This window comes from Planomicrobium sp. YIM 101495 (genome assembly GCF_009707665.1).
In the GTDB taxonomy this organism is placed as follows: Bacteria; Bacillota; Bacilli; order Bacillales_A; family Planococcaceae; genus Planococcus.
In genome coordinates, this window is the sequence record NZ_WLZW01000001.1 from 575,530 (window position 1) to 633,200 (window position 57,671).

At 49.4% G+C, this 57,671-nt stretch carries 53 protein-coding genes and 1 other RNA gene (2 of these 54 only partly in view); 9 read left to right on the forward strand and 45 right to left on the reverse strand.

Annotated features, from left to right (window positions below; all coding sequences use genetic code 11):
* The 15 genes from GIW82_RS02935 to lepA form a co-directional block, all read right to left on the reverse strand.
* Positions 1-393, reverse strand: partial view of an HD family phosphohydrolase gene (locus GIW82_RS02935; protein WP_154748416.1) — the 5' end (the start) only. 1,746 nt of this gene lie to the left of the window's left edge; 393 of the gene's 2,139 nt are visible here — the first part of the coding sequence; its start codon is at positions 391-393; its stop codon lies off the left edge, out of view.
* A gap of 107 nt (positions 394-500) precedes the next feature.
* Positions 501-1,457, reverse strand: coding sequence for a PhoH family protein (locus tag GIW82_RS02940; protein WP_154748417.1), 957 nt, complete (start codon positions 1,455-1,457; stop codon positions 501-503).
* 357 nt (positions 1,458-1,814) lie between these two features.
* Entirely contained in the window at positions 1,815-2,369 is a 555-nt protein-coding gene (locus GIW82_RS02945) for a hypothetical protein (RefSeq protein WP_154748418.1), read from the reverse strand.
* Positions 2,370-2,399: 30 nt separating this feature from the next.
* Positions 2,400-3,386: a flotillin-like protein FloA gene (gene floA / locus GIW82_RS02950; protein WP_154748419.1), complete on the reverse strand. Its 987-nt coding sequence runs from the start codon at positions 3,384-3,386 to the stop codon at positions 2,400-2,402.
* Entirely contained in the window at positions 3,387-4,196 is an 810-nt protein-coding gene (locus GIW82_RS02955) for an NfeD family protein (protein ID WP_154749570.1), read from the reverse strand.
* 219 nt (positions 4,197-4,415) lie between these two features.
* On the reverse strand, positions 4,416-4,589 hold the full coding sequence (gene rpsU, locus GIW82_RS02960; protein ID WP_008431605.1) for a 30S ribosomal protein S21: 174 nt from the start codon (positions 4,587-4,589) through the stop codon (positions 4,416-4,418).
* Positions 4,590-4,683: 94 nt separating this feature from the next.
* A complete protein-coding gene (deoC, locus tag GIW82_RS02965) occupies positions 4,684-5,352 on the reverse strand; it encodes a deoxyribose-phosphate aldolase (RefSeq protein ID WP_154748420.1) in 669 nt (222 codons plus the stop codon).
* Between the two features lie 179 nt (positions 5,353-5,531).
* Positions 5,532-6,269: a 16S rRNA (uracil(1498)-N(3))-methyltransferase gene (locus tag GIW82_RS02970; RefSeq protein ID WP_154748421.1), complete on the reverse strand. Its 738-nt coding sequence runs from the start codon at positions 6,267-6,269 to the stop codon at positions 5,532-5,534.
* Positions 6,270-6,283: 14 nt separating this feature from the next.
* Positions 6,284-7,225, reverse strand: a complete 942-nt coding sequence (gene prmA / locus GIW82_RS02975) for a 50S ribosomal protein L11 methyltransferase (protein WP_370455976.1) — start codon at positions 7,223-7,225, stop codon at positions 6,284-6,286.
* A gap of 85 nt (positions 7,226-7,310) precedes the next feature.
* Positions 7,311-8,432 carry a molecular chaperone DnaJ gene (dnaJ, locus tag GIW82_RS02980; RefSeq protein WP_154748422.1) on the reverse strand — a complete coding sequence of 374 codons (1,122 nt, stop codon included), beginning with the start codon at positions 8,430-8,432 and terminating at the stop codon, positions 7,311-7,313.
* Between the two features lie 161 nt (positions 8,433-8,593).
* Positions 8,594-10,426, reverse strand: coding sequence for a molecular chaperone DnaK (gene dnaK, locus GIW82_RS02985; protein ID WP_154748423.1), 1,833 nt, complete (start codon positions 10,424-10,426; stop codon positions 8,594-8,596).
* 30 nt (positions 10,427-10,456) lie between these two features.
* Complete coding sequence (grpE, locus tag GIW82_RS02990) at positions 10,457-11,035, reverse strand: nucleotide exchange factor GrpE (RefSeq protein WP_255475123.1); 579 nt, start codon at positions 11,033-11,035, stop codon at positions 10,457-10,459.
* A 19-nt stretch (positions 11,036-11,054) separates the two neighbouring features.
* Positions 11,055-12,086, reverse strand: a complete 1,032-nt coding sequence (gene hrcA, locus GIW82_RS02995) for a heat-inducible transcriptional repressor HrcA (RefSeq protein ID WP_154748424.1) — start codon at positions 12,084-12,086, stop codon at positions 11,055-11,057.
* A gap of 105 nt (positions 12,087-12,191) precedes the next feature.
* Complete coding sequence (hemW, locus tag GIW82_RS03000) at positions 12,192-13,334, reverse strand: radical SAM family heme chaperone HemW (RefSeq protein ID WP_154748425.1); 1,143 nt, start codon at positions 13,332-13,334, stop codon at positions 12,192-12,194.
* A 61-nt stretch (positions 13,335-13,395) separates the two neighbouring features.
* Positions 13,396-15,225: a translation elongation factor 4 gene (gene lepA / locus GIW82_RS03005; protein WP_154748426.1), complete on the reverse strand. Its 1,830-nt coding sequence runs from the start codon at positions 15,223-15,225 to the stop codon at positions 13,396-13,398.
* A gap of 219 nt (positions 15,226-15,444) precedes the next feature.
* On the opposite strand from lepA, the gene rpsT reads away from it, so the two are divergent.
* Positions 15,445-15,696 carry a 30S ribosomal protein S20 gene (rpsT, locus tag GIW82_RS03010; protein ID WP_154748427.1) on the forward strand — a complete coding sequence of 84 codons (252 nt, stop codon included), beginning with the start codon at positions 15,445-15,447 and terminating at the stop codon, positions 15,694-15,696.
* Positions 15,697-15,754: 58 nt separating this feature from the next.
* Here rpsT and holA read toward each other — a convergent pair whose 3' ends face one another.
* A complete protein-coding gene (gene holA / locus GIW82_RS03015) occupies positions 15,755-16,780 on the reverse strand; it encodes a DNA polymerase III subunit delta (protein ID WP_154748428.1) in 1,026 nt (341 codons plus the stop codon).
* A 158-nt stretch (positions 16,781-16,938) separates the two neighbouring features.
* Between holA and GIW82_RS03020 the strand changes: the two genes are divergently transcribed.
* Positions 16,939-17,070, forward strand: a complete 132-nt coding sequence (locus GIW82_RS03020; protein ID WP_154748429.1) for a YqzM family protein — start codon at positions 16,939-16,941, stop codon at positions 17,068-17,070.
* Positions 17,071-17,401: 331 nt separating this feature from the next.
* Positions 17,402-18,718 carry a hemolysin family protein gene (locus GIW82_RS03025; RefSeq protein WP_154748430.1) on the forward strand — a complete coding sequence of 439 codons (1,317 nt, stop codon included), beginning with the start codon at positions 17,402-17,404 and terminating at the stop codon, positions 18,716-18,718.
* 69 nt (positions 18,719-18,787) lie between these two features.
* Here GIW82_RS03025 and GIW82_RS03030 read toward each other — a convergent pair whose 3' ends face one another.
* From GIW82_RS03030 to GIW82_RS03040, 3 genes are all read right to left on the reverse strand, one after another.
* Positions 18,788-19,717 (reverse strand): sulfurtransferase, encoded by a 930-nt coding sequence (locus GIW82_RS03030; RefSeq protein ID WP_154748431.1) that lies wholly within the window; start codon positions 19,715-19,717, stop codon positions 18,788-18,790.
* Positions 19,718-19,720: 3 nt separating this feature from the next.
* Complete coding sequence (locus tag GIW82_RS03035; protein WP_154749572.1) at positions 19,721-23,299, reverse strand: dynamin family protein; 3,579 nt, start codon at positions 23,297-23,299, stop codon at positions 19,721-19,723.
* Positions 23,300-23,371: 72 nt separating this feature from the next.
* Positions 23,372-24,130 (reverse strand): SDR family NAD(P)-dependent oxidoreductase, encoded by a 759-nt coding sequence (locus GIW82_RS03040; RefSeq protein ID WP_154748432.1) that lies wholly within the window; start codon positions 24,128-24,130, stop codon positions 23,372-23,374.
* Positions 24,131-24,276: 146 nt separating this feature from the next.
* Between GIW82_RS03040 and GIW82_RS14665 the strand changes: the two genes are divergently transcribed.
* From GIW82_RS14665 to GIW82_RS03050, 3 genes are read left to right on the forward strand one after another with little or no spacing between them, the layout of a single operon-like run.
* Positions 24,277-24,423: a hypothetical protein gene (locus GIW82_RS14665; RefSeq protein WP_195913928.1), complete on the forward strand. Its 147-nt coding sequence runs from the start codon at positions 24,277-24,279 to the stop codon at positions 24,421-24,423.
* A 15-nt stretch (positions 24,424-24,438) separates the two neighbouring features.
* The gene (locus GIW82_RS03045; protein WP_154748433.1) at positions 24,439-24,915 is read left to right on the forward strand and encodes a cytochrome c oxidase subunit II; all 477 of its coding nucleotides are present in this window, start codon (positions 24,439-24,441) and stop codon (positions 24,913-24,915) included.
* A 1-nt stretch (position 24,916) separates the two neighbouring features.
* Positions 24,917-26,572, forward strand: coding sequence for a b(o/a)3-type cytochrome-c oxidase subunit 1 (locus GIW82_RS03050; protein WP_154748434.1), 1,656 nt, complete (start codon positions 24,917-24,919; stop codon positions 26,570-26,572).
* Positions 26,573-26,867: 295 nt separating this feature from the next.
* Here the strand turns inward: GIW82_RS03050 and GIW82_RS03055 are convergent, their stop codons facing one another.
* The 8 genes from GIW82_RS03055 to GIW82_RS03090 form a co-directional block, all read right to left on the reverse strand.
* Positions 26,868-28,361, reverse strand: a complete 1,494-nt coding sequence (locus GIW82_RS03055; protein ID WP_154748435.1) for a carboxypeptidase M32 — start codon at positions 28,359-28,361, stop codon at positions 26,868-26,870.
* Between the two features lie 278 nt (positions 28,362-28,639).
* A complete protein-coding gene (locus GIW82_RS03060) occupies positions 28,640-30,562 on the reverse strand; it encodes an ATP-dependent DNA helicase (RefSeq protein ID WP_154748436.1) in 1,923 nt (640 codons plus the stop codon).
* Positions 30,563-30,613: 51 nt separating this feature from the next.
* Complete coding sequence (locus GIW82_RS03065) at positions 30,614-31,747, reverse strand: THUMP domain-containing class I SAM-dependent RNA methyltransferase (RefSeq protein WP_370456165.1); 1,134 nt, start codon at positions 31,745-31,747, stop codon at positions 30,614-30,616.
* 135 nt (positions 31,748-31,882) lie between these two features.
* Positions 31,883-32,263, reverse strand: an RNA gene (rnpB, locus tag GIW82_RS03070) — RNase P RNA component class B.
* 47 nt (positions 32,264-32,310) lie between these two features.
* Positions 32,311-32,604, reverse strand: a complete 294-nt coding sequence (gpsB, locus tag GIW82_RS03075) for a cell division regulator GpsB (protein WP_154748437.1) — start codon at positions 32,602-32,604, stop codon at positions 32,311-32,313.
* A gap of 63 nt (positions 32,605-32,667) precedes the next feature.
* Positions 32,668-33,915 (reverse strand): ribonuclease H-like domain-containing protein, encoded by a 1,248-nt coding sequence (locus tag GIW82_RS03080; RefSeq protein ID WP_154748438.1) that lies wholly within the window; start codon positions 33,913-33,915, stop codon positions 32,668-32,670.
* Complete coding sequence (locus tag GIW82_RS03085) at positions 33,905-36,136, reverse strand: DEAD/DEAH box helicase (protein ID WP_154749574.1); 2,232 nt, start codon at positions 36,134-36,136, stop codon at positions 33,905-33,907. The genes GIW82_RS03080 and GIW82_RS03085 overlap by 11 nt, the downstream gene beginning before the upstream one ends.
* Before the next feature lie 53 nt (positions 36,137-36,189).
* Positions 36,190-36,564 carry a YppE family protein gene (locus GIW82_RS03090; protein ID WP_230309155.1) on the reverse strand — a complete coding sequence of 125 codons (375 nt, stop codon included), beginning with the start codon at positions 36,562-36,564 and terminating at the stop codon, positions 36,190-36,192.
* Positions 36,565-36,743: 179 nt separating this feature from the next.
* On the opposite strand from GIW82_RS03090, the gene recU reads away from it, so the two are divergent.
* A complete protein-coding gene (gene recU, locus GIW82_RS03095; protein WP_154748439.1) occupies positions 36,744-37,394 on the forward strand; it encodes a Holliday junction resolvase RecU in 651 nt (216 codons plus the stop codon).
* The gene (locus GIW82_RS03100; RefSeq protein ID WP_370455977.1) at positions 37,395-40,112 is read left to right on the forward strand and encodes a transglycosylase domain-containing protein; all 2,718 of its coding nucleotides are present in this window, start codon (positions 37,395-37,397) and stop codon (positions 40,110-40,112) included.
* Between the two features lie 126 nt (positions 40,113-40,238).
* Here GIW82_RS03100 and GIW82_RS03105 read toward each other — a convergent pair whose 3' ends face one another.
* From GIW82_RS03105 to GIW82_RS03180, 16 genes are all read right to left on the reverse strand, one after another.
* The gene (locus tag GIW82_RS03105) at positions 40,239-40,598 is read right to left on the reverse strand and encodes a YpoC family protein (RefSeq protein ID WP_154748440.1); all 360 of its coding nucleotides are present in this window, start codon (positions 40,596-40,598) and stop codon (positions 40,239-40,241) included.
* Positions 40,573-41,253 carry an endonuclease III gene (gene nth / locus GIW82_RS03110; protein ID WP_154748441.1) on the reverse strand — a complete coding sequence of 227 codons (681 nt, stop codon included), beginning with the start codon at positions 41,251-41,253 and terminating at the stop codon, positions 40,573-40,575. The genes GIW82_RS03105 and nth overlap by 26 nt, the downstream gene beginning before the upstream one ends.
* Before the next feature lie 13 nt (positions 41,254-41,266).
* Positions 41,267-41,968 carry a DnaD domain-containing protein gene (locus GIW82_RS03115; protein WP_154748442.1) on the reverse strand — a complete coding sequence of 234 codons (702 nt, stop codon included), beginning with the start codon at positions 41,966-41,968 and terminating at the stop codon, positions 41,267-41,269.
* 76 nt (positions 41,969-42,044) lie between these two features.
* Positions 42,045-43,340 carry an asparagine--tRNA ligase gene (asnS, locus tag GIW82_RS03120; protein WP_154748443.1) on the reverse strand — a complete coding sequence of 432 codons (1,296 nt, stop codon included), beginning with the start codon at positions 43,338-43,340 and terminating at the stop codon, positions 42,045-42,047.
* A gap of 66 nt (positions 43,341-43,406) precedes the next feature.
* The gene (locus GIW82_RS03125) at positions 43,407-44,594 is read right to left on the reverse strand and encodes a pyridoxal phosphate-dependent aminotransferase (RefSeq protein ID WP_154748444.1); all 1,188 of its coding nucleotides are present in this window, start codon (positions 44,592-44,594) and stop codon (positions 43,407-43,409) included.
* A 13-nt stretch (positions 44,595-44,607) separates the two neighbouring features.
* Positions 44,608-45,084: a cell wall elongation regulator TseB-like domain-containing protein gene (locus GIW82_RS03130; RefSeq protein ID WP_370455978.1), complete on the reverse strand. Its 477-nt coding sequence runs from the start codon at positions 45,082-45,084 to the stop codon at positions 44,608-44,610.
* 14 nt (positions 45,085-45,098) lie between these two features.
* Positions 45,099-45,269 (reverse strand): YpmA family protein, encoded by a 171-nt coding sequence (locus GIW82_RS03135; protein WP_154748446.1) that lies wholly within the window; start codon positions 45,267-45,269, stop codon positions 45,099-45,101.
* A gap of 67 nt (positions 45,270-45,336) precedes the next feature.
* Positions 45,337-48,099 (reverse strand): ATP-dependent DNA helicase DinG, encoded by a 2,763-nt coding sequence (dinG, locus tag GIW82_RS03140; protein WP_154748447.1) that lies wholly within the window; start codon positions 48,097-48,099, stop codon positions 45,337-45,339.
* Between the two features lie 861 nt (positions 48,100-48,960).
* The gene (gene panD, locus GIW82_RS03145; protein ID WP_154748448.1) at positions 48,961-49,344 is read right to left on the reverse strand and encodes an aspartate 1-decarboxylase; all 384 of its coding nucleotides are present in this window, start codon (positions 49,342-49,344) and stop codon (positions 48,961-48,963) included.
* A 1-nt stretch (position 49,345) separates the two neighbouring features.
* The gene (panC, locus tag GIW82_RS03150) at positions 49,346-50,185 is read right to left on the reverse strand and encodes a pantoate--beta-alanine ligase (protein ID WP_154748449.1); all 840 of its coding nucleotides are present in this window, start codon (positions 50,183-50,185) and stop codon (positions 49,346-49,348) included.
* Positions 50,186-50,534: 349 nt separating this feature from the next.
* Positions 50,535-51,515, reverse strand: a complete 981-nt coding sequence (locus tag GIW82_RS03155) for a biotin--[acetyl-CoA-carboxylase] ligase (protein WP_154748450.1) — start codon at positions 51,513-51,515, stop codon at positions 50,535-50,537.
* 57 nt (positions 51,516-51,572) lie between these two features.
* Entirely contained in the window at positions 51,573-52,712 is a 1,140-nt protein-coding gene (locus GIW82_RS03160; RefSeq protein WP_230309156.1) for a CCA tRNA nucleotidyltransferase, read from the reverse strand.
* Entirely contained in the window at positions 52,709-53,845 is a 1,137-nt protein-coding gene (bshA, locus tag GIW82_RS03165) for an N-acetyl-alpha-D-glucosaminyl L-malate synthase BshA (protein ID WP_154748451.1), read from the reverse strand. Before bshA ends, GIW82_RS03160 begins: the two co-directional genes overlap by 4 nt.
* Positions 53,846-53,855: 10 nt before the next feature.
* On the reverse strand, positions 53,856-54,260 hold the full coding sequence (locus tag GIW82_RS03170) for a methylglyoxal synthase (RefSeq protein WP_154748452.1): 405 nt from the start codon (positions 54,258-54,260) through the stop codon (positions 53,856-53,858).
* A 15-nt stretch (positions 54,261-54,275) separates the two neighbouring features.
* Positions 54,276-55,076 (reverse strand): 4-hydroxy-tetrahydrodipicolinate reductase, encoded by an 801-nt coding sequence (gene dapB / locus GIW82_RS03175; RefSeq protein WP_154748453.1) that lies wholly within the window; start codon positions 55,074-55,076, stop codon positions 54,276-54,278.
* On the reverse strand, positions 55,073-55,411 hold the full coding sequence (locus GIW82_RS03180) for a nucleotide pyrophosphohydrolase (RefSeq protein ID WP_154748454.1): 339 nt from the start codon (positions 55,409-55,411) through the stop codon (positions 55,073-55,075). Before GIW82_RS03180 ends, dapB begins: the two co-directional genes overlap by 4 nt.
* 119 nt (positions 55,412-55,530) lie before the next feature.
* Here GIW82_RS03180 and GIW82_RS03185 point away from each other — a divergent pair, with 119 nt between their 5' ends.
* A complete protein-coding gene (locus GIW82_RS03185; RefSeq protein ID WP_154748455.1) occupies positions 55,531-56,400 on the forward strand; it encodes a YitT family protein in 870 nt (289 codons plus the stop codon).
* A gap of 56 nt (positions 56,401-56,456) precedes the next feature.
* On the opposite strand, the gene GIW82_RS03190 is transcribed toward GIW82_RS03185, so the two are convergent.
* Together GIW82_RS03190 and lhaT are read right to left on the reverse strand one after the other, a co-directional pair.
* Positions 56,457-57,140 (reverse strand): zinc metallopeptidase, encoded by a 684-nt coding sequence (locus GIW82_RS03190; RefSeq protein ID WP_154748456.1) that lies wholly within the window; start codon positions 57,138-57,140, stop codon positions 56,457-56,459.
* Between the two features lie 50 nt (positions 57,141-57,190).
* Positions 57,191-57,671: the 3' portion of a lipoprotein heptaprenylglyceryl N-acetyltransferase LhaT gene (lhaT, locus tag GIW82_RS03195; RefSeq protein WP_154748457.1), read on the reverse strand. Its footprint extends 131 nt past the window's final position; only the last 481 of its 612 coding nucleotides appear in the window; its start codon lies off the right edge, out of view — the gene reads right to left on this strand; the stop codon is at positions 57,191-57,193.

Below are 57,671 nucleotides of genomic sequence, written 5' to 3' on the forward strand. Positions count from 1 at the left end.
CAGCCTGAGGTTCTCTCCGAGTTCAGCGACCATCGCTTCAATATCGGCAGGCTTCTTTTCGTCGTCGACCGATTCTTTGGCATCCAGAATATAACCGAACAACGACTCGATCACTGCCGACTGGTTCGCAGCCTGCTCGTCGATGAATTGATAGCTCGGCGCAATTTCATTTTCTGCACGGACCCGCTCCTGTTCGGTCTTCACTGGATCTTCCACTGTTTTATTCGAACGTATGGTCTCTTCAGATAACTTGAACAATTCTACCTGATACGTATCTTCTGTTACGGATTGAACTAAAAACGCATAGATGGTAACGCCAATCAGCAGTGTTAGCACTGCAATCACCGCTTTATAGCCTGCCTTGTCATAAAGCCTTCTCGCCTTGTCGAGCATCCAACCACCTCACTATAGTAGTTCTATCATATCAAGAGCTGCCTTTTTTTTCAGTATTATTCGTCACGTTCAGTCAGGATTTTCTTCTATAAAAAAACCAGCCCTCATCAGAGCTGGTTTTCGTATGCATCGATGATTTTCGCGACGAGCGGGTGACGGACGACATCGCCTTTTTCCAAATACTCAAACGCAAGTCCCCGTACTTCTTTCAGAACGTTCTCGGTCGCCACAAGACCTGATTCCGCTCCACGCGGCAAATCGATCTGTGTCTTATCTCCCGTAATGATCATTTTTGATCCAAAACCGAGACGAGTCAAAAACATTTTCATCTGTGCTTTTGTCGTATTTTGAGCTTCATCCAAAATGACGAATGCATGGTCGAGCGTACGGCCACGCATGTAGGCCAGTGGCGCGATTTCAATCGTTCCCCGCTCGATCATCCGGTTCGTCTGTTCAAGGCCGAGAACATCGTGCAACGCGTCATACAACGGACGCAAATACGGATCGACCTTTTCTTTCAAGTCCCCTGGCAAGAAGCCTAGGCTTTCTCCTGCTTCAACGGCAGGACGTGTCAGGATGATCCGCTTCACATCGCCGTTCTTGAATGCCTGAACGGCCATGACGACTGCCAAGTACGTCTTACCGGTTCCGGCCGGTCCGATGCCGAAGACAAGATCATTCTGGCGGATAGCACGGATATAGCGACGCTGTCCGATGGTCTTGGCACGGATGATCTTGCCATTCGCATTGCGTGCTACTTCTTCATCGTAAAGTTCAGCAAAGTATTCGATTGTTCCGCTTTTCGCCATCTCGATTGCGGAGACGATGTCGCGCTGATCGATATTGATGCCCTTGCGGATGACTTTCAATAATTGTTCAATGAGGGCTTTTCCGACTTCCCGTCCTTCTTCCGGACCGGATAAGCGGATGACTTCCCCTCTTGTAATGATCTGGATATTGAAGGTTTCTTCGATTAATGTCATGTGAGAGTCCGAAATGCCAAGCAGCAGCACCGCTTCATTCGGGTCTTTCACATGAAGTTCGAGTAATTGGTTATCTGTCATGCAGTCTCTCCTTGGTACAGAATAGTCAACGTATTCACTTTATCATTAAATGGAACAGGCTGTAAATGGATATCCATTTTGGGTTGACCATAACTGAGCTGGTGGTTCTTGTGCGGAGAATAAGAGATCGGGTCAGCTCGTTCGAAAACGGGTGTTGAATAGAATGCGGGAGTTTTGGATGATTCTAACGTAGCAGCCATCGGCGCGTGCGATCAGAAGGCGTCGCATATTAGCGGATGAAATCATTTTTCATGCTCTTGCTGTATTCAGTCGCGACTCGGTTAACATAATATTTATATCAATATCGATTACAATTAGAAAAAAAACCAGCCACAATTGGAGTGGCTGGCTGGTGGATCATTTCTTCCTTGCTTTCGGCTGCCCGAGAATTTCGGCCATGATAACACCGCGTTGGACATCATTCGCATTGAGCGGGAGCAGATCATTTTGTGAGTTGATCATGTCGCGCACTTCCCCACGTTTAATGTTGTTTGCATAGATCGTACTGTTTTGTTCGATCCGTCCCGCAGCATCCTTGGCCTTTCTCGTAACTTCCCGCGATGGTCTTGGCGTCTTCTCTGCTACTTGTTTCACCGTTTCAATCGCTTCTTCTTGCGATTGAGGAATTTTTTGCTGCATCTCCGCCTGAAGATCTTTGTAAAGATCCTTCGCATAGTCTTCTATGCGTTTTCTCGCACTTTCGCGCTTGGCAGGATCACGGGCATTCCGGACTGTCTGAGCAGCCTGCTGCGACCTCGAGCGCTGCTGTTGCTGTGCTCGCTGTTGCGTCACTGGCTGCTGTTCCGTCTGAGGTGCAACCGGACCGGTTCCCTTGTCCGACTTTTGTTTATCCTTATTATTGAATAAAGCAGTCACAGCCATGATGATCAATCCGATGATTAACGGTTCCAAGTGAATTCCCTCCCTTGGCGATCACTGGAATTATTCGTTTTCCGCTTTTTCTTTTCCAGTTCTCGCAATCGAATCACGCATGCCTGTATCAGCTTGCACATTCTGGTAGTTGACGTAATCCATGACACCGATATTGCCTGAACGAAGCGCTTCCGACATCGCCATCGGGACTTCCGCTTCCGCTTCGACAACCTTCGAGCGCATCTCGACAACTTTCGCTTTCATTTCCTGCTCGCTTGCTACAGCCATGGCACGGCGTTCTTCCGCTTTTGCCTGTGCGATTTTCTTATCAGCTTCCGCTTGTTCCGTCTGAAGCTCTGCACCGATGTTTTTGCCGATATCCACATCCGCGATATCGATTGAGAGAATTTCGAATGCTGTACCGGAATCAAGCCCCTTGGACAATACTGTTTGAGAAATCAGATCCGGATTTTCAAGAACTTTCTTATGACTTGTGCTTGAACCAAGAGTAGAGACAATCCCTTCACCCACACGGGCGACGATTGTTTCTTCACCTGCACCACCGACCAGGCGGTCAATATTTGCGCGCACGGTGATTCTTGCTTTCGCTTTTACTTCGATTCCGTCCATTGCAACACCAGCGATGAATGGCGTTTCAATGACTTTCGGGTTAACCGACATCTGAACCGCTTCAAGTACGTCACGTCCTGCCAAGTCGATTGCCGCTGCACGTTCGAACGGCAGATCGATGTTTGCACGGTGAGCTGCAATCAGCGCATTGACGACACGATCTACGTTCCCTCCGGCAAGATAATGACTTTCCAGTTGATTGATCTGCACAGTTAGTCCCGCCTTTGAAGCTTTGATCAGCGGGTTGACGACGCGTGATGGAATAACGCGACGCAAGCGCATTCCGATCAGTGTGAAGATGCTTACTTTAACGCCTGCTGCTACTGCAGAGATCCACAGTGTCACTGGTACGAAGGTGAAGAAAATCGCCAATAAGATAATGACGACGATTATACCACCGGCGATTCCAATTGTTTCAAGACCCATTTAAATTTCCTCCTCTTTTGATTCCAGTTCCCGCACAACAATCCGGGAACCTTCCACCTTGATAATCTTAACATTCTTACCGGCATCAATAAAGCGGCCTTCCGATACAACATCGATCCGTTCGTCACCCAGCTCGATCGTTCCCGATGGACGTAGAGCGGTAAGTGAAAAAGCTGTCTTGCCGACAAGCTCCGGCCGATTGACGGTCGAAACATAGCCGCTTTCCGTACTTGTCGAATCGTTCAAGATGATTCGCTTGAAGAGATGAAGCCGTTTGCCAAAGATTTTCACAACAATCACCATCCCTACTGAAGCAATAATAAGTGCGAATAATACAGCGATGGCAGTAGTTTTGACGTCTTGTCCTGCCAAGAAGATACTGCCGAATATGGCTGCCAGCCCGAAAAATCCGATGATGCCTCCAGGAAGCACCACTTCCACCATTACGAGCAGAAGGCCGAATACAAGTAGAGCGATGGTACCGAAACCAGCATGACCAGCGACCGTATGCGCATAAAAATAAAGGATTAGAGCGAAGAGGCCGATGCCACCAGGAAAACCGATTCCCGGTGTGAACAATTCAAGCAAAAGGCCTAATCCGGCGATCGACAATAAAATCGGCACGACGTACGGATTGGTGAGAAAATTCACGAGCGATTCGAAAAAGCTTGGTTCGGTCGTGACGTCGGATGCTGCCGCAACCCCTTTTTCGAACGAACTGCCACCTGCTGCTAGCTGGCCAGCTTGGAACACAGACATCATCAACAGTAAAGCCGATAATAACAGTGTAAAACCTGAGACCATTCTCATCGCGCGCAATGTAATCGCTCCTCTCCTCGTGCTGATAACTATTATACGGATGACTGGGGAAACGGTTTCATTTTTCTCTCATTTCTATTATAGATTGTTTTCTCCATAATATGAAAGCGACTGCTCTCCGAAGTGGAAAAAACCGCCCGCATATCGTATGCGGACGGTTTAGCAGTCAATCGTATAGGAATATCAATTCTTTTAAGGTAAATGTCAGGATCAGAATTTGCGTTTACGCGCAGCTTCAGATTTCAATTTACGTTTTACGCTTGGCTTATCGTAGTACTCACGCTTTCTTACCTCTTGCATTGTCCCTGATTTTGAAACAGTGCGTTTGAAGCGGCGAAGAGCATCTTCAATTGATTCGTTTTTACGAACTGTTGTTTTTGTCATCTCTTTTTCCCCTCCCTCCGAACACACAGTGAAACATATAACACCACATGTCATATAGCAAAATTATAGCGCATCACGCGTTCAAGGTCAACAATTAATAATCAGAATCAGCAGATAATCCTTGCATGATTTTTACGCCCGATGATGCGCCGATTCTCGTCGCGCCAGCTTCTGCCATTGCGTTCAAGTCTTCGAGACTTCTTACGCCACCGGAAGCTTTCACGCCCATATCCGGTCCGACTGTCTCACGCATCAACTTCACGTCAGCGACCGTTGCGCCTCCTGTGGAGAAGCCTGTCGACGTCTTGACGAAATCCGCACCCGCTTCTTTCGAAAGTTTGCTTGCTGTCACTTTCTCTTCATCCGTCAACAAGCTTGTTTCGATGATGACTTTGACGATCGCTTTACCTTTTGCAGCTTCAACGACTTTCGCGATGTCCGATTTGACAAGGTCCGTGTCGCCGCTTTTCAGCGCACCGATGTTGATGACCATATCGATTTCGCCAGCACCTTTCGCGATTGCATCGGTTGTTTCGAATGCTTTCGTTTCAGAAGTGCTTGCTCCTAGCGGGAAGCCGATTACTGTACAAACTTTCACATCACTACCTGCCAATTGCTCAGCAGCTACTGCGACCCATGCAGGGTTGACGCAGACAGATGCGAAACTATGCTCTTTCGCTTCCGCGCATAGTCCGATGATTTCTTGTTTTTCAGTTTCAGCCTTCAATAATGTGTGGTCGATCATTGCAGCGATTTTTTTCATGATTATTTCTCCATTCTGATTGAAATTAGCATACGGATTGTCTTTGCTTTTTCCATGGTGCTCAAAGTCCGTACACCGCTCTACCGCTTGACTAACTGCCAAGTAGCCCTGTTACATGATGATTCACTTTGCAGCACAAGCGCATGTCTTGCAACTGGCGTTGCAAACCGCTTGCTCTTTCATTCAAATTCGTAGGATATAGCTGCCAAGGCATAGAGTGGCGCTGTTTCCGTACGCAAAATCCGAGGTCCGAGCGATGTAAACAACGCTCCAGCCGCGCTCAAAGCCGTAGCCTCCTGTTCGGAGAGCCCACCTTCTGGTCCAAACACAAGTAGAATCGAACCTTTATTATACAAAGATTTTACAGTTTCAGCAAATCGCATTCTTCGTTCTGAGCGGGCTTCTTCCTCATATGCGATGACAACCGCATCATAATCAGCCATTTCAGCAAGCAAACCTTTGAAGGACACTGCATTATGTATGACCGGAACTTGCGTCCGGTGCGCTTGTTCTGCAGCTTCTTTCGCGATTTTTTGCAGACGCTCCACTTTTTTTGTACTCTTCTTGTCATCCCAGCGGACAATCGAGCGTTCCGCTGCGAATGGGATAAGTCCATACATGCCGAGTTCCGTCGCTTTTTGGGAGATCAACTCGAGTTTATCGCCTTTCGGCAAGCCACAGGCGATCGTTACGTCAACGGGCAGTTCCACCGTTCCTTCGAGACGGTCGCCAAGACGGATGGACACGTCCATCTCCGCCTCCACGATTTCTGAACGAAAAGCGGTTCCTTGTACGACAACCACCAGCTCTTCCCCGGCTTTTTGCCGCATCACTTTCAAGATGTGATGCGCATCGTCACCAGTTATTGTGGCAATGCCATCTTCCGGGATGTCCCCGCCGATAAAATATCGTTGCATGTGTGCACCCCCCGTCATTCCGGTTTTTTCGAAATGATCGTCACCCAGTCTTCCATCATCAGGACATCTTCAACGATGAAGCCCGAACCTTCGAGGGACTGTTTGACGTCATTCTTATATGCGCCGATGATACCAGACGTGATGTAGATTCCACCAGGCTTAACGATCTTAAACGCATCATCCGTGAAGGACATGATGATTTCTGCCAAGATGTTCGCCACCACGACATCTCCCGGTACATCGACTGTATCCAGCAAGTTCCCTTGCACTACTTCGACACGGTCCTGGACGTTGTTCAGCTCGACGTTGCTCTGCGCAGAACGCACGGCGACTTCATCCAGGTCGAGCGCATGGACTTCTTTTGCATCAAGCAACGCAGCACCGATCGAGAGGATGCCAGAGCCGGTGCCGACGTCGATGACACGGTCACCTGGCTTGACGTAGCTCTCAAGCGCCTGGAGACTCATGACCGTCGTTGGGTGCGTGCCTGTTCCGAATGCCATCCCCGGATCCAATTCGATGATCAGCTCATCACTGGAAACCGGGCGATATTCTTCCCAAGTCGGGACAATCGTGAAACGCTGGGAAATCTTTACCGGGTGGTAATATTTCTTCCACGCCGTCGCCCAATCTTCTTCGTTCACTTCGCTGACAGTGACGGCATTTGCCCCGATGTCGATATTGAATGTCCGGAGCGTTTCAATCGACTGTTTGACCGCTTCGACCGTTTCACCAAGAAAGCTGTTCACCGGCAAATATGCTTTGACGATGACGCCATCTTTCGGGAAATCTTCCGGATCCAGCGAATAGATCTCGCCGAATAGATCTTCGCGCACTTTGCCGAAATCTTCGGAATCCTCGATGACGACTCCACTTGCCCCTGCTTCATGCAAGATGTTCGACACTGCTTCAATTGCTTCGTTTGTCGTATGGACGGATAGCTCTGACCATTTCACGTTTGACCAGCTCCTTTTTCACTTTGACAGACAGCGAGGTTTCTTCGCGCTTGTGAAGAAACCTCTGCTGTTTTCAGTATTCGGTTCATTCACCTTTGATGGTACGTTTGATCTTCTCGAACATCGAGCTTCCTTGCTCATCCGGAATGTCCCCGGAAACCTCTGCGAATTCACGCAGCAATTGCTTCTGTTTTTCGTTCAGCTTCGATGGTGTGTTCACCTGGACGGTGATGTGCTGATCACCCGTTCCGTAGCCGTGCACGTTCTTGACCCCTTTGCCACGTAGACGGAATTTCGCTCCGCTCTGTGTGCCTGCTGGTATCTTCAGCTTCACTTTCCCTGAAACGGTCGGCACTTCCACTTCATCGCCGAGAGCAGCTTGCGGGAATGTGATCGTCAATGTCAGGTAGATATCGTCGCCATCACGCTGGAATTGCTTGTGCGGTCTGACGCGGAAGACGACGTAAAGGTCCCCTGGAGGTCCTCCGTTGACGCCTGGTCCACCTTGGCCGGTCACGCGCAATTGCTGGCCGTCATCGACACCTGCTGGAATCGTGACTTTGATCTTCTTATTCTTGACAACTTTTCCGCGGCCGCTACATGTCGTACATTTCTCTTCGATGATTTGTCCGGACCCTGAACAATGCGGACAAGCACGACGGTTGACCATGCGGCCGAAAGGCGTGTCCTGTGCAACGTTCTGTTCGCCGGAACCTTGACAGTGCGGACATGTTTTCGTTTTCGTGCCAGGTTTTGCACCCGAGCCGTCACATGTGCCACATTCCTCTTCTTTTTGAAGGGAAATCTCTTCTTCTTTTCCGAATACTGCATCCATGAAATCGATCGGCATGCTGTACTGCAGATCGTCCCCTTTGCGCGGTGCATTCGGGTCGCGGCGGCGTCCGCCGCCTCCAAAGAAGGAGCTGAAAATATCATCGAAACCGAAGCCATCTGCTCCCCCGCCGCCGAAACCGCCAAAGCCTTGGTTCGGGTCTTGGTGACCGAATTGGTCATACTGCTCGCGCTTCTGCTCATCGCTCAATACTTCATAAGCTTCTGTCACTTCCTGGAACTTGTCGGAAGCGTCCGCTTCTTTGTTTAGATCCGGGTGATACATCTTTGATAATTTACGGTAGGCTTTCTTGATTTCTTCTTTAGAGGCAGTCTTGGAAACACCAAGCACCTCGTAGTAATCTCTTTTATTCATATGTCACTCTCCTAATACAATCACCTGTTATTGTACACGCTTTGAATTGCACAGTCTAGGCGAAGAGCTGAGCGCCGTAGTATGGATGACGAGCATCACCGCCTAGGTCTGGGCAAAGAAAAAGTCAAAGCAGATTGCGTTGCTTTGACTTTTCCCGGGTCTTACTTATCTTTATCGTCGTTCACTTCTTCGAATTCTGCATCCATGACGCCATCGTCGCCTTGAGCTGCTCCTTCTCCACCTTCCGCTGCTTGTTGAGCCGCTGCTGCTTGCTCGTAAGCTTTCATTGCAAGGCCTTGTAGAAGTTCATTCAATTTGTCCTTCTTCTCACGGATGTTGTCGAAGTCATCAGATTCGAGTGCTTCTTTCAACTCATCTCGAGCTGCTTCCGCTTGTTTCTTCTCTTCGTCTGTTACAACTTCTCCAAGGTCTTCGATTGTTTTATCGACTTGGAAGACCATTTGGTCCGCTTCGTTGCGTAGCTCAACTTCTTCTTTACGTTTCGCATCCGCTTCAGCGTTCTCTTCCGCTTCTTTCACCATGCGGTCGATTTCCTCATCCGTCAATGAAGTGTTCGACTGGATCGTGATCGTCTGCTCTTTTTGTGTGCCAAGATCTTTCGCCTTAACACTAACAATACCGTTCTTATCGATGTCGAATGTCACTTCGATTTGTGGAACGCCGCGTGGTGCTGGTGGAATATCCGCCAATTGGAAGCGACCAAGCGTTTTGTTGTGTGCTGACATCGGGCGTTCCCCTTGAAGAACGTGGATGTCCACTGCTGGTTGGTTGTCAGCTGCTGTAGAGAATGTTTGTGATTTCGATGTCGGGATCGTCGTGTTGCGCTCGATCAATTTTGTGAACACGCCGCCCATCGTTTCGATTCCAAGTGATAGTGGCGTTACGTCTAGAAGAACAACGTCTTTCACGTCACCAGTCAGGACGCCACCTTGTACAGCTGCACCCATCGCTACTACTTCATCCGGGTTCACACCGCGGTGTGGGTCTTTGCCAGTTTCTTTACGCACTGCTTCTTGGACAGCAGGGATGCGCGTTGAACCACCGACAAGAATGACGCGATCCAGTTCAGATGGTGCAATGCCAGCATCTTTCAATGCCTGGCGAGTCGGTCCCATTGTGCGCTCGACGAGTGACGAAGTCAAGTCGTCGAATTTCGCGCGCGTCAATGTCAATTCCAAGTGCAATGGCCCAGCTTCTCCAGCTGTGATGAACGGAAGCGAGATTTGCGTCGATGTCACGCCGGACAAATCTTTCTTCGCTTTTTCAGCTGCATCTTTCAAGCGTTGTGTCGCCATTTTGTCTTTTGACAAGTCGATGCCGTTCTCTTTTTTGAATTCCTGTACAAGGTGGTCGATGATGACATCATCAAAGTCGTCTCCGCCCAGACGGTTGTCGCCAGCAGTCGATTTCACTTCGAAGACGCCGTCGCCAAGCTCAAGGATCGACACGTCGAACGTACCGCCTCCAAGGTCATATACAAGGATTGTTTCATCCGTTTCCGTTTTGTCGAGACCGTAAGCAAGAGCTGCTGCAGTCGGCTCGTTGATGATGCGTTCAACTTCAAGACCTGCGATGCGGCCAGCGTCTTTCGTTGCTTGGCGCTCTGCATCGTTGAAGTATGCTGGAACTGTGATGACCGCTTTCGTCACTTTTTCGCCAAGGTAGTCTTCAGCGAAGCCTTTCAGATACTGAAGGATCATTGCCGAAACTTCCTGTGGTGTATAGTCTTTGCCTTCAGCGCTCACAGTTTCCTGTGTACCCATGATACGTTTGACCGATTGGATCGTGTTCGGGTTTGTGATCGATTGACGCTTCGCGACTTCCCCGACTTGGCGTTCGCCGTTCTTGAATGCAACGACTGAAGGTGTCGTACGGTTTCCTTCCGGGTTTGGAATGATCTTCGGCTCTCCGCCTTCAAGTACTGCTACTGCTGAGTTCGTTGTTCCTAAGTCAATACCGATAATTTTGCTCATGTTCAATTCCTCCAATGTCTTCTTTTCAGATTATTCGTTTACACTAACCATGGATGGTCTCAAAACTCTGCCTTTTAAGGTATACCCTTTTTGCAATTCCTTTAACACGACGCCGGAATCTTTGCCTTCTTCCTGCTCCTGCATGACGGCTTGGTGGAAGTTCGGGTCGAACGGCTCGCCGACTGCCTTTACTTCTTCCAATCCTTCACGCTGCACAGCATCCACTAAGGAATTCCGGACCATTTCAAGGCCCTTCAGGAGAGACGCGGATTCTTCACTTGTCGTCTCGACAGCAAGTGCACGGTCGAAGTTATCCAATACCGGCAGCAAGTCCGTCAACAAAGATTGTGCACGGAACTTCTCCGCATCCTGCCGATCTTTCACTGCACGGCGCTTGTAGTTATCGAAGTCCGCCATAAGGCGCAAGTATTTGTTCTGCTCCGCCTCAAGCTGTTCGCGAAGTTCTTCGGTTTCATCGGCTTCTGCTGCTTCGACAGGGACTTCTTCCGTCTCCACATCTGCAGTTTCCGGTTGTTCCACTTCCGCTTGTTCTGCAGCTTCAGGTGTTTCCATCTCTTCTGTCGGCTGCTCTTCTTTTTCATTGAACAAATCAAGTTCCTCCTTTAGTTCACTTCCCGTGGATCATGCGCGTCAATTGTTTCGATAAATCGCCGCTCAATGTATCCAAAATGGTGACGATTCGCTTGTAATCCATCCGTTTCGGTCCGACGATCGCGATAGAACCGCTTTGTTCGTTCCCGACGTCGTAGGAAACCGTTACAATCGAACAGTCTTCCATTGCCGCTAGGCTGTTCTCCGACCCGATACGGATCTGGATTCCCGGCCCGCCTGCCGAAAGGATCGCTGGCAATAATTTAGATCCTTCAAATACTCCCATCAAATCCCGGATTTTATGCAGATCGTGAAAATCCGGCTGATTCAGGATGTTCAGTTTACCGCCGTAGAAGACATTATTGTCATTCGACACGACGACCGCCTTCTGCAAGGAAGCGAAGAGTTCCGTGTACCGGTCTATATGCTGCCGGAACACGGCCAACACTTCCTCTTCCAGCCGGAACTGCAGGTCGCTGAGTGCGACCCCAGAAAGCCTGTCGTTCAAAATGTTGATCATTCGCTCGATATTGGACGGATCGAGGCCTTGCGGGATATCGAAAATGCGCTTCTCGACATGTCCCGTTTCAGTCACGATCAATGCCAATGCCGAGTCCGCAGTGAGTGGAACGATCGACAGACGCCGGATGGTATGTTTCCCGATATCCGGCCCAAGCAGGACTGCTGTGTAATTTGTCAATTCCGACAAGATCATTGCCGAACGCCGGATTACTTCTTCCGTCTCCGACAGCCGTGTATCGAAAATCGATCGCAGCTGTTCGATGTCTTCAAGAGGAAGCGCTCGCGGCGTCAGCATGTTGTCCACATAGAAACGATAGCCTTTTTCAGATGGCACCCGGCCAGACGACGTATGCGTCTTCTCGAGAAAGCCCATCCCTTCCAGCTCGGCCATTTCGTTGCGGATCGTGGCTGAACTATATGGGAGCTCGGATTTTTTAGAAAGTTGGCTTGATCCGACCGGCTGCGCTGACTGAATAAAATCATCCACCGTTACACTCAAAATGAGCAATTGCCGTTCTGTTAACATGATCATCACCTCTTTTAGCACTCCTATAGGTTGAGTGCTAAAACTATATTTCTAAATTAACAAATTCACTTTCGGTTGTCAACGGATGTCCCTCGATCTAGTTAATTAAGATCCAAGGAGGAACTTCTCGAACACTTCGTTGCCGACAAAACGTCCTTGTCTCGTCAGTTTCGCGTGATCCGCTTCAATGACCAAGTTACCTTTCGCCTGCTCTTCTGCAAGGATCGTTCCATATACTTCTTCGATGTTACGTTCGAACTTCTCGGTGAAGTGGCTCAGTGAAACTCCAGCCGTCTTACGGAGTCCGAGGAACATCTCCTCTTCCATCTGTTCGGAAAGTGGTACGCGATGTTCGTTCAAAACCGGACGCACATGCGCATCAAGTGGTTCCATGTACTTCTTCAATGGGCCCGCGTTCGAATAACGGATGCCGTCCACATAGCCATGGGCTCCTGCTCCCACGCCGATATACGATTCGTTATCCCAGTAGATCAAGTTATGGCGCGACTCATAGCCAGGAAGCGCGAAGTTGGAAATCTCATACTGCTTGCGCCCGCGCTTGTTCATCTCTTCCATCAAGACGTTGTACATGTCCGCTTCCAGTTCTTCCGTCACGGTCTGTAGCTTCCCTTTGGACATCAAGTTGTAGAACACGGTTTTCGGCTCGATGATCAGCGAATAAGCCGAAAAGTGCGGCAAATCGAATGCGTATGCCTTCCCGAGCGTGTCTGTCCATTGTTCCATCGTCTGGCCAGGGAGTCCGTACATCAAGTCAAAGCTGATATTGTCAAATCCGATGGCACGTGCATCGTTGACAGCGCGTGCGATGTCTTCAGGCGCATGCGTCCGCCCGATTCGTTTCAATAGCTCCGCATCGAACGTCTGAACGCCCATGCTGAGACGGTTGACACCAGCGTCGAACAACACTTGCATCTTCTCTTTCGTCAATTCATCCGGATTCGCTTCCGAAGACCATTCGACACCTTCCGCCATCGGTACATATTGATGGATCAATGACGTCAGCCGCACCAGCTGTTTAGGCTCCAAGGAAGTCGGCGTCCCTCCACCAAGGAAAATCGTCTTGACCGGCTCATCGAGTGCTCCGTTCCTTTTCCAAAGTGCCAACTCCTTGCCGAGCGATTCGATGTACGCATCGACAGGCTGGTCTTTGAAGAAGAATTTATTGAAATCACAGTAATTACAGATCTGGTGGCAGAATGGGATATGAATATACAATCCTTTAACCATGTTATTCCTTCTTTCTAAAAAGAAAAGGAGGCTCAGTTGCTGGCCTCCTTTTTTTGATTACTTATTTATTATCTTCATCCATTTTCAGTACAGCCATAAACGCTTCTTGCGGGACTTCGACGGATCCGACTTGCTTCATCCGCTTCTTCCCTTCCTTTTGCTTGTCCAATAGTTTCCGTTTACGGGAAATGTCCCCGCCGTAACACTTGGACAGGACGTTCTTACGGATTGCGGAAATGGTCTGACGCGCAACGATTTTCTGTCCGATTGCGGCCTGGATCGGTACTTCGAATTGCTGACGCGGAATAAGCGTCTTCAATTTGTCGACGATCGCTTTGCCGCGTTCGTATGAGAAATCACGGTGGACGATAAAGCTCAAGGCATCCACTTTTTCTGCATTCAGCAAGATGTCCATCTTCACAAGTTTGGACTCCTTATAGCCGATCAGTTCGTAATCAAACGAAGCATAGCCTTTCGTACCTGATTTCAGCTGATCGAAGAAATCATAGACGATCTCAGCAAGCGGCAATTCATAAATGATCGACACACGCGTTGAATCGATGTAATCCATCGTCATGAAGTTCCCGCGTTTGCGCTGGCAGATTTCCATGACCGCGCCGACATAATCGTTCGGGACCATGATCGTCGCCTTGACGTAAGGCTCTTCGACACGATCGATTTTCTGCGGATCTGGCATCATTGCCGGATTGTCGACCTTAAGCAGCTCACCGTCCGTCATATGGACATCATAGATAACGCTCGGTGCTGTCGTGATCAAGTCGATGTTGAATTCACGCTCGATGCGCTCCTGGATGATTTCCATGTGAAGCAGTCCAAGGAATCCGCAACGGTAACCGAAGCCGAGCGCTTGTGAAGATTCCGGCTCGAATTGAAGCGCGGCATCGTTCAGCTCAAGCTTCTCCAGTGCGTCACGAAGGTCGTTATATTTCGAGGTGTCGATTGGATATAGTCCGCAATACACCATCGGGTTCAATCTCCGGTAACCTGGCAGCGCTTCAGCAGCCGGGTTATTCGCTAGTGTGATCGTGTCACCGACCGTCGAATCACCGACGTCTTTCATCGATGCGGTGATGAAGCCTACATCGCCGACTGTCAATTCTTCACGCTTCACGGATTGCGGCATGAACACGCCTGCCTCCAGCACATCGAATTCCTTGCCATTCGCCATCATGCGGATGCGGTCTCCAGGACGCACGGTTCCTTCAATAATCCGCACATACGCGATAACACCGCGGTACGGATCGTAAAGCGAATCGAAAATCAACGCTTTGAGTGGTGCTTCCGGATCTCCTGTCGGTGCCGGTACTTTCTCGACGATCTGCTCGAGGATCTCCTCGATGCCTATGCCCGCTTTTGCGGAAGCAAGAACCGCTTCCGATGCATCGAGACCGATGACATCTTCCACTTCTTGGCGCACGCGCTCAGGGTCCGCTGCCGGCAAATCGATTTTGTTGATGACCGGAAGGATCTCCAAGTCGTTGTCCAATGCCAAATAGACGTTCGCGAGCGTCTGCGCCTCGATCCCTTGAGCAGCGTCGACGACAAGAATCGCGCCTTCACAAGCTGCAAGACTCCGCGAAACTTCATATGTAAAGTCGACGTGTCCAGGTGTATCGATCAAGTGCATGATATACGTCTCGCCGTCGCGTGCTGTATAATTCAGCTGGACCGCGTTCAATTTAATGGTAATGCCACGCTCACGTTCTAAATCCATGGAATCGAGCAATTGGGCTTTCATTTCCCGTGCAGTCAGGGCTTGAGTTCTTTCCAAGATGCGGTCGGCCAACGTCGATTTCCCGTGGTCGATGTGCGCGATGATGGAAAAATTCCGGATTTTTGTTTGCCGGTTCTTTCTTTCTTCTTGATTCATGGTCCACACTCCTATATAAACTACTTTGAATTATAGCAGTGTAACTGCCATCAAGCAATGAAACACTGTCAGAAAGAAGATGGTGTCAAGGGAAACTTCTTTGCACGTTTTCTATTGCAATCCTCTCTTGCATTTGATAAAATAACTCTTGTTGTATAGAGACATACAGTGTAGGAGGCTTCTTTGCCTCTGTTCCTAATTGTCTAGGAGGTGAAATTCATGCCAAACATTAAATCTGCAATCAAACGCGTTGCTACTAACGAAACTAAAAACTCGCTAAACGCTCCTAAAAAAGCAGCTATGCGTACAGCTGTCAAACGAGCAGAAGAAGCAGTTGCTAATAACAGCGAAAACGCTAACGATTCTGTGAAAGCAGCAATCAAAGCAGTTGAGAAAGCAGCTTCTAAAGGTCTTATCCACAAGAATACTGCTGCTCGCAAAAAATCAAGCTTGATGAAAAAACAAGCATAATTAAAAAGGAACTGCCCGAATCCGTGTGAGCGGATACCGGTAGTTCCTTTTTTATTGTTCAGTGGCTTGTCGCTCCGTGACGCTGCATCAGGAACAATTCCAGGATGCGTTCACGGCTGCCGCTTTGCGTCTTCAATTGAATATCCACCGTCGCAAGATCCGACAGCACTTGCAGCAAGCGCTGCTCCGGAATCCGATTGCGCTTCTCGACAAGCAGTTTGACCCTGTATGGATGGGCTTTCAGCTGCTTTGAAATCTGCTGGGCATGATAGCCCTTCTTCTGCAAATAGAAGACGTGGATCATGAAACGGATTTGCGAAGCGAGCAGTGCAGCGAGCGCGACCGGCTCCTGCTTCTGCTGGATCAAGTCGCGGTAGACGCGGAGCGCTCCCCCTGCATTGCCGTCCAAGTATAATTGCAGCATCTTGAATGCATCCTGCTCAAGCGTTCGAGATGTCATCTCCTCAACAAGAGACCGGTCGATCTCCTCCTGTTCGGAACCGACATATAGCGCCATCTTCTCCAGTTCCGATGCAAGGAGCGTCAAATCGGTCCCCGCAATTTCGATCAGCTGACTAGCAGCTCCCGGGCCGAATTGCTTCCCGTGGCTTCTCGCTTCACTCTCGAGCCACACTTCCAGATCATTCACTTGAAGCGCCTTCGCTTCGATGACCACCGCGTGCTCTTTCATCAGCTTCGTCACTTTTTTCCGTTCATCCAACTTCTCGTAAGGTGCGACGAAAATCGTTACAGAAGTGGACGACGGATTTTTCAGCCACGCCTCGAGACTTTTCAGATCATGATTGATCTTTTCTTTGCCGCGCTCAGCGGCTTTCAGGAACGATGCATTCTTCGCGACGATCAATTTTCGGTCGCTGAAGAAAGGAATCGTGTCCGCCTCGTCGATGACGTGATCGACCGGCACCTCGTCCAGATCGAATTGGGATAGTTCCAGCTCCCCTTCCGAAAGTTTCGCTTTTAATCGATCGATCGTTTGTTTAATAAAATAGCTTTCATCTCCGACGATTACGTAGACCGGATCAATTTGTCCCTTTTCAATCGACTTCCAGATGGATGTAATCATATCTATTCCCTCCTGCTCCCTCTACTATACAAGATTTTAAGCTCTTGTGGTATTTGTCCGTTTTGTGACGCAGACGGATTTCAACGTAAGAAATGCAGTTCCATCTAGATTTATTGGGCTTGTTCGCTTATAATTATAATCAATTAGGAGGGGTAAACATGAATGAATTTGAGCATAATGTACAATCTAAACGCAACGACGCGATCGACGCAGGAGTTGGATTCGTTGTTTCCTTCGTATTCTTCGCAGCAATTTTCACGATTGCGACAGTAATCGACTTAGTTGCTTAATCCACCTACAAGAAGAACCGCCCCAAAAGGTCATGCAATATGACTTTTCGGGGCGGTTCTTTTTCTTTTAGCGTGAAGCTTGAGATATTGGTATAAGCGATTGGCTGACCTGCATTGTGGAGCCCCTTCGAGAATAGGATCGTATAGAATTTTATGGACACTTCATCTCACTTTTTTACTCATCAAATCAGAACCACAGCGGAGCGGCTGCATATGCGGCACCACTCACACAGAAAAACACCTTTTCGCTTCCTGACCCATGACCCGTTTATGCTATAATTATTTTAACCATTAAGAAAGCAGAGGTGAACCTCCACACCGGAGGAACCATTTGGACAGTATACTCATCATTCATTTATTCATGGTTGTCCTACTAATCGCACTGACCGCGCTTTTTGTCGGATCGGAATTCTCGATCATCAAAGTCCGCATGTCCAGGATCGATCAATTGATCAGCGAAGGCAACAAAACCGCCCTCAACACGAAAAAAATAACCGATAACCTGGATTATTATCTATCCGCCTGTCAGCTCGGCATCACAATCACAGCACTTGGCCTCGGCTGGTTCGGGGAACCGACCGTCGAGAAGCTGTTGCATCCGGTTTTCGAGAACTTCGGCATCCACAATCCGGCAGCTTCGATCTTGTCGTTCGCGATCGCCTTTTCTCTCGTGACGTTTCTTCATGTCGTGATCGGAGAACTTGCACCGAAAACGTTGGCGATTCAATATGCCGAAAAAATGGCAATGGCATTCACACCTGCCCTCCTGTTTTTCGGCAAAGTTTTCGCTCCGTTCATCTGGCTGATGAATGGTTCGGCACGTCTGTTGTTAAAAATGTTCGGTATAGAACCTTCAGCGCATGAACAAGCGCACTCAGAAGAAGAACTGAAGATCATCATGGCGGAAAGTTTCCAGAGCGGTGAAATCAACCTGACTGAGTTATCTTATATGCAAAACATCTTTTCATTCGATGAACGGACAGCAAAAGACGTCATGGTCCCGCGTACACAAATGAAAATAGTGTCGCTCGAGATGGACAATGATGAATTGCTTGAGATGATCTCCGAGCAGCACACACGCCTCCCAGTGACGGAAAACGGTGACCGCGACCATATCCTCGGTTTTGTTAATGTGAAGGAAATGCTGACGCGTTATACGACCGAGGATGACTTAAAGAATAGCATGATAGTCCACGAACTGCCTTTTGTTCATGAGACGGCGTCGTTGCAAAATGTACTCGTTACGCTGCAAAAAGAAAGTGTTCCGATGGCGATTGTCGTCGATGAGTACGGCGGGACGGAAGGTCTCATCACAGTCGAAGATATTTTAGAAGAGATTGTCGGGGAGATTCGTGATGAATTTGATACGGATGAGCAAGATGAAATCGTGAAAGTTGATGACAATAATTACCGCCTGAGTGGTCGTGTCCTTCTTGAAGAGCTGGAAGAGCGATTCAAGCTCGAGTTCGACGATAGTGAAGACATCGATACAATCGGTGGTTGGATTCAGACGAAGAACATTGAAATCAATGAAGGCGAATTCGTTCGTATGCCGCATCACAAAGTGACGGTGCTTGAAATGGAGAATCACCAGATTATTACTGTCTTACTGACAAAACGTGACGACCGGGAGATCATTACGGAATAACACACACCAAAACAAAATGCGTACGACAATGGAGTCAATCCCATTGCCGTACGCATTTTTCGTTTTAGCCTACTTCTTTTCGAGGAGTGATTTTTCGTATTCGTATTTCTTCATCAGCATTTCGCCGCTATGTCCTTCTTGAATGAGCTTCGCCAAGATTTCTTTTGCTTGACCGTCGACGCTCTGCTCTGTCGGGCGGTCAAATTCTACGATGTTCTCTTCCGATTCGATCCAGTCCGAGAAGCTTCCTGAATAAAGACGTAATTGTTCATGTCCGGACTCCGCCAAGACCGCGTACAAAGCGGCGGCCGTGACACCGCTCCCACAATAAACGATTGTCGGTTCCGTATCATTGACAACAGTGGTCAAATCAATATCATTCAAGAATCGTCCATTTTCGACTGCTTGTGTCCAGTCATAATTGTGCGCACCTGGAATTCTACCGGCTACTTTGTCGATCGGCTCACTGAACCCTGCATAGCGCTCAGCAGAACGGGCATCGAGTAAGACACCAAACTCTTCACCGCTGACGACACGTCTCACCGTTTCCTGATCGGCATGGATTGAATCATCGAATGACGGTTCGACTGTAGTACGGCTAAATGATGGCACTTCATCCGTCACCGCAATGCCAGCGCTCTTCAGCGCATCAAAGCCGAGTCGGCTGATGTAGACTCTTTCAAAACCTGCATACTTCAAGATCCACCAAGCACGTGCTGCAAACGGCTCGCCGCCTCCGTCATATATGACGATGTGGTCGCTCTTATTCAGCCCGCTCCGCTGTAGTAAATCCGTAATCGCTTCACGGGGAGGCAGCGGATGCCGCCCACCAGTTCCAGCTGCCATATCGGATAAATCACGCTCGAGGTCCCAGTGAACAGCACCTTCGATATGTTCCTGTTCGTACAGTTCCTGCCCAGCTTTCGGGTTGCTCAAATCAAACCGTGCATCGATCCAGCGTGACTCTTTTGTCTCAATCGTCTCAATAAACACTTGCATGCCTTACACCCTTCCTTCCTGAACTGTTGCAAAACGTTTCTTCCAATCTTCCAATTGCTCCGACTCACGCAGCAATGAACGTTCCGCTTCCAGCTGGCTGATCGCCTGGTGCATTAAGTGCTGACGCAAGCCTTCCGCTTCCTGTCCGATCCAGAAACCCGCCCATTCCTTGACCATTTCACGTTCTTGGCCCAAGAATTTCTGTGCATCCGGTTCCATCAATGCTTGCAGTGCATCGCGCAGTACTTCTTTTTCATTCTTCTCGAAGAAGCTCCGGTTGTTGCGATAATGCGATTTCACAGAGCGGTAATCCGCTTCTTGGAATGGCTTATTGCCTTCTGGCTGCACCGTTTCTTCCACTTCATACGGAATGAAGTTAAAATCATTGTTCAGCTCACGAAGCTTTTGGCCATCTTCCTTGAAACGCTCTTCGATTTTCTTCTCTACGTAACGCGTAATGCGGAACGTTGTTACACGCATTTCCTGCTGGAAGTCGAACGCCGTCATCTCCACCAAGTCCGCCAGTGCAAAATCGAGTGCAGCTTGAGCAGATTTGCCAGTGAATGCTGAAGGGTTGAACGCCTCTTTGAAGAAATCGTTGAAGCGGTAGAAGACACGTTGCTTCACGTAGTAAAGCAGTTCATCCAGCTCCTGCACTGTTTCCTTCGTCAATAGCTCTGCAGCAGAACGGCCGAGCAAGAGGCGGATTTGCTGCTCGATTTTAGCAAGTTCTTCGAGTCGCTCATCTTTTCGTGCGAGGTTTCGCTCTGTTTGTGTAATGAGTGCTTTGAAACGGTCGATGGTGCGCTGTTCTTCTTCAGACAACGACTGGACCGCCATGCCCTTCAATTCGCCCTTCAAGAAATGTTGGAACGACTGCTCGAAGTCTAATAACCCTGATGCTTCGCGGTCTGTTAACGCCTGCAAGCTCGAGACGCCGAATAACCGCGGGAAGCGGATGCCGAAGCGTTGAAGCTCGGTCTGTACGTAGTTGATGACCGCTTGTTTTTCCTCTTCGTTCGAAGCAAGATCGATGGCGTTGACGACAAAGAACATCTTGTCGAGTTCGAATGCATCTTTGACTCGCCCGAGCTGAATGAGGAATTCACGGTCCGCTCGCGCAAAGGCGTGGTTATAATACGTGATGAACAAGATCGCATCGGCGTTTCGAATGTACTCGAACGCGACGTTCGTATGGCGCGCATTGATCGAGTCCGCTCCTGGCGTGTCGACCAATGTCACACCACTTCTTGTTAGTTCACAATCGTAGTAAAAGTCGATTTCATCGACGAAACAGCTGAGCTCTTCTTTCGCAACGTATCGGCCAAATGCTTCGCGGTCCACACGCAACGTTTCACCGAGTCGTTCACGGAACTGCGTATAGCCTCGTTCGAACGCTACAAGGAATGATTTATGCACTTGCTGCTGCGGGCCTTCGCTTTCCGGCAGATTCTGTGCAAGCTCATAAGCTTGTTCGAGGTCTGTCGCTTCGATTCCGAGAACGCGGAACGATGCTTGGACATCTTCCGTTAATTGTGCTGGTGTCTTCAAACGAACATCCGCTGTTTCGTGCGGACGGCCTTCCGCTACCGGACGGATCCGGTTGATTGTCGCAGTTGTCGGGTTTGGGGATACCGGCAACACCTTCTCGCCCATCAATGCGTTCGAGAACGATGATTTCCCAGCACTGAACGCTCCGAACAAAGCAATTGTGAACTCTTGCTTCTCGAGTCTTCGCGCTCGTCGTTTCAAATAATCGACGGTTTCAGAAAATCCATTGATCGGTGCAAGCGCATCGATTGTCCGGTTAACGCGTGCCAGTACATGTGCTTCGTCGACTGTGACTGCGTTTGAATCTTGCTGCTGTTCTTCCTCGTCAGCTCTCGCCTCTACTTGTTGGAGCATCGACTCGTCGAATTCGACCATGTCATCCACCGAAAAACGGAACTCCTGCTCCCAGCGCTCCGCTAATTGCGTCGCGTGTTCAAGCTGTGAAGGTAAAGCCGCTGACAATGAACTTTTCACTTTCGAAATGCGTTCATCCATTTCTTCCATTGAAGAAATTGCGAACATTTTTTCGCGTAAGCCTTCTGTCTTCATCGCGATTTCTGCTGCAGCATCATCCGTCAGTTCAGAGAAGCGCGGTTCCTGAGAAGCTTTCCACGATTCCGTTTCAGCGGCGAACCACTTTTGCACACCGTTCGTGATGTTCTTCGCGAAATTCAATACCGTGTCCCCAGTCAATACTGCCCCGCGCGGCATTTCCTTCTCGACTACTGTAAACGGAATGACAAATTCGAGGTCGCCGATGATTAATGACTGCTCATCATTCAATAAGCCAGCCTGCTTCAGCGACGCTTTCATCAACGCCTTCAAGTGTGGCGTAATTTGCGCGGCGACGACTTTTTGCAATTGTTCCCTGACTTCGGCCTTCCGTTCTTCGCGTGCCTGCTCCGTCTTCTTCCTACTGAACAGCATGCCGACCTTGAAGTTCGGCTGCATACTCTCCAAATAAGAACGCAGTGCATCACGCAATTCGTACGGCATGATGTTCGCATTTTCGAGCAATGCTTTCCGTTCGCGCTCGAATGCATCCCGCCAGTCCGGATAGCCGAGCACAGCCTGCCGTTTCTTGACGGACAAGCTTTCCTGTTTGATGTCTTCGCGGTTCGCCCATTCTTCCGGTGTCAGGACCGATGCGAATGTCTCGAGTCGATCCATTTTTTCTTCTTCCAAGAACTTCAGGTGCTCGTCTTTCAATTGACGCATCGCAGCTTCCGCTGATTGGCCGATCCGGTCCTGCCAGTTGTCCATCGATTCCGTGACGATCGCTTTGACCTTGTCGAAATCATTGCCTGGGTGATCGAACTCCTTCAATGAGGTGAAGAAGATCCCTTTCGCCTCGACACCCCACACTTTGAACGAGTCGTGGACAGTCTGCTGAAATTCTTCGAAGCTCATCTCATTGTTCTGGTGCTTGTCGATCTGGTTGACGATCAAATACAAGTCCGTATAATCCTGCAGCTCTTTCGTGAAGCTGAAGTTCAATTCCGATTGCACGTGGTTGTAATCCATGACGTAAAAGACCATATCTGCTACGTGCAGTGCGGATTCCGTCGACAGTCTGTGCGCGTCATCCGTCGAGTCCACTCCTGGCGTATCCATGACTGTGATCCCTTCAGGCAAAACAGATGCCTCGTGTCCGATATCAATCTGTGTCACATCTCCGCTTTTGCAAAATGCTTTCACTTTGTCGAAATCGTAGTTTTCCGGGAAGTAGACGGGTTTGCCGTCACGCCGATTGACGATGGCGAAGTCTTGTACCGCTTTATGGACGTTGACGATGTTCGCTGAAGTCGGGATCGGACTTGCCGGCAATAACGTCTCGCCAGTGAGCGCATTGATCATGGATGATTTGCCGGCTGAAAAATGTCCGGCGAATCCAATGATGAAATGGTTCTTGATGATCTTTTTCGCGAAGAGCTCCGCTTTTTGTGCACGTTCTTCGTCTTCATTTGCACGGAATACTTCATACAACCATGCTGTATCTCTAATTTCACGTGAATGTTCTGCTGCTGTCATACTCATTGAATCTCCTTCTCTATATCCTGCTTCCATCGTAACACCTTTTGCGCTCTTTGTTGAGACTGCGACTCACGAAAAACCGTGAATACTCATGCCACCGTCGATAAATAACGTCTGGCCTGTAATGTAGCTTGCCGCATCTGATGCAAGAAAGACGACAGGTGAAGCGACTTCCGGCAATTCGCCGACACGCTTCAGCGGCGTCACTGCCAAAATTTCGTTCAAATATGCTTCGTCCGCAAGTAGCTTCTCTGTTAATGGTGTCTTGAAATACCATGGTCCGATAGCGTTGACGCGGATGTTCTTTTCGCCCCATTCGAGCGCCATCACTTTCGTCATCTGGATGACGGCCGCTTTTGACGCAGCGTAAATGACACCCGTCTTCAGTGCGCGGTCGCCGCCTACTGACGACACGTTGATGATCGAGGCACCTGGTTTCATAACCCTGCCCGCTTCCTGCGAAAAGCGGAAGACACTTTGTGCATTCGTCTCCATAATGTCGCGCCACTCACCGTCCGTCGCGTTGTCCGCAGTCGAGCGGATGTTCATGCCTGCATTGTTTACTAAAATTTCGAGTGAGCCGAAGCGGCTGACAGTTCCTTCGACGGCGTGCTTGATCTGGTCACGGTCTTTGATGTCACAGACGGTGAAGTCGCTACGCCCTTCGCCAAGTTCTTCATTTAATGCGATGAGGTCCGTTTCCGTCCGTGCAACGAGCATGACGTTTGCGCCAGCTTGCCATAATGCAGTTGCGATGGCCTTGCCGATTCCTTTACCTGCCCCGGTCACGATGGCAGTCTTGCCTGTAAGATCGAATGATTTCAACATATTCCACGCCCCCTATTCCTCTATTATAAACAGTTTCACAAATCCTTCACAATCAAGATCCGTTTGTGTGACTTTTCTCACAGCCTCGAGGTCGCTGAATGCATAAACTAAGTGTAGGCAAGCAACAACGAAAAGGAGTGGGGCAAATGGCCAACAAAACGGTCACGAAAAATAACCGGCACACGGAAGAAGAAGTGAACTTGAAAGGCACGCTTATCGCCGTCATGTCGCTCGGCGTCTTCATTGTCATCACATGGATCATCGTATTCGATTTATTCTTAGGAAGATTTTAAAGAGGAGGACTCATCATGCATATCCATAAATATGAAAAGTGGTGGCTGACTTTTGGCACCGCATCGTTAATCGTATTTCTCGTCATACTCGGCTTCAGCGCCTATCATAGCGGATCTCACCCGCCGAGTGCACAAGTTTATGTGGATCCGGAGAGGGTCGACGAAATCGCACCATTCGACAACCCGGGCGTCCATAAAGTTGAAGGAAAAGACTGGGACTATGAAGTGATCATCGTCGCTTCCGCATTTTACTACAACCCGATCGAAATCGAAGTGCCGGTCGGTTCAAAAATCAAATTCATCGCAACGACAAAAGACGTGGTCCATGGCTTCCAGGTCGCTGGCACGAACATCAACATGATGCTTGAGCCGGGTTACGTCTCGGAATTTACCACGACGGTCGACAAAATCGGCGAATACTTAGTGCTCTGTAACGAATATTGTGGCGTCGGCCATGCGAGCATGACGTCTATATTAAAGGTGGTGGAATGACATGCAACAAGCGAAAGAGTTGATCCGCGTCGATAAACGCGATGCAAAACTGGCAATGGCCCATATTTATGTAGCAATGATCGCCCTTTTGATCGGTGGCTTATGCGGACTTCTGCAAGTGCTCGTCCGTTCCGGTCAGTTCGAATTGCCATTCGGCATCGGCTATTATCAAGTATTGACGATTCATGGCGTACTACTCGGCCTTATTTTAACGACATTTTTTATCTTCGGTTTCCAAATCGCTGCCGTCAGTCGGACATCCGGCACATTGACGGATAAACAACGTAAGCTCGGGTGGGCCGGCTTCTTCGTCATGACGCTCGGAACTGTCATGGCTGCCGTCATGATTCTCTTGAACGAAGCATCTGTCCTTTATACATTTTATGCACCACTCATGGCGCATTGGATCTTCTACCTCGGTCTGGCATTCGTCGTTGTCGGTTCATGGCTCAGTGCCGCTTCACAAATTTTGAAATACCGCGAATGGAGAAAAGCACACCCGAAACAGACAAGCCCGCTCCTGACGTTCATGGTCGTCATCAACAACACGATGTGGATCATCTGCTCGATCGGCATTGCCGTTTCCGTCTTGTTCCAACTGCTTCCGTGGTCGCTCGGCTTGATCGACACTGTCGACGTTCTCGTCACACGTACATTGTTCTGGTACTTCGGTCACCCGCTCGTCTATTTCTGGTTGCTACCTGCTTATATGGTCTGGTATGCCATTATCCCAAAAATCATCGGCGGAAAAATCTTCTCGGATGCACTGGCGCGTCTATCGTTCATCCTGTTCCTTCTGTTCTCGATTCCGGTCGGTTTCCACCATCAATTGACAGAACCAGGAATTGATGCATTCTGGAAGTTCTTGCAAGTCGTCTTGACGATGATGGTCGTCATTCCATCTTTAATGACTGCATTCTCCTTATTCGCTACGTTTGAAACGGTCGGCCGTGCGAAAGGAGGCCGCGGACTATTCGGCTTCCTATACAAACTGCCTTGGAAAGACGCACGTTTCACGGTTCCGTTCATCGGCATGGCAGCGTTCATCCCTGCCGGAGCTGGCGGGATCATCAACGCTTCGTTCCAAATGAACCAAGTTGTCCATAACACCATCTGGGTGACGGGTCACTTCCACTTAACACTTGCAACGACAGTCGTCTTGACGTTCTTCGGTGCAATGTACTGGCTCGTTCCCCACTTGACGGGACGTGTGTTCACGGAACAAATGAACAAGCTTGCTATCATTCAAGCGATCATCTGGACAGTTGGGATGGCCATCATGTCGGGAGCGATGCACATTGCCGGGCTTCTCGGAGCTCCTCGCCGTTCGACATTCTCGACATACAATAACGCGGACCAAGCGATCGACTGGATTCCGTACCAAATTGCACAGGCAGTCGGTGGCACGATTCTGTTCGTCGGCATCATCCTGATCCTGTACATTTTCGTCAAATTGGTCGCAAGCGCACCAAAAGGCTTCGAGGAATTCCCGGTTGCCGAAGCTGCGGACAATGCACCGAAAACACCGATGGTCCTTGAAAACTGGCGCATCTGGATCACAATTTGTGTCTTCTTGATCTTGCTCGCTTATACCGTGCCATTCATCGAGATCCTTCAAGACGGTGCTCCAGGTTCGAAAGGTTTCAAACTTTGGTAAACGACAAACGAAAAACCCGCACACTCCAATCGCTTCCGGCGATTCGTAGTGTGCGGGTTTTTCTCTAAAAGTTGAACTAAATTATTAGAATTTCGGAAATTCGGATGAATTTGCTCCAAGCAGCCGCTTTTCACAGGAGGCGCCACCTTTCGCTTTTTCTCCTAAATGGAATATAGTGGCAGCAGTAAACGGGTCGGCATGCCGATTCGTTTGCGACGAAGCGCGAGTCCACTGGACGCGGAGCTGTTTTACGGAATATCTATAAAGTATTAAGTACAACTTATTTAGTCAAAAATTATAAGCTGTAAATACGCGAATACTTGTCTTCCAAGTAATCTGCCAAATGGTTCGCGTTCAAGCCTTCGCCAGTCGCATCCTGCATGATCTCGAGCGGCTTCTTCATCGCACCGTGGCGGTGAACGTTGTCAGTCAGCCACTCGCGGATCGGCGCAACGTTCCCTGCAGCAAGCAGCTCATCGAAGTCCGGAAGATCCTTCTTCATCGCCTGACGGAATTGCGCAGCGTAAATGTAGCCGAGTGCATACGACGGGAAGTAGCCGAAGCTTCCGCCAGCCCAGTGGACATCCTGCAGTACGCCCTCTCCGTCATGGCTTGGACGCACGCCGAGATACTCTTCGTACTTATCGTTCCAAAGCTGTGGTAAGTCTTTCACTTCTGCGTCGCCGTTGAACAACGCTTTTTCCAACTCATAGCGGATCATGATGTGGAGTGTATACGTCAGTTCGTCTGCCTCGATCCGGATGAGAGACGGCTTGGATTCATTGATCGCACGGTAAAACTGTTCGACCGTCACATCATCGAATTGACCTGGTGAAAACTGCTGCAATTCCTGCAAGTTCTTTTCCCAAAACGATGGATTGCGTCCGATGAAGTTCTCGAAGAACAAGGACTGTGATTCGTGGATTCCCATCGAACTCGCACCGTCCACCATCGAATCAGCCAGCTCTTCACCGAAATTCTGTTCATAGATTGCGTGTCCTGTTTCGTGAATTGTCCCGAATACAGCCGTCCGGAAATCATTTTCGTCATAGTTGTTGGTAATGCGCTGATCATTGCGGTTGATCTGAATCATGAACGGATGCACCGTTTCATCCAAACGCCCTGCATCGAAATCGTAGCCGAGCTGCTCCATCAATTTCAAGCTGAATTCATATTGCGCCTGTTTCGGGAACTTCCCGTATAGGAACGATGTGTCAGGCTTGTCACCCGCTTGCTGGATCTTCTGGACAAGTGGTACGATGCGGTTCCGCAATTGGCCGAACACTTCATCCAACACTGCGGTCGTGATCCCCGGTTCATCTTGGTCGAGCAGTGTGTTGTAGGCACTGCCGTTCTTTTCGCCCCAGTAGCCGATCATTTCTTTCGTGCCTTCCACCAGCTTCTCCAAGTACGGCTGGAACAACGCGAAATCCTGCTGATCTTTCGCCTGCTCCCATACCGTCTCGGCTTTGGACTGGAGTGTCACGAAACGTTCATACGCTTCTGCCGGTACTTTCCGGCTCCGATCGAATTGCTTGCGCGCTTCTTCCACTGAACGTTTCGTCACCGGATCCAACTCGTCGATCTTCGCTTCAAGTGCCGCGATCATCTCGCCGTATTCATTAGATGTCATCATCCGGAACACTTCTCCGGACAATACGCCGACCGATTCCGAACGGGATTCGGCACTTTTTTTCGGCGCTTTCGTGCGCATGTCCCAATACATGAGCGCAATCGCTTCGTTATAACTCGCCACTTTTTTCAAATGTTGCTTGAACTGTTGCTCCAAAACCTCATCCCCTTGAAGTTTATTTTTAAGTTATATAAGTTGAAGTTAATACTCTTCCCGATATTCCGTAAAACAGCTCCGCTCCAGTGGACTCGCGCTTCGTCGCAAACGAATCGGCATGGCGACCCGTTTACTGCTCCCACAGGAGTCTCCGCTGTTTTACTCCATATCTCTTCATAAATATGTGTGGTGCTACCTGTTATTACCACTCATTATTTAGCAGATAGAGCGGAAGGCGTCCACCTGTAGCGCTTTTTTTCGACTTTCTAGAATTCAAATTATAAAGAATTTCCCACAAACGTTTGCGGTTTGACCGGCAGGACCGGCTCCCACAATGGTTTCCATTGCTGTTCCTGCTCGTTCAAGAGTAAGTGCACCGTGCCGTGGTCATCCGAAGTACGGATCAACCGGCCGATTCCTTGCTGCATCCGTAGTTGCATGAATGGCGCGTCCACTTGTGCGAATGGATCCTCGGCGAAGTTGCGTTTCGCTTCGAATACCGGATCGTGCGGAGGGAACGGCAAATCAACGATGATGACTTGTGTCAATGCCTCACGCGGCAAATCTAGCCCTTCCCACAAGTGGTATGAGCAGAGCGCTTGGAATTCACCTGCCTGGAACTCTTTGATGACCGCAGATAATTCACGGTCGCCTTCGAATTCCAGCATATGCATTTTGTCCGCTGGAACTGAGCGCTTGAACGCTTCCATCTCCTGCTTGGACTTGAACAGCACGAGCGACTGCTCGCCTGAACCGAGCAACTCGAGTACGCGCTCGAACTTCTCTTCCTGCGGCAACCGGTGCTCGAATACGTTCATCACGTCTTCGTAATCGAAAGGTGAAGTCACCGAGAAGGATTGGAAGTCCCCAATGCCAAGACTGTCCGCCAAATAGCTGAAGTCTTTCTCGACCGATAGTGTAGCCGACGAGAAGACGATCGGCGCTTTGCCGTCGAACAGCCGCTCATCTAAGATGTCGGTAATGAGCCTTGGCATGATGACGAGCGTTTCGATGTCGTCTTTCCATTCCAACCAAGAAATCGCATCATCCGCTTCGATGAACAGTTTCATCGAAAAGCCGTACTGCTCGAAAAATGCTTCTGCGATATGCAGATCATATTCCGGAATCGTGTACAGCTCCCCTTCGAACACGAATTCTTCCATCAATGCATCTACATGACGCAATAAAATATTGCCGAGTTCAAGAAGTTGCGGTGTTTTCTTGATCGCTTTCCGGTCTTCGCCCGTATCGACGACGCCCGCTTTCAAATCACGGAAAAATTCATTGTGCAAATCGATGGTCTGTTCGATCAACGACAACGTCTTCTCCCGGACCCCGTCAACCATGATCTTCTCTGTCACTGCGAGAAGCGTTTCTTCCTGCACTTCATACGTTAACGCACGTTGCGCAGAAAATTCAAGCAAATGTCCTTCATCGAGCACGATCAAAGAAAACTCAGGAAGCAGCGGCGTTTGCCCTTCCCGGATCCGTGTTTCCTTCGTCCAGATGTGCTCCATCAAAAAGTCGTGGGAACAGACGATCAAGTCGACCGCTTTTCGGTAATGGTTCCGGTGTAACGTCTGGCCACATTTATTGCGCAGCTCACACGCTGCACAGTTTTGGATCGGGTGGTAATTCACTTGCTGCCACTGGGCATCAGTCAACTCCGGGAAGTCCGAACGTTCGCCGTACGGATACATGCTCTGCATCGAAGACGTCGACGAGACGAATTCCGGCAAACTGAATTCGATGTCATCCAGGAAATCCGCCGGTTCACGCTTACTGGCTCCTTCCAGTCGTTGCAGACACAAATATTGATCACGTGATTTGGCGAGACGGACATCCAAATCAAGGTCGAACGCCGTGTTCAACCGGTCGATGTCTCCGCCTTTCTTCACGAGTTGCTCGATCAATGTTTCATCTGCACAGGAAATAAGAGCAGGCTTGCCGGAATAGCGGGCATAGGCGATCGACGGCAGGAGATACGCAAGCGTCTTTCCTGTCCCCACACCAGCTTCTGCGAATAACGTTCCTTTCTCCTTCAGTGCACGTTCAATTTGGAACGACATGAAAATTTGTTCGTCCCGTAAGTCGTATCCTTTTTCCGGAAGCTCATCATAGAAGACGTCACCGATCCAGTCACCGAGTGAATCGAAAAACGTTTTTTCTTTTGACAGTTCAAAAGGCAGATTTTTTCTCATTGGTACTCCTCACAGTAAAACGGAAGGGCTGTGCCCTTCCGTCTCGCTCATTTATTTTTTCGGGCGCTGGCCCCAGTATTGGTAAAAGTCTGTCCGGATAAAGCCGTTGAAGAGCTTGCGTTTTTTCGTCGCTCTTCTGCCGTATAGCTCCTCGAAATTCTCCATCGAAGAAAGCATGTACACAGACCACGTCGGATAGTCTTTGAAAAGACGCCCCATGTCGCCGATCATTTCCTCGATCCGCTCCACTTCACCGATTCGTTCGCCGTATGGCGGGTTCCCCACCACGACGCCGTTTTCACTTGTTGCTTTAAAGTCTCTCACTTGGCGCTGGCGCAACTGGATCAAGTCTGCAAAGCCTGCCTCGAGCACGTTGTCTTTCGCGATTTCAAGTACACGGTGGTCGATGTCCGTCCCGAGAATATCGAGTGGCTGGTCGTAATTCGCAGCTGCTTCCGCTTCTTCACGCACTTCATCCCAAATTTGCTGTTTCATCCATGGCCATTCTTCCGAATCGAAATCACGATTATAGCCTGGTGCGATGTTCTGGCCGATCATCGCTGCTTCGATGACGATCGTTCCTGAACCACAAAACGGGTCGACGAACGGCCGGTCCGGTGTCCATTTCGTCAATTTCACAAGTGCTGCCGCTAATGTTTCTTTAAGTGGCGCTTCACCTTGCCCGATACGGTAACCGCGTTTATGCAAGCCGGCGCCACTCGTATCGATCGTCAGCTGCACACGATCTTTCAAGATTGATACTTCAATTTTGAAACGTGCTCCTGACTCGTCTAGGAACGAGTTACGGAAATAGGCTTTCTTCAGCCGTTCTACAATCGCTTTTTTGACGATCGATTGGCAATCCGGCACTGAATAAAGCGTCGATTTAACGGATTTCCCGGATACCGGGAATTCTGCATCGACTGGCAGGTATTTCTCCCACTCAAGTGCTTTCGTCCCTTCGAACAATTCATCGAATGTCTTCGCCGGAAATTCTGCCACGACAATCTTCACGCGGTCTGCTACACGCAGCCATAGGTTTGCTTGTGCAATCGTCCGCTCGTCTCCTTCAAAAAACACTTTGCCGTTCTCTGTCGAGGTCTCGTATCCGAGCGCCTTCACTTCATCGGCTACGATCGATTCCAGTCCCATAGCAGCTGTCGCTAATAATTTAAATTTCGTAATAACCGTTCCCTCCCTGAATATCCATCTATCTTCATGCGGCGCAGCAGATTGTTCCACTTCCACCGTTCATCTTCATAATCAGAAAAGCTCCCTGCTTGAGGGAGCTTTTGTTGTCAAAAGTAAAGCCAAAAGGAAATCTATAAGCCATGTTTTGTTTCCATGTACTCAAACAGCTTGCGCCTCGTACTTTTGGACAGCAATCATCTATCTGCAAGACTAAGCTTGCCTCTTCCTCGGTTCAATTCCTCTGGAAAAGTGCCCCTACCATAATTTGGGTTTCTCGCTCACGGGGTTTACCTCGTTCCACCTGTACAGTTTCCTGCACAGCTCCGTCACTGTGGCACTTTTCAGGGTGTTTCGGCCATATCCGAAGACTTAGGCGTTCCACCCGCCGTCAGCTGCAAGCAGCTGCCTCAGTTTATTGTTTCACTGAGCGCGATCACTACGGCCATCTCAGGTCCGTGCGAGCATGGACTTTCCTCTCCGGACTGGTTTCCGGAGCGATTGCCAGAATTCCTATTGGCTAACTCATTATACGCCAAAAGGCTCAAACAAGCAATTACTTACTCGTTGTTCAGTTTATTTCCAAACACATGGTTCTCCAAATGGGACAGTCTTCTCAAAATATCGAAGTTTGTCGTGCCTGGAGCCGGCGTTGCCTGTTTTCTCGGTGCTTCGTCGATTTCAGCACGCAAGCGCTTGTTCTCGTTTTGAAGCTGTTCCATCTGCTTCGAGAATTTCTCATAGTCCTGGATGATGTCATCGAGGAAATGGTCCACCTCATCTTGGTTATAACCTCTCATGCCTGTTTTAAAGTCTTTTTCTAGAATGTCTTTTGCTGTGTATTTAATCTCCATATTCGATCGTCCTTCCGTAAAGACTACTTAAATCAAGTATAGCATAAGGCTTGTTTTTCGTGTTCAGTTGTTGTCAACTTCCGGGATGTTTTTTCGTCTTTTGCGCTCAATCCGCTCCAGCCGTTTTGTGATATCCGCCATTAACGAATTCCGCACTTGCGTATGCTCGCTCGCTTCCTTCGCAAAACCTGCCATAACCGCCGCCTGATCCAAGTCCTTCAGCTGGTGTTCGCAGATCTTCGCAGCGTGCACCCACGCTTCCACTTCGATCTGCCCACGCAAATTCGGTGCCGCTTCCTTGAACAGCTGAACTGCTTCCGTGTAGTTGCCAGCTCTCTTCTTCTGGATGGCCAGGAAAAAACGGGCGAGCGCTGCATCGCTGCCACGCTCCTGTGTGACGTGTTCGAGATAGACTGCACTTTGCTCATACTGCTTCAAGTCCGCATACCATTTGCCGATATTCGTGTACGCACCGCTTGTTTCAGAAATTAAATCTTCAATTAATAGGTCTGAAGCTTTGATGTACAGTGCAACGAGTGACAAAATATCCAATTCGTTGTGGTACAGCACTTTTTCCAGCGCATCCGGAAAGCCGCTTTTCACCGCATCAAGATAGATGGCCGGAATCATGAAACCAGGCACATCTCCTTGACGATGGAAATCAAGCTTTTGTTCCTCGATTGAACTGAGCTTCATCCGCTCCAGTTCGTTTTTCCAAATGCGCTTCGTGCCGTGGAACAAATCGATCTGCTCATAATGCGCAATTTTCGGCAGCGTATTGCGGTGGAACGTCCAGCGCGAAGTGAGCTGCGGCCAGTCAAAGCTTTTTCCGTTATAGGAAAAAATCACTTTTTCATCATCCTGCCAAAAGCCCGTGGCATAGAGGAATGCAGCTTCGTGCGACGGATCCGGTAAGACCCACTGTGTCAGCTCGAAGCCGTCTGCCCCTTGTTCAATGACTCCTGCAAGGAAAATGTATGCACCTGTCCCGCCAAGTCCGGTCGTTTCCGTATCGAAGAAGACAATCCGTGCGTCACGGCTCAGCTTGAACGGGTGTTCGAAGTCAGTGCTCTCCCACGCTTCGAGAACACGCGTGATTTGACCCAGTTCCGTATTGCCGTGCACAAAATCGAATGGATAGTGCACTTTCTTCTCATAAACCCAGCCGAATTTGTTTTCTTTCAGCTGAAGTCCGATATCATTCCATTTCGCTTCGTATGACGGGCGGTCCGGCGCTTTTGCCTGCTTCTTTTTGACTGGCTCTTTCTTGATGAGCCCTTTCATCTGAAGCAGTTTCTTCTCAAACGACATCCGTCCCGCGCCCCTTTCCTTGCAGCACATTCAATAAGGAGATGACCCGGTCTTTATTGTCGAGTGCCGCTTCCTGTGCACCGATGCACGAAGGACAGCCGTCGAAGCATGGGCATTGCTCCACGTGTTCGACCGCTTTTGCGAGCAGTGGCTGCCACAAATCATAAATGCGCTCGCTTATGCCGATCCCGCCGGGGTACGAATCATGGACGAAAAATGACGGCAGATCATTGTGCGGCGACTTCACTTGCGGAACGACGTGCACGTCACGACGGTCGCACTGGACGAAAATCGGAATGAACGATTCGATGGCGTACGCAGCGCCCGTCATCGTATCCGATAATTCCCCTTCGCTGAAATTATCAGGCTTGTAGAAGCTGAGCCAAGTTGAAGATGTGTGCAATTCTTCCGCCGGCAACGAAATCGGGCCTGAGCCGATATTGTCATGCGAATCGAAACGGATTTTCTTGAAGATCGTCGGCATCGCAAGAACCGCGACGTCTCCGTAGTAAATCGACGCTTGCGGCTGTTCCATCGATTTGTCTTCACTGATGACTTTCAGTTCGACGGCGAGGTTCGCATCCGTGAAATAATCGACGTCCACTTCCCGTACGTATGCCTTTTTTTCTTCCCAATCGAGGATCTCGACTTGAAATTGGGTCCCTTGGTGAATATAAATTGCTTCTTCGTGAAGCAGCGTCAATGCACTAAAGCGGTCCATTTCCCCGATGACACGCGTGTCCGCCGGTATGGACTGATCGATGATGACGACGTTTTCCTGCGTCGCTGAACGTAAGGAAATGTCATGGGCGGGAAAACGGTCGCTCATCCAGTGCCAACGGTCGGAGGTCCGGACGAGCACACCTTCATCAGCGAGGTATTCAAGCAAGTACTGAATATCGAATTCTCCGTACATATCATCCGTTGCGAACGGCAATTCGAACGACGCGCATTTCAGATGGTCCATCAAGATGATGATGTTTTCGGGATGGATCCGTGCTTCTTCCGGATTCTGCTCGAGCAAATATTCCGGGTGGTTGATAATGTATTGGTCAAGCGCTGTCGATTGGGCGACGTAAACGACGAGTGATTCGTCCTGGCGGCGTCCTGCACGGCCTGCTTGCTGCCAGGCGCTCGCGATATTCCCCGGATAGCCAGTCATGATACATGCCTGCAGTTGGCCGATATCGACCCCGAGCTCCAAAGCATTCGTCGAAACGACGCATTGAATCGAGCCGTTCCGCAGTCCGGTTTCGATGGCGCGGCGTTCGGAAGGTAGATAACCTCCACGGTATCCTTTAATTGATTCGTCCTGGATTTTATATTTCGTAACAGCTTGCAGATAAGTGACAAGCATCTCGACACGCACACGGCTTTTCGCGAAGACGATTGTCTGCACGCCGTCTTTGATCAACGATGTCGCGAGATCACGCACTTCGAGGACAGCACTTCTGCGTACACCGAATGTCGGATGGACGATCGGCGGGTTGTAGAAGATGAAATGCTTCCTGCCGGTCGGTGCACCGCTCTGATCGATCAATGCGTGCTCCGTGTTCGTCAAATTCTCGGCAAGCTCTTTCGGGTTGGCGATCGTTGCGGATGTGCAGATGATCACCGGATTGCTGCCGTAAAATTCACAGATGCGCTTGAGGCGGCGGATGACATGTGCGACATGCGTACCGAATACCCCTTTGTACGTATGCAGTTCGTCGATGACTATATAATGAAGGTTCTCAAATAATGAGACCCATTTCGTATGGTGCGGCAAAATCCCGGCATGCAGCATGTCCGGGTTCGTCATGACGATTTGGCCCGCCTTGCGCACTTTGGTCCGGATCGAAGGAGACGTATCCCCGTCGTACGTGTACGACAGAATTTCTTCATCCATCCGCTCGATCAGATCATGGAGATCGCTCTTCTGATCTTGCGCCAGCGCTTTCGTCGGGAACAAGTAAAGTGCCCGTGCATCGGAGTCTTCCAAAATCTTCTGCAGCACCGGCAAGTGGTAACAGTAGGATTTCCCGGAAGCGGTCGGTGTGACAGCTGTGAACGATTGGCCACGCACCGCATAATCGAATGCTTCACGTTGGTGGCTATAAAGACGCTCGACCCCTTTTTCGATGAGTGCCTTACGTAAACTTTTGTGCAATGACCCCGGGAATTCGGCATACACAGCCGGCTTCTCATCCAGCGTATGCCAATGCTCGATTCGGTCCATCATTTCTGGATCGCGCTTCCATTCCTTCAGCAACTCCGGCAATTGTTTTTTTCGGATCACTGTGCACCACTTCTTTCATCAATGGCCATGATGAGTGATTGTATCGTGAACTGTGCTGCTTGGATCGTCTGGATGAAGCGCTTTTTGCTCGTCTCTTTAAAAAAACTCTGGACGAAAAATTGCGTCATCCCTTCTGCCGCATTTTCAATTTGCATGAAATGGACATGTTTCGGACGATTTTCTTTAATATATTCTGCAGACTGCTCACGCCACTTCTCGATTTCGGCGTGCCAGTGGTCGGCGTATGGTTTTACCTCTGTATAAAAGTCCGGAACGTGATCGCGCTCGCGCATCTCATAAAAGCGGTCAAGGCAATTGCCGCATTCCAGACGAAGTTCTTCAGAAAGAATTTTCAATGTCATGGTTTTCATCCCTCCACTGCCTCCTATTTTAGCACAGAACCTTTCAGGCAGCTTCTTTCTCCGAACGTGTATTCTTTTCATTTGGCAAAGGTGGTTCAATCCGCTATTATAATGCTAGGTTTTGAAACCTTTCAGACAGCAATCCGTCTCATTTGATGTGATATGATGGGACATGCGAGGTGCATAGAATGACAATCAATTATCCCAACGGTCGGAAATTCATAAAACCAGAGCGGCATGCCCAGACGGATGCGCCCTCTCCGAAGCGGAAGAAAAAAGACTATTCCTTCAGTAATCGGGGTAAGACATTAGAAGACGAGCTGAATGAGACGAACGACTTTTACCTGCAACGCGGCTTGGCGATCGTCCATAAGAAGCCGGTCCCTCTGCAAATCGTCAAAGTCGAGTATCCTTCAAGGAGTGCTGCGGTGGTCCGGGAAGCATATTTCCGCACGCCATCGACGACGGATTACAATGGCGTCTGGTGCGGGAAATACATCGATTTCGAAGCGAAAGAAACAGAAAATAAAACATCCTTTCCTTTAAAGAACGTTCATGACCATCAAATCGTCCACATGTCACAAGTATCCAAAGCGCAAGGAATCGCATTTTTAATCATTCGCTTCTCGGCTTTGGAACGTTATTTTTTACTTCGCTACGAAGCACTCGAAGTGTTTTGGGAACGCATGCTTAAAGGCGGAAGGAAATCGATCACCCTGCAAGAGATCGAAGACACTTCCATCGAAATCGAACCGAAAGCATTTCCAAGGCTCGATTACTTGCCTGCACTCGAAAGGCTATTGAATGAAACAAGGCAACATGAAAGTGGGGAACTATAAGTGGCAGATCATAATATGACGCGTGAACAGCGCAGAAAAGCCCAAATGCAGCAAGAAAAGTCTGCGAAAAAGAAAAACGGTGGAAAGAACGGCAAGAAAAAAGTGACGACTGGCACATGGATCAAACGCATCATCCTGACTGTCGTCATCCTCGGCTTCGCCGGCTTGCTCTTCGGTGCTGGCATGTTTGCCATCTACGCGAGCAGCGCACCGGAACTCGAGGAAGAGTTGTTGCGCGATCCGATTTCACCAACATTTCTAGCAGCTGACGGTGAGACGGAAATTCCGTACTTTACCGTTCAGGACCGGATGTATGTCGAATACGAAGATATTCCGGAAATGATGGAGAATGCCATCCTGGCAACGGAAGACAACCGTTTCTATGAACATTCCGGCATCGACATCATCCGTCTCGGTGGTGCGGTGATCGCGAACGTCACGGACGGTTTCGGCTCACAAGGCGCGAGTACGATCACCCAACAAGTGATCAAGAACTCATTCTTGAAGAACGAAAAGACGTTGAAACGGAAAGCGCAAGAAGCGTATCTCGCTTACCAGCTTGAAAAAGAGTATACAAAAGAAGAAATCTTTGAAATGTACTTCAACAAGATCTTGATGTCCGGGAACATTTACGGCTTCGGTACTGCAGCCGAGAACTTCTACGGCAAGACATTGGACCAACTGGAACTGCATGAAATGGCAGTCCTTGCTGGTATTCCGCAGAGCCCGAACCGCTACAATCCATTCAACAACCCGGAAGCGGCAGAAAAACGCCGCAACACGGTATTGAACTTGATGGAAATGCACGGCAAGATTACGACGGAACAAAAAGAGCAGGCACAAGCAAAGTCCGTGACGGATTCTTTATTGCCGGAAGACCAACGTAAACAAATGCCGACGGGTGAATATACGGCATTCATGGAAATGGTCGTTGACGAACTTGAGTCTCTTGATAATGAATATGCACTTGATGAAGGATTGACAATTCACACGACACTCGAACCAAACGTCCAAAAGGCAGTAAACGAGACGATGGCTTCCGATTTGTTCTTTGATGAAGAAGTCGAGTCCGGGATGACGGTTGTTGATACGAAGACTGGCGCCATCCGTGCAATTGGCGCAGCACGTGATTACTCCGGAGATATTCGACGGAACTTCGCAATAGAGAAAGACCGTCAAATCGGATCGACGATCAAGCCACTGATCGCGTATGGTCCAGGAATCGAATACAATGACTGGTCGACAGGTGAAACGATCGTCGATGAGCCGTATGAATACGAAGACGGCCAAGAAGTCCGCAACGTCGATGGCCGCTACCAAGGCAGTCTGACAATCCGAGAAGCACTTTACCGCTCACGCAACATCCCAGCGGTCAAAGCACTCGATGAGGTCGGTTACGACAATGCCTCAGCTTTCACGAAAAAACTTGGCCTTGATTTAGGAGATCTACACGAATCTTCCGCACTCGGCACACACAACATTTCAACGGTCGATATGGCCGGTGCATTCGCAGCTTTCGGGAACGAAGGAATCTACACAAAACCGCACACCATCACGAAAATCGTTTTCCGTGACGGTGAAACAGAAGAAATCGTCAAACCTGATTCTGTTCCAGCCATGAAAGACAGCACCGCTTATATGGTGACGGACATGCTCCGCGATGTCGTCGATACGACACTAGCCGGCTCGTCCGGCAAAGAAGCGGCGATCAGCGGTCTTGACCTTGCCGGCAAAACCGGTACGACGAACTATACAGCTGGTGAGCTTGATAAGTACGGACTCGGCTCCAGCTCAGCACCGGATATTTGGTTCGCCGGTTACACGACGAACTACTCGATTTCGGTATGGAGCGGCTATCCGACACGTGCACAAGCAATCGACACGTCCTCGAATGAGCGTCTGCTTTCGCAGCGACTATTCAAGAACGTCATGGCTCAGATTTCCCCTCCTTCCACTACAGAGAATTTTACGCAACCAGCATCTGTCGTGGAAGCGGATATTCATTTGTATACGGAACCACTTCAATTGGCTGGATCATCAACGCCAAGCAATATGAGAAGAACGGAACTGTTCGTCAAAGGAACCGAACCGACGCGTCAAGCGCCACCGGTTGAGGAAGAGGAAGAAGAATTGGCTGCACCGACCGGCTTGAATGCGGAAGTCGCAGGCGAATCGGCGAACCTCACATGGAACTATGAAGACACGGAAGATGTGGCATTCGAAGTCGCAGTATCCTATAACAACAGCACGAATGTTGCCGGGACGACCGGTGAACAGAGTTACACTTACGAAAGTCTCGAAGAAGGCATCTCATACACCTTTACTGTGACTGCAGTGAGAGGCGACGAACGAAGTGCTCCTGCTTCTGTCATCGTTCAAATTGCTCCTCCAGAAGAGCCTGAAGAACCGGAGGAACCAGTCGAAGACGAACCTGAAGAGCCAGTGGAAAACCCAGATGACGGTGAAGACGAAACCGATCCTGAAGCACCAGACCAAGGCAATGGAAATGGTGAAGGAGACGGAAACGGGACTGGAAATAGCAACGGGAACGGCGGCGGTCAAGGTAATGGCAACAACAATGGCGGCGGCCAAGATGGAGACGGCGAAACTCCACCGGATGACGGTGAAGATGAAGACGCAGTCGCTCCTTCTTCCCGCAACGAGCCAGACGACGCACCACCTGCTGACGATGAGCCAGATGAAGGAACTGAAGAATAAAACAAGAGCCGGTGTACATCATGAAAATGATTCGCACCGGCTTTTCTGTCTCGAATTCTTCTCACAAAAAAACCATTCTTGCGACCATGAATTATGGCTCTGCAAGAATGGTTTTTATTTTTATTGTCATGCGTCGCCTTTTGTCGCGGCATTCCGATAGATGTCGGTCTTTTCGAATTCTGACCGGATGCGTTTCGCGGCAAACTGTTTCTGGAATTCCTTGAACAGTACGACAAGTTGTCGGTATGCAGTAAATCGCCCCCGGTTCGCACGGACAAATGACAAACGTTCTTCCTGATTGATCGGCTCGACCACACCGTCACACAGTGTGGACAGTTCTTCGTAAAGCGCGATTGCCTCATCCATCAATTCCTTTGTTCCCTCTGCCCGTTCGGCGTGCAGGTCGTGAAGTGCAGCGGACAATTCATCCCAGCGGCTGAAAAGAACCGCTACGTGTTTGTCAGTCAATTTCCACTGATGTTTCACGGTTGACCAATCCTTTTCTCGCACGCTTCTGTCCTTCCCTACACCGGTCAAAAAGTGGACAGACTGAACATTGCGGATTTTGTGCTTTGCAATGGTAGCGGCCGAAGAAGATGATCTGGTGATGTGTTTTCGACCAGTCGTGTGCTGGCGTCTTCTTCATCAACACTTCCTCGACTTGCAGTGGGTTGTCTTTCCAGCGGCATAACCCAAGGCGTTTGGAGACGCGCTCCACATGCGTATCGACTGCCATTGCTGGAATGTTGAATGCGACTGATACGACAACGTTCGCCGTCTTCCGGCCGACTCCAGGTAAAGTCATGAGCAGATCTCTATCTGCCGGAACTTCGCTATTGTAGCTATTGATTAAAATATGACTGAGCGCCTGGATATTTTTCGCTTTGTTTCGGTAGAGACCGATTGAGCGGATATCTTGCTGCAGCTCTTCGAGAGGTACGGCAATGTAATCTTCCGGCGCGTGGTATTTCTCAAACAATGTAGCTGTCACTTTGTTGACGAGCTTGTCCGTACACTGCGCCGATAGAAGTGTCGCAATCAATAACTCGAACGGATTTTTGTGCACAAGTTCACAATGTGCATCCGGAAACATTTCTTCCATCACTTCGAGGCATGCATGCCATTCTTTTTTCGTCATCAATGCGTTTCACCTGCTAGCTACGGTCTTCCAGCCAGTTATAAAACTGTACTTTCTTCGCTGCGCTTGCAGCCGGCTGAAGCTGTAGGTTTTTTTCCCGGAAGGAAGATGCATGTTTCGCAACTTCCTTCGAGGTTTTGATGTTCTTCTTTTTCCATTCGAACAAAATACGGTCGACATACCGGAGGCTCAATTTCTGCGCGAGCACCGCTTCTTTCAGTGCCATGCGAATGACCTCTGGTGTATGGCCGTCCTGGTCGATCCACATCGAAATGGTTTCGATTTCCATCGGGGACAGGAAGCGGCCGAACTCCTGCTCGAAGACCTGGAAAATCTCTCCTTCGAGCGCTTCAAGTGACTGCTTCTTGTCTTCCTGGTGGTCTTTGTTCAGACAGTCGAGCAGACGGTCCCATAACGGCTGCAGTGAAAACGTTTCACTCAGCATGTTATCGGACGTTTGCTGCTCGATTTCGATATAGCCTTGTTTCATCAACTTCTGTAGCATATCTGCAATGCGTTTTAAAGATGACTGCATCCGCTCCGCAATTTTATCCGGCGTCGGGAATGAATCCCCGTTCTGCTGGAAAGCGTGAAGATGCATCAAGAGCATCGCTTCTTCATCGGAGATGTTCAGTTCTTTGTAATACTGAAAAAAAAGCTGGGAAATGTGAACATTTCCCTGCTCGATCCATTGCTGCAGACGATTCGGCTGTTTCATAACCCAACCACCTTTCTCTATCTCTCTTAACATCTAACGAGGCTGATATTCCATCAAACAGCTCCGTCGACGTTTCTTAAGGGTACAGACGATTCAACAGGCGTGGGAATGGAATGGACTCACGGATGTGCTCTGCACCGGAGATCCAAGCGACTGTGCGCTCGAGGCCGAGGCCGAATCCTGAGTGTGGCACTGCGCCGTATTTGCTGAGTTCCAAGTACCATGCGTAAGCTTCTTCATCCAAATCGTGCTCTTGGATGCGTTGTTTCATCAGCTCATAATCGTAGATCCGTTCAGATCCACCAATGATTTCGCCGTACCCTTCCGGTGCGATCAAGTCAGCACATAGAACGACGTCGTCGCGTTCTGGGTGTGGTTGCATGTAGAACGGCTTGATGCCTGTTGGATAGTTGACGATGAAGACCGGCTTGTCGTAGTTTTCAGCGATTGCCGTTTCGTGTGGTGCGCCGAAGTCGTCGCCCCATTTGATGTCGTCGTGTCCGTTATTGTTCAACCATTCGATTGCTTCATCATACGAGATGCGCGGGAATGGCGCTTTGACGTTTTCCAGTTTTGAAGTGTCACGTCCAAGACGCTCCAGCTCCAGTTTGCAGTTTTTCAAGACCGACTGCACAATGTGTTCTACATATTGTTCTTGTACTTCCAGGCTCTCGTCGTGCTCGACGAATGCCATTTCCGGCTCGATCATCCAGAACTCGATCAAGTGACGGCGTGTTTTCGATTTTTCCGCACGGAATGTCGGACCGAACGAGAATACTTTCCCAAGTGCCATCGCAGCCGCTTCCATGTACAACTGACCAGACTGGGACAAGTATGCATCTTCGTCGAAGTACTTCGTCGCGAATAGTTCTGAAGTGCCTTCAGGAGCTGAGCCTGTCAAAATCGGTGGATCCACTTTCACGAAGCCGTGGTTGTTGTAGAATTCGTACGTCGCGCGGATGATTTCGTTGCGGACTTTCATCGTCGCGTGTTGTTTTCTTGAACGCAGCCATAAGTGACGGTTGTCCATCAAGAACTCTGTGCCATGCTCTTTCGGTGTGATCGGGAAGTCTTTCGCTTCGTGGATCACTTTCACATCCGTTACGCCAAGTTCGAAGCCGAATGAAGAACGCTCGTCTTCTTTCACAACCCCTGTTACGTATACAGATGTTTCTTGCGTCAAACCTTTCGCCGTGGCGAACAGTTCTTCTGGTACTTCCGCTTTCACGACGACGCCTTGGACAAACCCAGAGCCATCACGTAACTGCAAGAACGCGATTTTCCCGCTTGAACGCTTGTTAGCGATCCAAGCGCCGATTGTTACTGTTTCTCCAACATGCTGTGCCATTTCGGCAATTGTAATTTTCTTCATAATAGCCTCCACTTTTTCTATAAGAATCGTTCATGATTTGTGCATTTCGTTCCGGTTATTGTGGAATCAGCCTTGCCAGTTCGCCTCGACGAACTTCCGGATACGCGCTACTGCTTCTTCCAATTTCTCGAGCGATGTCGCATACGATAGACGAATCGTCGTATCAGCGCCAAAACCAGAGCCTGGAATAACTGCAACGTTCGCCTTCGTCAACAATGCTTCAACGAATTCATCGACTGATGCATGGCCTGTTCTTGTTGCCGCTTCCTGGACATCCGGCAGTAAGTAGAAGGCGCCTTGCGGACGGATCAAGCTGAACCCTGGAATCGCCGCCAGCTGCGGATAGATCGCTTCCAGACGGCCTTCGAATGCACTGCGCATCTCCTCAACTGCATCTTGTGAGCCATTGTACGCTTCGATCGCTGCATACTGAGAAGTTGTCACCGGGTTTGATGTCGAGTGGGATGCAAGATCCGTCATCGCTTTAATCAAGTCGGCTTCTCCTGCCGCATAGCCAATGCGCCACCCTGTCATCGAATGTGATTTCGACACCCCATTGATGATAAGTGTCCGTTTCTTCGCATCGTCTGAAAGCGTCGCGATGGAAACATGTTCAGCGTCCCCGTAGATCAGCTTTTCATAAATTTCATCCGAAACGATCAAGATGTCTTTCTCGCGGCACACTTCTGCTAGTTGCTCAAGCTCTTCTTTCGTGTAGATCATTCCTGTCGGATTAGACGGCGAGTTCAAGATGAGCGCTTTTGTCTTCTCTGTAATCGCGTCGTGCAGCTGCTGTGCTGTGATCTTGTATTGCTGATCAGCAGTAGCTGTGATATAGACAGGTACGCCTTCCGCAAGCTTAACCTGCTCCGGATAGCTAACCCAGTATGGAATCGGGATGATTACCTCGTCCCCTTCATCCAGCAGTACTTGGAACAATGTATACAAAACATGCTTTGCACCGATTCCGACCATGATTTCCGAATTGGCGTACGTAAGACCTTGATCGCGCTTCAATTTCGCAGCGATCGCACGCTTCAAGTCCGGCAAACCGCCAGACGGCGTATACTTCGTCTTGCCTTCCTTCATGGATGCATAGGCAGCTTCAAGGATGTTTTCTGGTGTATTATAATCCGGCTCACCTGCTCCAAGGCCGATCACATCGACTCCTGCCGCTTTCAGTTCGTTCGCTTTTGCTGTAATCGCCAATGTTGTTGAAGGCGTTAAAGTTTGCACACGTTTTGCGAGATTCATGATTTCCACCCTTTCACAAATTCAAAATGCGTCTAGACCAAGTTCCGGATTCGACCGGAATGTAAACATAGTTCAACCCACCATCTTCGTTCAAGAAAGTCACTTCCCAGACAGCACCGTCATCATCCATGCCAAGCTTCGTATGAAGGATGTCTTTCACTTCCATGCCTTCTGTGGCGATCTCTCTTGCCTCTTTTGGCGAAATCGCACGTTCCAGCGAAGCGAACTGCACTTCCCCTTCATCCGTCGGTACGAAGACCGCCTTCAGTACACCAGCGGCATCCCGTCCGATGACCGTCACCATTTCCGTCTTATGGGCATAGACATACACTTGCTCGATCGATGCCAAGTAATTGGCTCGTTCCACTTGATCGATTGCGCGCTGCTCCACTTCGGAATACGGTTTATTGCCTGCGACGATGATCAAGATCATCAAAGCCACTGCAAAAAAAGATAGAAATCCGACGATGAACGTCACCCATTTTTTCACTGTCATCTCATCACCTATGTCCTGTATATCGTGAAGACCGCTTTTTCCGGATTTTCTTTATCGAGTGCCAAACCGAACATCAAGTCTTCTTTCTTTAGAGTCCGATTCAGCCCGTCGACTAGTTTATATAAATCGGACTGATAGTCGACGACGATTGTCGACAGCACTTCGATCTTGGATTCCATCAGGCGTTCTTCCTTTCCATTCTTTCACATTTCTCAGCCGTTTGGAGGCTGAACAAGCGTCTTCGAATCACTGTTCATTATACCAAGCTTCGATATCCGTTACCATCTTTTCCAATGGCCCTTTTACGACTTCCACTTTTGGCAAGGCACTGATAAACTCGTGCCCGTACGATTTCGTTTCGATCCGGCGATCCAGGACGATGAACAGCCCTTGATCGTCTTTCGAACGGATCAATCGGCCGAACCCTTGCCTTAGACGCAGCACCGCTTCCGGTAATGCGTAGTGTAGGAACGGGTTCTTCCCTTCCTTCGAAATCGCTTCGCACCGTGCTTTGAAAATCGGCTCTTCAGGCGACGTGAATGGCAGACGGACGACGATGACTGCACGAAGCGCATCTCCTGGTACATCTACACCTTCCCAGAAGCTATTGGTCCCGAACAAGACGGACTTCTTGAAGCGCTGAAACGATTTCAACAACCTCATCCGGCTGCCAGACGAAATGCCTTGTGCAAACAGCATGTAATCGTCAAGCAGTCCTGTATCTTGGATCAACTCCACCGTTTTGCGGAGCATGTCCTGAGAAGTGAACAAGACGAAGCAACGCCCTTCCGTGACGAGCACGGTCTGAATGACTGCATCCGCCACACTCTCGATCCACTCCCTTTGGGAAACTTTCTGGATCTCCGGCATGTCTTCCACGAGAAACACTTGTGCGCCTTCGTAAAAGCCGATCGGCGGATCGAACTTCTCGATGCTGACCGATTCCGGTACACCCAGCTGGTTCGTGATGAAACGGTCATTCGAAGGGACACTCATCGTTCCTGACAGCCAAATGAGCGCGAGCTGTCCACGATACTTCCCGATGGCCCCATCGATCACTTCGCGCACCTCAAACGGCCGTTTATACAACGTCAAGCTGTTCGGCAAGCTGCGCAAGTCGCCATCGACCCACGCAATGCCATGTTCGGTCGAGTCGATGAAGATCTCCCCGAAGTTCTCGGTTTTGACCATGATCTCTTCCGTCCAATACCGCCACTCCGTCAGCACTAATCGTTCTGCCAGAGACGTTTCATGGAGCCGCTCCGCTTTTTGCATGATGATCTGTGACAAATCGATCCACTCGTTCAAGTTGCGCAAAATCTCACGCGGCCCTTCTAGTGACATCGGCAATTCCTCGAGCAACACGGAATTTTTCTTATGACGACTGCCTGCGAAACGTTCTGTAAAGTGAAATGTCAGTTCAGCCGCCAATTGATCGAACCCTGCAAAGATCTTTTTGGATAAACCTTCCAGCCTCAAAAGCTCTGGGATGGAGGCGAACCCTCTTGCTTCCGCAATCTCGTATAGTTTCGAATACAATTGTTGGTCTTCGAAAATCCCGATCTGTCCGAAGACATACTTCCACTGCGTATAGACGAGCGACTTTTCGTATTGGGAAACAGCCGTCTGGACAATCTGATGCGCTTCGTCAAAAATAATCGCACCAGCAGACTCCGTCAATGCCCGTTCTGATACACGTTGGTTCAAAAGGAAGGCATGGTTCGTCACGACGACGTGTGCATTCTTCGCTTTTGCCATGGCATATTCATAAAAGTCATAAGCTGAATCATGCTTCGTCAGTTTACGGAAATGCGATCGGCGGATTTTATCAAGCACGAGTTGCCCTCCGCTTGAAGCGTTCAATTCATTCAAATCGCCCGTTTCCGTCTGCATGAGCCAAATCAGGATTTGCATGAGTGTAAAAGTCTCATCGTATGATTCGTCGTCTCCTTGCAAAAGCTCCGCAAAGCGGTGCAGATCCAAATAATTGCCGAGTCCTTTCACGAGCGCAAACCGGATCGGTGCATCGAAAAACTTGCCGACGATTTTGCCCTCTTTTTGCAGCAATTGATCTTGCAAGTGTGTGGTGTATGTAGAAATCAATACTTGCTTGCCTGACTCCAATGCATAATTGACAGCCGGCAATAAATAGCCGAGTGTCTTGCCCATCCCGGTCGACGCTTCGATGACGAGCTCTTCCTGCTCCTCAAGCGACTTCTCGACAGCTGCCATCATCTTGAACTGGCTTTCCCGCGGTTCGAACTTCGGGAACACACGACTCATCCTCTCGTGCCAATCCCCTGACAGTGACACCGGTTCCAAAGCGCTTCCCTCGATCGGCATACGCATTTTCAGCGGGATGTTTTGGAATCGGTAGCCGTATACTTCACCGCTCGTCCGTTTTTCACGGATCAAGTCGAAAAGAAGACGCGACAAATCCGACTTCAGCTGGAATGACCGTTTGTGTAAAAGCTCAAGCGTCTCACACGGCAATGTGCGCAAGTCGTCTCTTCCCTTTAAAAACAGTTCCGCCGTCGCCAGTGCATCGTCATCTGCACGATGTGCGTTCTTCAAATGAATTCCTTGCTCCGAACAAATATCTTGGAGCTTGTAGCTATAGGCGGTCGGATATGCAAGCCTTGTTAGCTCGACGGTATCCATCGCCAGGCCTTGCCATTTCGGATAGCCTGCGCGTGTGAGTTCCTGCTGGAGAAACGGCAAGTCGAACTGGACGTTATGTGCGACAAATACGGCATCCTGCAGGCGATCGAACACTTCAGCTGCCACATCTTCAAATGGTCCGGCATCTTGGACATCCCGCTCGGTGATCCCGGTTAGGTCTTGGATGAATCTTGGAATCGCTTTTCCTGGGTTGACAAATGCCATGTATGTATCGGTAATCCGGTCATTTTCTATTGTCACCATAGCCAATTGGATAATGCGGTCACCTTTAGCAGGAGCGTGTCCGGTTGTTTCGATATCGACAACGACAAATTTACGCGTATTCATCGCACTCCCTCTTTTCCTGGTGATGATCTAAAAAAATTGTACCATATCCGCGCCGTTTCCGCTTTTTTTGTTGGATTGGGAGGTGTGCATTAGAGTTATAACATAACGCTTGGCGGCTTACTGCATAGGCCGCTGCGATTCTTGTTTGGGTATGTGGAAAAGAGAACTGGTGTCGCATGTAATGTCGCTCATGGCTTAAGGACATGGCTCCCGGGGTAAGCCGAGCTGAGAACTGCTCATCTTACCCCTCCGCCATGTCCAGGCCAGCCACTTCGCTGTTGATCTGTTTAAGTAGTGGAGAATAATAATCAGTATTTCTTTCTAATTTGAGTGTTTCATATTTGCTTGGCGGCTTACTGCGTAGGCCGCTGCGATTCTTGTTTTGGCGAGTTACTACTTCGGCAACACGAGTTACTACTTGGCATCAAATTCTGCATTGACGTTGTCAAGATGCGACTTGATGACTGCGAGATACAACTTCGCCAGCTTGAGGTACGGCATGCATCTCCGACTCGCTCATTTTCAAGAGTGGAAAAAACTGCGTCGCGACTAAATACCGAATTAGCTTGAAATCTGAAATCACTCACTAATACTTGACACCTTCTGTGAGAATACGACACTGGCTGCTATGCATGGTTCATCCAATCCCCAAGATTCGATGAAACTCCTGTTAGCGAAGGAGCATAGCGACTGAGGAGGCTCAAAGGCAAATATATGCTTTAGCATGTGAAACTCTTGAATGTAGGTCAGCCTATCATCTCCAATTCATACTCCTAACACAAATTAAAACTTGAAGCACAAATTCTAAAACTTAAAACAGCCGCCCCTCCCCTCTAGTTGGAAGGAAGGACGGCTGTTGGATTAGCGGATGGTTGCTTCTGGTTCGTAGTGCATGATTTCTTCGATGACGTTGCCTTCGCCCATAATAGCAACGGTTGGCTCGTGTGCTGCTGCTTCTTGGTCTAAGACGTATCCGTACGTTAGGACAATGACAATGTCGCCTTTTTGGACTAGGCGTGCCGCCGCGCCGTTGACACAGATGACGCCGCTGCCGCGCTTGCCGGAGATGATGTACGTTTCAAAACGTGCACCATTGTTATTGTTGACGACGTGGACTTTTTCGTTCGGTATCATGCCGACAGCGTCCAGGATGTCTTGGTCGATCGTGATACTTCCGACGTAGTTCAAGTCAGCTTCCGTGACAGTTGCGCGGTGGATTTTGGAGTTCAGCATCATTCTCATCATATTAATTCGGTCCTTTCGTTTTGAAAATGGTGTTGTCGATCAGGCGTGCGCCACCGAATTGGACGGCGATGGCTAAAGCAGCTTCGTTCGTAATCGGTCCATGCAAATCCGGAAAGCTGTGCAGTTCGATGTAGTCGATTTTTCCAGACGTATGATGCTGGATATAGTCGGTCATCTCTGGGATCGGATCTTTCCCTTCCCGATAAAGGGCTGTTCCGAGCTGAAGCGCTTTTTGCAGATGTGGTGCTTCCATTCGCTCTGTTTCCGTCAAGTAGACATTGCGTGAGCTTTTCGCGAGGCCGTCTTCTTCTCTCACTGTTTCACCGCGGACGATTGTCAGGGGGAAGTCGTAGTCACGGACAAATGCTTCGATGATTGCGAGTTGCTGCGCATCTTTCTGACCGAAGTACGCACGGTCCGCTTCCGTCAAATGGAAGAGTTTCGTGACCACTTTCAAGACGCCGTCAAAGTGTCCTGGACGCGAGACGCCGCACATCACTTGTGCTTGTTCACCTGCGTGAATGGCGATGCGGCTCTGCGTCGGGTACATTTCTTCTGTTGTTGGTGCGAATAATACGTCGGCTCCAGCAGCTTCTGCCAAGCCGTGGTCGCGGTCAAAATCGCGTGGATAGCGGTCAAAGTCTTCATCTGGTCCGAACTGTGCCGGGTTGACGAATAAACTCATGACGACTGCATCGTTTTCTTTTCGCGCTTTTTTAAGTAGTGAAAGGTGGCCGTCGTGCAACGCGCCCATCGTCGGGACGAGCCCGATCGATGCGTTCGCGTGTTTCTTCTTGCGCACCCATTTTTTCAATTCGTCAATCGTTGTGATTGTCTTCATCTTGCTTCTTCCTTTCTGGAAAAAGAAGAAAACCATATAAAAAGTCCTTCTGCAGAACAGAAAGACAGAAAAAGACTGATTCGGTTTCTTCCGTCCCTGTCGATTCATGTGATCAAGGCAGTGTGATATGTTAGTTTTCAGGCCGTGCAAAGGTGCAGTTCACAAGGATACTGCCCATACATACTATAGCAGAATTCGCTTTCGAAACCAAAATATTTTTATGGGATTTCTACTCGAAAAAGTATTGCTTTCACTCTTGAGGTTACATAATATAAATATGTAACGATAATAAATTTCCACAAAAAATCGCCTCCGAAAAAGATCCACTCCCTTCCGAAGACGATTTGCTTTAAGTTAATTCGATATCTGCAGAGTAAATCGCATGCACGACGCCGTCATCCGTTCGTAGCTTCAGCACACCGTCGTCGGTGATGCTTTCGGCGACACCGATCAGCGTTTCTTTCGCGAGACGTGCACGGACGCGGTTGCCGATCGTATTGGAATAGCTTTCCCACACTGATTTGACCGGTGAGAAACCTTCTTCGAGATACAAATCGGTGTAGAATTCCAGGTGGTTTAGCACCGCTGCAGCAAGTGCAGCGCGGTTGACCGCTTCCCCTTTTTCCATCCGTATGGACGTGGCGATCGAGCGCAGGTCTTCCTGGAAGTCTTCCTCCACTTGGTTGGCGTTCAAGCCGATTCCGATGATCAATGCTTGGACGCCATCCACGTCGGATTGCAATTCCGTCAAAATGCCTGTGCTCTTCTTGCCTTCGATCAAAATATCGTTCGGCCATTTGATGGAAGGTGCTCTGCCGATAGTTTCTTCAATGGCTTTCGCAGCAGCTACCGCTGCAACTAGCGTGAATTGCGGTGCTTTGTGGATCGGGATTTGCGGGCGCAAAATGATACTCATCCAAACGCCTTTGCCATATGCCGACTCCCATTTTCTCGCCATTCTTCCGCGCCCAGTCGTCTGTTCTTCCGCAATAACAGCCGTCCCGTCCGGTGCCCCATCTTGTGCCAACTGATGTGCAATGATTTGCGTCGATGTTACAGATGTGTGGTAGGAAAGGTTTTGTCCGATGCGCACTGTGCGCAAAAACGGACTGATGCCAATTGGGTCGAGCGTATCAGGCGCTTGTTTCAGCACGTAGCCTTTTTTCCGGATAGTCTCGAGCTCGTAACCTTGTTCTTCGAGCTCTTTCATGTGCTTCCAGATAGCTGTTCGCGATATGCCGAAGTCTTCGGCTAGCTGTTGGCCAGAAACTGGATTCCCTTTGTTCGCAAGGAGCCGCTCCGCGATTTGCTGTGTAATAGTCGTATTCATGAACCTTTTACCGCCGCGATCCACTACGTGGACACGGCGGCTTCACCCCCTGTTTTGTCATTCGTCTTGCGTTGAAAATTCCACTTGGAACCATTCTTTGATCGTTGCCGGATCATTCGGAAGCTCTCCGAAAACAATTGCGCGCTCGATACGGCTAATCCAGTCCTTCAGCCATGGCCCTTGTTTTTTTCCGGTCCATTCCATCAAGTCTTTACCGTTGATCGCCACTTCCTGCTTGTGCGCAATTGGTAGCAGTGACTTCTTTTTGGGAATTGCTACTTGCCGGTCTGTCAGTTTCGCCGCCATTTCAAGCGCTTCTGTGCCGATCGAATAATAAGTCCACGCGTTCCACGTCTCAAGTGAAGCTGCACACAACGTATTCGCCAATTGCTGTTTTTCGTCATTCGAGAGCTTGTACAGCCGAAGTGCAGACACGTCAAAACCTCCGCGGTGCAGCATGAATGCCCAGCCGTAGAGAGAGTTTCCTGTCGCTTCGTATGCCGTCCAATCCACGTCGAACATTTTGCCATTCGGCAGATGTTCGTTGAGCTTCGCTTCCTGTAAATAACCGAGACTTCTCGCCGCTTGCTCGTGCAGGAACATTTTGTCCAGTTCCGCCTTCACGCGTTCGATCGAAATTGATGAAATCAAAGAAGCTTCCTGCTTAATTGCAGCGAACGTCTCGTCGTCGAGCGCAAAATCAAGCTGACCAGAAAAACGGATAGCACGGAGCATACGAAGTGCATCTTCCGAGAAACGTTCCGAACTATTTCCGACCGCACGAATGCGCTTATCTTCCAAATCTATACGTCCACCGAATGGATCAATGATATCCATCGTCTCGGTCATGGCCATCGCATTGATTGTGAAATCACGGCGCTTCAAATCTTCCTCCAGCGTCCGGACGAATGCAACTTCGTCCGGACGTCGGTGGTCTGTGTACGCACCTTCCGTACGGAACGTCGTTACTTCGATTCCTTCTCCGTCAAGCAGCACAAGGACTGTGCCGTGAGCGATTCCTGTATCGACGGTCCGCTCGAATACGCGCTTCACTTCTTCCGGCAGTGCGGAAGTAGCAACGTCTGTATCATGAGGCACACGGCCTAACAACAAATCCCGTACAGCACCGCCGACGACATATGCTTCGAAGCCTGCCGTCTTGAGTTCTAGGATAATCTTCTTTGCAGTGTCCATCATTGGCGTGCATCCAGGAGCTGTTCATATATTTCTTCGTATTGTGCAAGGATCATATCCGAGTGGAACTTCTTCCGGGCTGTTTCGAGTGCGCCGGCTTTCAGTTTTTCCATCAACTCCGGATTTTTCAAAGCAACGGTAATGCGGCTCGCAGCAGTTTCAACGTCTCCCAGGTCGACAAGGAGCCCATTCGCACCATCCTCGATGATTTCCGGGATGCCGCCGACACGCGTGCCAAGACACGGGACACCACATGCCATTGCTTCGAGCGCTACTAAGCCGAATGCTTCTTTTTCGGACATCAACAATTTCACATCGGAAATGTTGTAAAGGTCCGCTAATCTATTTTGATTGCCGAGGAACAGGACGTCCCCCTCGATGCCAAGCTCTTTCACTTGCTGGACGATTTGTCCCATTTCCGGGCCATCCCCGACAAGGAGCAGCTTGCTTTGAAGCTTACTGCAGACTTTTGCGAACGTCGAGACGATATCTCCGACGCGCTTCACTTTCCGGAAATTCGAAACGTGGATCAGCACCGGTTCGTCTTCTGAAAGGCCAAGCTGCGCTTTTAATTCCGGCTGTTCTTTCCGTTTATATTCGCGTTCGTCAACGAAGTTGTAGACAGTCTTGATTTCCTTGTCCGGCTCGATCATTTCATACGTCTGCTCGCGCAACGAGTTTGACACTGCGGTCACGACGTCCGACTGTTCGATGCCATATCTGATTGCTTGCTTGAGTGATGAATCAGTCCCCAGTACGGTGATATCCGTGCCGTGGAGCGTCGTGACGATACCGATATTCGAGCCAGCCATGCTGCGGCCAAGAATCGCACAGACAGCGTGCGGGATCGCATAGTGGACGTGGAGCAAATCCAGTCCTTCGTTTTTGATGACTTCCGAAATCTTCGTCGCCAGCGCAATATCATACGGCGCGTACTGGAAGACGGAGTAATGGTTGACTTCCACTTGGTGGCTGATGATGTTGCTGTAGATCCGGTTCAAGCGGAACGGTGTGGATGACGTGATGAAATGCACTTCATGCCCAGCTTCCGCGAGACGCTTGCCCAGCTCCGTCGCCACAACACCTGATCCGCCGACCGTCGGGTAGCAAACGACCCCAATTTTCATTTTTCTCATAGTTCCACTCCTATTCCCGTGACTTCCTGATCAGCCGCCAATCAGCGAACCCTTCCTGTAATCCTTTCAACAATAATTCTGCCGTGCCCATATTCGTCGCAAGCGGAACGTGATAGACGTCGCATAGTCGCAGCAACGCCGTAATATCCGGCTCATGCGGCTGTGCAGTGAGTGGGTCTCTGAAGAAGATGACCATGTCCATTTGATCGGTCGCGATCATCGCGCCGATTTGCTGGTCCCCGCCGAGCGGTCCTGATTGGAAACGTGTGATCTCGAGCGCTGTCTCGTCTATGACGCGCTGCCCTGTAGTTCCTGTCGCGAAAATTGTATGATCTGCCAAGATGCTTTCGTAAGCGATCGCGAATTGAACGAGATCATCCTTTTTCCGGTCGTGTGCGATTAGTGCGATATTCATATAATGTGATCTCCTTTAGATGATGATATGTTCAAGTCCGTAGACTAATTGATCCAACTCCATGACGCGCTCGACAGACAAGACGACGCCAGACATGAAGGAACCGCGATTGAATGAATCGTGGCGGATCGTAAGCAGCTGTCCTTCGCCGCCCATCATCACTTGCTGATGCGCGACAAGGCCTGGTAAACGGACACTGTGGATGCGCATGCCGGTATAATCTGCGCCTCTTGCACCTTCGAGTGTCTCTTTTTCATTCGGGTGACCTTGCGCATGCGTTTGGCGTTCCTCTGAAATCAGATGCGCCGTCTTCATTGCCGTCCCTGAAGGAGCGTCGAGCTTTTGATCATGGTGCATTTCGATGATTTCGACTTCCGGCATATATTTCGCTGCTTGCTGTGCAAATTTCATCATCAATACAGCACCGATTGCGAAGTTCGGTGCGATGATGCAGCCGAGTCTGTCACATTCAGCTTGTGCCGTCAGTTCCTTCAATTGCTCGTCCGAAAACCCGGTGGTTCCGACAACTGGACGGATACCGAGGTCAAGTGCTTGTTTCGTATGTTCATAAACCGATTCCGGCGAGGTCAAATCGACTAAGACATCCGGCTTCGTTTCGCGGTGCAAGTGTGCCAGCTCTAAAAATACTGGAACGGTAAAGCTATCCGGAAAGACATCCGTATCTCCGAGCGTTTCGCCCACTTCTTTATAGTCTAAAACGGCTACGAGTTCCATCCCTTGTTGTTTCATGATCGTATGTACTGCTTCTTGTCCCATTTTTCCTCTTGCCCCTGCGATTGCAACGCGGATCTTCATTTCGCATCTTCCTTTCTTGTCCAGCGATCTTTATCGCGGGAATTGAATTTCTGTAATACTTTATCATGCTCTTCTTGTAGGTCGATGTCGAGTGAGTTCGCTAGACAGGTCATGACGAATAGCAGGTCGCCGAGCTCTGCGCCGATTGAATTGTCTTGTTCGTCTTCTTTCTTTTTCTTCGGTCCGAATTCGTGCATCACTTCGCGCGATAATTCGCCTAGTTCTTCCGTCAGGCGCGCGACGAGTTCCATCGGCGTGAAATAGCCTTCTTTGAACTGTCCGATGTATGCATCCACTTCGCCCTGTATTTGCTTTATTGTTTTCTGTCCGCTCATTCCAGCTCACTCCTTCTACTTGCCAGTCCATAGTTTCATCGTAAAGAACAAAAACTATATTGTCAAAATCCTCTCTATCTATGATAATACAGAAGGTGGAATGAATGGGAGGAGATTGTTTGCTAAAGGGGTTAAAACTAAAAAATATCATTTTCATCCTAATCGGAGCAGCGTTGTTCAGTTTCGGTTTTGTGCATTTCAATATCCAGAATGAACTTGGTGAAGGCGGCTTCGCCGGCATCACATTGATCATGTTTTTCTTGTGGAAATGGGATCCTGCACTCATGAACTTATTATTGAATATCCCGATGTTCATCATCGGCTGGAAGTTGCTCGGCCGGAAAGTATTTGTCTACACAATCATCGGCACCGTCGCAGTCTCCGTATTCTTGAAGCTGTTCCTCATTTACGAAGTGCAAGTGCACTTGCAAAATGACTTGTTGCTTGCATCCTTGTTCGCTGGCGTCTTCGTCGGAGCGGGACTCGGCATCATCTTCCGCTATGGCGGGACGACGGGTGGCGTCGATATTATCGCGCGCCTTGTTCAGAAGTATTTCGGCTGGAGCATGGGGAAAACGATGTTCTTGTTCGACGCAATAGTCATTTTCCTGTCGTGGCTGACATTCTTGAACAACCGGACGATGATGTACACGCTCGTTGCCGTATTTGTCGGCGCACGTGTCATCGATTTCGTGCAAGAAGGTGCTTATTCCGGACGGGGAGCGCTCATCATCTCTTCTGCCCAGGAAGAGATCGCAAGCCGGATTGCCGTGGAGATGGACCGTGGGGTAACGGTTCTCCGCGGCTATGGCCATTACACGAAAGAAGAACGTGAAGTGCTTTACTGTGTCGTCGGACGGAACGAGATCGTACGGCTCAAGAATATCGTGAACTCGGTTGACCCGCATGCTTTCGTGTCACTGATGGAAGTCCACGATGTCATGGGCGAAGGATTCACGCTTGATGACCAGAAAAATCCGATCGGGTAACTGAAATTGAAAAACAGGTGAAGGAAAACAATTGTTTTCCTTCACCTGTTTTATTATTATGAACGGTTCATGTTCGTATAGATTAGGAGGAGACGTGCCAGTTCAAGCACTGCTACAGCTGTTGCGGCAACATATGTCATGGCAGCTGCGTTCAACACTTTCTTCGCGTGCGGTTCTTCTTCATTACGGATGATGTTCGCGCTTAACAGCTGGTCCATCGCCCGGTTGGATGCGTTGAACTCAACCGGCAGTGTGATCAATTGGAACAGCACACCGACCGCGAGCAAGCCGATTCCAAGCAAAAGCATTCCAGGTAACGAAGAGAAAATCCCGATCATGATGAAGATCCATGAAGCATTGGATGAAATGTTGACGACCGGCACTAACCGATGACGGAAACGCAGGAACGAATAATCTTCCGCATCCTGAATCGCGTGACCTACTTCGTGTGCAGCAACTGCCGTACCGGCAACTGAAGCTTCATGGAAGTTATGGCTGCTTAGTGCAACCGTTTTCGTCATCGGGTTGTAGTGGTCACTCAACATCCCCCGGCTTTCTACGACTTTTACATCATGAAGTCCGTTCTCGTCCAGAATCTGGCGGGCAACTTGTGCACCGTTCAACCCTGAAGTCGAGCGTACTTTCGAATATTTTCCATACGTACGTTTTAATTTGAATTGGGCCCATAATGGCAAAATCAGCAATACAGCAAAATAGATTAGATATGATCCTAAACTCATGTCGATTTCCTCACCCTCTGTCTAGTCTATCTTAATTTTACTAAAGAAAGTCAATTTTGGTCAACTGGAACGCTGTTAGGGCGGTTCAACCACGCTGCGAACAACGCGAAAGCAATGCACACGATCGACAGCCAAAACGTGAAATAGCCGATCTGGCTGCTGAATTCACTCAAACTTGGATAAATCGGCATCTGGCCGAAGACATAATCGATGACATCGTTATGCAGCGTCCAGACAGCAGCGAGTGCGGCCGATAGCCAGCCAAACCGGTAATGATCGAGATACAAGACCGCTTGGAACGCCATCGCGCCATGCGATGCGACAAGCATCCATCCCATCCAGCCGATATCCCCCGTCTGCCAAAGCGTCAGCAAATTCATGCCGACTGCCCACACCCCATACTTGATGAGCGTAATGAAAGCCAGTGCTTCCATGAGGCGCCAGCGTTTCCCGATAATCCAGAAGCCTAGAACGATCGTGAAGAACAAACTCGCTGTCGGACTGTCCGGTACGAACAAGAGGAAAATCGGC

Coding starts and splice junctions, on each gene's coding strand:
- holA (WP_154748428.1), bottom strand. CDS start 16,780: ATGATTACATCCATCTGGAAGTCGATTGAAAAGGGACAAATTGATCCG.
- GIW82_RS03115 (WP_154748442.1), bottom strand. CDS start 41,968: ATGAAACAGCCGAATCGTCTGCAGCAATGGATCGAGCAGGGAAATGTT.
- bshA (WP_154748451.1), bottom strand. CDS start 53,845: ATGAGAAAAATGAAAATTGGGGTCGTTTGCTACCCGACGGTCGGCGGA.
- rpsU (WP_008431605.1), bottom strand. CDS start 4,589: ATGACAAAAACAACAGTTCGTAAAAACGAATCAATTGAAGATGCTCTT.
- GIW82_RS03135 (WP_154748446.1), bottom strand. CDS start 45,269: ATGGAATCCAAGATCGAAGTGCTGTCGACAATCGTCGTCGACTATCAG.
- GIW82_RS03160 (WP_230309156.1), bottom strand. CDS start 52,712: ATGATGGACACTGCAAAGAAGATTATCCTAGAACTCAAGACGGCAGGC.
- lepA (WP_154748426.1), bottom strand. CDS start 15,225: ATGAATCAAGAAGAAAGAAAGAACCGGCAAACAAAAATCCGGAATTTT.
- hemW (WP_154748425.1), bottom strand. CDS start 13,334: ATGGTTAAAGGATTGTATATTCATATCCCATTCTGCCACCAGATCTGT.
- GIW82_RS03050 (WP_154748434.1), top strand. CDS start 24,917: ATGCAACAAGCGAAAGAGTTGATCCGCGTCGATAAACGCGATGCAAAA.
- GIW82_RS14665 (WP_195913928.1), top strand. CDS start 24,277: ATGGCCAACAAAACGGTCACGAAAAATAACCGGCACACGGAAGAAGAA.
- recU (WP_154748439.1), top strand. CDS start 36,744: ATGACAATCAATTATCCCAACGGTCGGAAATTCATAAAACCAGAGCGG.
- panC (WP_154748449.1), bottom strand. CDS start 50,185: ATGAAGACAATCACAACGATTGACGAATTGAAAAAATGGGTGCGCAAG.
- GIW82_RS03060 (WP_154748436.1), bottom strand. CDS start 30,562: ATGAGAAAAAATCTGCCTTTTGAACTGTCAAAAGAAAAAACGTTTTTC.
- GIW82_RS03170 (WP_154748452.1), bottom strand. CDS start 54,260: ATGAATATCGCACTAATCGCACACGACCGGAAAAAGGATGATCTCGTT.
- GIW82_RS03080 (WP_154748438.1), bottom strand. CDS start 33,915: ATGTCGTTTGAGAAGAAACTGCTTCAGATGAAAGGGCTCATCAAGAAA.
- GIW82_RS02940 (WP_154748417.1), bottom strand. CDS start 1,457: ATGACAGATAACCAATTACTCGAACTTCATGTGAAAGACCCGAATGAA.
- deoC (WP_154748420.1), bottom strand. CDS start 5,352: ATGAAAAAAATCGCTGCAATGATCGACCACACATTATTGAAGGCTGAA.
- GIW82_RS03030 (WP_154748431.1), bottom strand. CDS start 19,717: ATGCAAGTGTTTATTGAGACGATTGAGACAAAAGAGTCACGCTGGATC.
- GIW82_RS03180 (WP_154748454.1), bottom strand. CDS start 55,411: ATGAGCGGACAGAAAACAATAAAGCAAATACAGGGCGAAGTGGATGCA.
- GIW82_RS03125 (WP_154748444.1), bottom strand. CDS start 44,594: ATGAATCTCGCAAAACGTGTGCAAACTTTAACGCCTTCAACAACATTG.
- floA (WP_154748419.1), bottom strand. CDS start 3,386: ATGGGTCTTGAAACAATTGGAATCGCCGGTGGTATAATCGTCGTCATT.
- GIW82_RS03045 (WP_154748433.1), top strand. CDS start 24,439: ATGCATATCCATAAATATGAAAAGTGGTGGCTGACTTTTGGCACCGCA.
- GIW82_RS03035 (WP_154749572.1), bottom strand. CDS start 23,299: ATGACAGCAGCAGAACATTCACGTGAAATTAGAGATACAGCATGGTTG.
- GIW82_RS02970 (WP_154748421.1), bottom strand. CDS start 6,269: ATGCAACGATATTTTATCGGCGGGGACATCCCGGAAGATGGCATTGCC.
- GIW82_RS03085 (WP_154749574.1), bottom strand. CDS start 36,136: ATGATGGACCGAATCGAGCATTGGCATACGCTGGATGAGAAGCCGGCT.
- dapB (WP_154748453.1), bottom strand. CDS start 55,076: ATGAAGATCCGCGTTGCAATCGCAGGGGCAAGAGGAAAAATGGGACAA.
- dinG (WP_154748447.1), bottom strand. CDS start 48,099: ATGAATACGCGTAAATTTGTCGTTGTCGATATCGAAACAACCGGACAC.
- asnS (WP_154748443.1), bottom strand. CDS start 43,340: ATGAAGAAAATTACAATTGCCGAAATGGCACAGCATGTTGGAGAAACA.
- GIW82_RS03155 (WP_154748450.1), bottom strand. CDS start 51,515: ATGAATACGACTATTACACAGCAAATCGCGGAGCGGCTCCTTGCGAAC.
- dnaJ (WP_154748422.1), bottom strand. CDS start 8,432: ATGAATAAAAGAGATTACTACGAGGTGCTTGGTGTTTCCAAGACTGCC.
- GIW82_RS02955 (WP_154749570.1), bottom strand. CDS start 4,196: ATGAGAATGGTCTCAGGTTTTACACTGTTATTATCGGCTTTACTGTTG.
- panD (WP_154748448.1), bottom strand. CDS start 49,344: ATGATGAGAATGATGCTGAACTCCAAAATCCACCGCGCAACTGTCACG.
- GIW82_RS03190 (WP_154748456.1), bottom strand. CDS start 57,140: ATGAGTTTAGGATCATATCTAATCTATTTTGCTGTATTGCTGATTTTG.
- dnaK (WP_154748423.1), bottom strand. CDS start 10,426: ATGAGCAAAATTATCGGTATTGACTTAGGAACAACGAACTCAGCAGTA.
- GIW82_RS03020 (WP_154748429.1), top strand. CDS start 16,939: ATGAATGAATTTGAGCATAATGTACAATCTAAACGCAACGACGCGATC.
- GIW82_RS03090 (WP_230309155.1), bottom strand. CDS start 36,564: ATGAAAACCATGACATTGAAAATTCTTTCTGAAGAACTTCGTCTGGAA.
- rpsT (WP_154748427.1), top strand. CDS start 15,445: ATGCCAAACATTAAATCTGCAATCAAACGCGTTGCTACTAACGAAACT.
- GIW82_RS03040 (WP_154748432.1), bottom strand. CDS start 24,130: ATGTTGAAATCATTCGATCTTACAGGCAAGACTGCCATCGTGACCGGG.
- gpsB (WP_154748437.1), bottom strand. CDS start 32,604: ATGGAGATTAAATACACAGCAAAAGACATTCTAGAAAAAGACTTTAAA.
- hrcA (WP_154748424.1), bottom strand. CDS start 12,086: ATGTTAACAGAACGGCAATTGCTCATTTTGAGTGTAACGGTGGATGAT.